Below are 57,671 nucleotides of genomic sequence, written 5' to 3' on the forward strand. Positions count from 1 at the left end.
TTGGCATTTGACAATCAAGTGCACACTATTGAGTTCTCAAGGACCAGACACTCCCCGTACCAACCAAACCAATGGCCCTCCGAAAAGCAGTCCAACAACCAAAACCAAACGTTTCGGTTAACCGCAAACGAAATCAACCAGGCCAGCGATGCTGCCCGGCTGCGTTGCGGCGACAAGGGATTACATTACGCCGATCCCCACCCCAGCGCAAACCCAGACCAAAACACGGGCGTGTCACTTCTTCTCCCCTAGGCAGCCATTGAGATCCGCGTAAATCAACAGCGATCAGCGACCAATCCGAAATCCGGCCGAAGACTGAAATAACCATCTACTCAGGCAAGAGGAAGCTTCCGTGGGCAACGCTGCCCTGGGCGGCAAATGCTCAAGGTTCGCAACGCGTTTGGCGACGAATGAATCGGGTAGACCGCGGCTCAGGCACCGGGCTGGCACAGCTTGAGGCGATCCGCCAATCACATCCAGCGCCCAGTGGCGCATGCGCGAGCAAACATCGTGAAAACGATAGTTCCCAACAAAAACTACCCTTTCTTGCGCAAGAAACGGGCCATCTCGCAAGAATCGCCCTGTTTCGGCACGTTGGCCGCGCGGCCACGCTCGGGTCAGAGCAATTGTGCGGGCAAGGATGCGTCGTGCCGCCATACCCGCCCCGCCCACGCAAAAGTGGGGCGCCCCGGAGAACCCGGGACGCCCCACTTCATTGGCCGAAGCCTCAGCGAATGCTTTAGCCAGCTGCGCGCTCGAGCACGAGCTCGCGCACGCGGGCAGCGTCTGCCTGGCCGCGCATTGCCTTCATGACTGCGCCGATAACTGCGCCGGCTGCCTGCACCTTGCCGTCGCGAATCTTCGCGAGGACATCGGGCTGCTGCGCGAGCGCTGCGTCGATTGCTTCGATGAGTGCGCCGTCATCCGAAACGATTGCGAGGCCACGAGCCTCAACAATCTCAGCTGCGGTGCCCTCGCCGTCGATCAGGCCAGCGATGACCTGGCGAGCGAGCTTATCGTTCAGTGTGCCAGCCTCAACGAGCTCAACGACCGAGGCGATCTGCGCCGGGGTGATGAGGTCGGTGGGCTCTGCCTCGCGCTCCTTGGCGATACGTGCGATCTCGCCGGTCCACCACTTACGTGCGGCCTGTGCGGGAACGCCTGCAGCAACGGTCGATTCAATCGCGTCGATCAGGCCGGCGTTGATGACATCACGGAACTCGAGTGCCGAGAACTGCCACTCGTCGCGCAGGCGACGGCGACGCAGGGTCGGGTGCTCGGGAAGTGCTGCGCGCAGCTCTTCAACCAGTTCGCGTGACGGGGTCAGCGGAGCGAGATCGGGCTCGGGGAAGTACCGGTAATCGTCAGCGTCGCTCTTGGGGCGGCCGGGCGAGGTTTCGCCGGTGTCCTCGTGCCAGTGGCGGGTCTCCTGCGTAATGGTGCCACCCTCGTTGAGGATGCGCGCCTGACGCTGGATCTCGAAGCGGACCGCGCGCTCGATTGAGCGGAGCGAGTTCACGTTCTTGGTTTCCGTACGCGTACCGAGCACCGACATGCCGGCATCTTCGTTGCCGCGGGGGCGGAGCGAAACGTTCGCGTCACAGCGAATGTTGCCGCGCTCCATGCGAGCGTCAGAAATGCCGAGAGCGGTCACGAGGTCGCGAATGGTCGACACGTATGCCGCTGCGATCTCGGGGGTATCTGCTTCGCCGCCGAAGATCGGACGGGTCACGATCTCCACGAGGGGAACGCCGGCGCGGTTGTAATCAACGAGCGAGTACTCAGCACCCTGGATGCGGCCGGTCGAGCCACCAACGTGGTTCAGCTTGCCCGCGTCCTCCTCCATGTGAGCGCGCTCAATAGGGACCTGGATGATGCGGCCCGACTCGAGCTCGATCTCTACCTCACCGTCGTAGGCGATGGGGTCATCAGCCTGCGAGATCTGGTAGTTCTTAGCGAGGTCAGGGTAGAAGTAGTTCTTGCGCGCGAAGCCCGATACTTCCTGGATCTCGCAGCCGAGTGCGAGGCCAAGGCTGATCGAGTAGCGCACTGCCTGCTCGTTCACGACGGGCAGCGAGCCCGGGAGACCGAGGCAGACGGGGGTGATGTTCGTGTTGGGGTCAGCACCGAAGGTGTTGGGTGCCGACGAGAACATCTTCGTCTTGGTGTTGAGTTCGACGTGAACCTCGAGGCCGATGACCGGTTCGTACAGCTCGAGAGCCTTGTCGAAATCCATAAGCTTGGTCTTTGCCATTACGCGGTCGCCTTTCCGAGTGCGGGAGCCGAAGCCCAGAACGGGGTGCCGTCGCGCTCAGTGACAAGCGCTTCGATTGCTGCACCGGTGCGGAACAGGCGCGCGTCTTCATACGCGGGCGCCATGAGCTGCAGGCCAACGGGCATGCCGTCTTCTGCTGCGGTACCGATCGGGAGCGAGAGACCGGGGATGCCGGCCATGTTCGCGGGAATCGTGGTTGCGTCATTGAGGTACGCAGCCATCGGGTCGTCCTGCTTCTTCCCGAGCTCCCACGCGGTGGTGGGTGCGGTGAGCGAAGCGATGACGTCGACCTGCTCAAATGCCTGCGCGAAGTCGCGCTGGATGAGCGTACGTACCTTCTGTGCGTTGCCGTAGTATGCGTCGTAGTAGCCAGCAGAGAGAGCGTAGGTACCGAGGATGATGCGTCGCTTCACCTCTGCGCCGAAGCCAGCCGCACGGGTCGCGCTCATGACGTCTTCAACGGTGCCCTGACCGGTGCGGAGACCGTAGCGAACCGAGTCGAACTTCGCGAGGTTACTCGACGCCTCTGCGGGGTGCAGGAGGTAGTACGCAGCCACTGCGTACTCGAAGTGCGGGGTGTCGATCTCGATGATCTCTGCACCCTGTGCGGTGAGCATCGCGACTGCCTCTTCAAAACGAGCCTTTGCGCCCGCCTGCGCACCATCGAGCATGAGCTGCTTGACGAGACCAACGCGGAGACCCTTCAGGGGTGCGCCCGCTGCGCCCTCACGAGCTGCAGCAGCGAACGACGGCCACTCGTGATTGAGCGAGGTCGAGTCGTGTGCGTCGTGGCCACTGATGACGTCCTGGAGCAGGGCGGTATCGAGGACGGTACGCGCGCAGCTGCCGATCTGGTCGAGCGACGATGCCATGGCGATCGCGCCATAGCGGCTGACGCTGCCATAGGTGCCCTTGAAACCAACCGAGCCGGTGAAGGCTGCGGGCTGGCGGATCGATCCGCCGGTATCCGAGCCGAATGCAAGGGGGGCCTCGAACGCAGCAACAGCCGCTGCCGAACCGCCGCCGGAGCCGCCGGGGATACGGTCGAGGTTCCAGGGGTTATGGACTGCGCCGTACGCCGAGGTCTCGTTCGACGAGCCCATTGCGAACTCATCCATGTTGGTCTTGCCGATGTTCACGAGACCCGCCGCGCGTGCCTGCGCAACCGAGGTTGCGTCGAACGGCGACTGGTATCCCTCGAGGATCTTCGAACCAGCGGTGGTGGGCATGTCCGTCGTAACGAGGATGTCCTTGATGGCAACGGGAACACCCGCGAGCTCGCCGAGCGCTTCGCCAGCCGCGCGGCGCTCATCGATCGAGCGCGCAGCAGCAAGCGATGCCTCTGCGTCGGTTGCGAGGAACGCGTTGAGCGATCCGTCAACCTCTGCGATGCGGTCAAGGTGCGCCTGCGCAGCCTCAACTGCCGATACTTCACCCGCAGCGAGCTTTGCGCCCAGCTCTGCGGCTGTCAGTCGAATCAATTCAGTCATTGGTGCCCCTCCTACTGCTCTTCACCGAGGATCGAGGTCACACGGAACATGCCGTCTGCCTGATCGGGAGCGTTCTTCAGCGCGTCTTCACGCGACAGGACATCTGCGATTTCGTCCTTGCGCGTCACGTTCGTGAGCGCGATCGGGTGGCTCGTCGCGGTCACGTCCGCAGTCGCAACCTCGCTCACCTTCGCAATATTCGTGAGGATCGAGCCCAGCTCAGTCGTGAGGCTTGCGACCTCTTCGGGGGTCAGGGCGATCCGGGCGAGACCAGCAAGATGTTCGACCGTCTCGGTCGTGATCTCGTTGTTCGCCGCATGGGTGTCAGACATGCTGCTCCATCATTCAGGCGTGGACGGGTTTCAAACCACACCATCCTATCCGACGGGGCAGACATTCAGCGGTGATTATTCACAAGCGGTGCGCGGATCGCCATCACTCTGAATCATCTCTACGATAGGAGTATGAACGTGATTGATCTCAAGGGCGTCGATCTCAACCTGCTCGTGGTCTTCCACACCCTCATGCAGGAGCGGAACGTCACTCGTGCGGCAGAAAAACTGCACCTCACTCAGAGCGCGGTGAGTGCCGCTCTGGCGCGCTTGCGTGCCGCACTTGGTGATCCGCTGTTCGAACGCGGCCGCGGTGAAATGACGCCGACGCCGCACGCGATCGAGATTGCAGGCGCGATTTCTTCTGCGCTCGGTGGCTTGTCCCAGGTGTTCCACCCAAAGTCCACGTTCGATCCGAGCACATCGACGCGCACATTCCACCTGGCGATGTCAGATGACATTGAGGCCGTCGTTGCGCCATGGTTGCTGCGCCGCACGCTTGACGAGGGCTGGCGAGTCCGCTTCGCTGTCCACCAGACCAACTCGCGTCTCTATGAAGAGGCACTCGCTACCGGCGGCAACGACGTCGCTATTTGCGTGACACCATTGGATCGATCCGCTGCCCACCGCGTGCAGCCGATGTTTGCTGGCAGCTGGCTCTGCCTATACGCGCCGACGTGGCGTCTCCGCAAGGGTCCGATCACCCGTAAGGAGTTCGCCGAGGTACCTCACATTCGAGTCTCGTTCGACGCGCAGCGTGGCTTCATCGATGATCTTCTCGAGTCAGCAACCTCGCTGCGTCACATGCCACTGTCGATTACGCACTTTGCAGGTCTCGGTGCAGTACTGAAAAGTTCACCCGCGATCGCAACCCTGCCCGACTACGCGGCGCGCGCCTTCGCGGCTGCGGAGGGGTTGCGTTGCTCCCCCGTGCCAGTACCGGTACCCGCGTTCACGGTGTCAATGGTGTGGCGATCTGAAACTGACAGCGACCCGGCGCTCGCGTGGCTGCGCGAGGTTCTCGGCGAATTCACGATGCCGAACGCAGAGTAGCGGCGATTTCGGGCCGCGGATCGCTTGCCGCGGCCCGACGCTATACGCGCGTGCGAGTCCCATCAATATTCCACAGCCCTGAGCAACCGCGGCGATGCGAACTCACGATGTGGCCGTCAACGACCCCGATTGCGGTCATGAGTGCATAGACCGTAACAGGACCGACATATCGGAAGCCACGCTTTTTCAGCGCCTTTGCGAGCACCACTGACTCTGGTGAGGAAGCCGGGATCTCGTTCTCGGTCTCGGGCGCGGGCGAGACCTCAGGCATCGCATTCCACACAAGCTCATTCAGGGTTTCACCGTCGTGCCACATCTTCATGACCAACTGCGCGTTGTGAATGACCGACTTCACCTTCAGCCGATTCCGGATCATGCCTGGCATCTCAAGGATGCGTTCGATATCTTCGTCATTCATTTGAGCGACGCGTTCGATCTCAAAGTGGTGGAACGCCGCTCGGATAACCTCACGCTTTCGGAGAACCGTCAGCCACGAGAGCCCCGATTGGAACCCTTCGAGCGAGATGCGCTCGAACAACCCGCGTTCGTCCCGCACGGGCATGCCCCACTCGGTGTCGTAATACTCCGTTAGCAGGGGGTCCTGTTCGGCCCATGGCGTGCGCACGACATCGGACGCGGGTTGGTAGGTGTTCATCAGCTCACTTTCTTTCACTGAGCAACAGACGGAAGAATGCTGCCGGTCAGTAAGCAAACCACGGTTCACTCCCCCGTTGGAAAAATAACTGAGTTTGCGAACAAGATCGCCGCACGCGCCAAGATCTGAACCTGGGGACAACGCTTACGCTGAGCAGCCCGCCCGCCTGGAACCAACGCTTACAGGTTGAGACCGGCTGGCCCTTCGGTCACGAGAATTGCGAACTGTTCGGCATCGAGCACCGGAATACCGAGTTCTTCAGCCTTGCCGAGCTTCGAACCGGCACCCGGGCCAGCTGCGACGTAGTCCGTTTTCTTTGAGACCGATGACGCGGCCTTCCCGCCGGCCTGGATGATTGCTTCTTTCGCGCCGTCACGGGTAAAGCCGTCGAGCGCACCAGTCGCCACAACGGTCAGGCCCTCAAGGACACCGCCTTCGACAACTGCACCACCGGGACCAGGATGACCCGGCGTCGACCACTGCACGCCTGCTGCCGTCCAACGTTCGACAATTTCACGATGCCAGTCGACCTCGAACCAGGCCTGCAGCGACTCCGCGATGATGCTACCGACGCCTTCAACCGCCGAGAGCTCTTCAAGCGTTGCCGCACGTATCGCGTCAAGCGAGCCAAACCAGTCTGCGAGAGCTCGAGCCGCAACGGGACCGACGTGACGGATGTTCAATGAGACCAAAAGACGCCAGAGCGGCTTGGTCTTTGCCTTCTCGAGTTCTTCGAGCAGCTTGTCAGCGTCTTTCGATTTCACCGCAACGCGGTAATCCTTTTTGATGCCTGCCTTGCGGCGCTCAGCGGGGGTCGCGTTCTCCCAGCCTGGCGGGTAGGTTGCCGCACTGAGCTTTTGGAATGGCTTCCGACGCTTGGGCTCACCGGTTTCTTCGTCGATCGTCACCTCGCCCGTCTCGAGATCACGCACAATGACCTCAATGGGGACCAGCTGATCGAGGGTCAGATCGAACAGGCCCGCCTCAGTCTCGAGGGGTGGGGTCGCAGGAACCTCAGGCTGCGTGAGCGCGGCTGCGGTAATCGCACCGAGCACCTCGACGTCAAGCGCACCGCGGGTACCAATGTGCTCGACACGGCCACGTACCTGCGCGGGGCACGCACGCGCATTCGGGCAACGCAGATCGATGTCGCCCTCCTTCATCGCGCGCAGCTCAGCGCCACACTCAGGACAATTCTTCGGCATCTGCCACTCGACCTGGGTGCCATCACGCAGTTCAAGAACCGCACCGAGCACCTCAGGAATCACATCGCCTGCTTTGCGGAGCACGACGGTGTCACCGAGCAGCACGCCCTTGGCCTTCACGACCTGCTGATTGTGCAGGGTCGCCTGGCTCACAGTTGACCCTGCCACACGAACCGGCTCCATGACCGCGTATGGCGTTGCACGTCCCGTACGGCCGACACCGATACGAATATCGATCAGCTTGGTGTGCACTTCTTCAGGCGGATACTTGTATGCGATTGCCCACCGCGGTGCGCGGCTGGTCTCCCCGAGCTCTGCGTGGAGCTCGAGCTCATCGACCTTGACGACAATGCCATCGATCTCGTGCTCAAAGCCGTGACGGTTCTCACCGCTCTCACGGATAAAGTCGACAACTTCTTCGGCAGTATCAAATACGCGGGAGTGCGGCGAGACGGGCAACCCCCAACTCGCGAGGAGCGCGTAGGCATCTGACTGGTTCACGAACCCTGGGTGCTCCCACGCACCAATGCCATGAACGTACAACGACAACTTGCCGAGGCGCTCGCGCATCAGTACGAGCTCGTCGGCACTCTTGTTGTCTGCGCGCTGACGGAGCGAGCCCGCAGCCGTGTTTCGAGGGTTCGCAAATTCTGGGTAGCGCACCTTGATGTCTGCGTCAGCAATGCCTTTTGCGCGCTGCGTCGCTGCGAAGTCTTCCTGCAATCGATGCTGGCGCTCGTTCAATTCGGCAAATGCCTCACCGCTGAGGAACACCTCGCCCCGTGCTTCGAAGAACGCAGGCAGGTTCGCCCCCGCGAGCTGACGCGGGATGACCGGAATCAGGTCAACATTCTCGGTAATGTCTTCGCCGGTTCGCCCGTCACCACGAGTCGTCGCAGTTTCAAGGACACCGTTGCGGTACGCGAGGCTAATCGCGAGACCGTCAATCTTGAGCTCGCTCAGCCATCGCACATTGCGACCAGCTGCCGCGCGGGTCTTCGCAGCCCACTCGCGGAATTCGTCGAGCGAGAACACATTGTCGAGGCTCAACATGCGCTCAGCGTGCGTATGCTCTGGGAAACCAACTGACGCCACTGCAGCCCCCACCTCGCGGGTCGGGCTGTCCTGGCCACCAAGCTCGGGGAATGCCTGTTCGAGAGCTTCGAGCCGGCGGAACCGCTCGTCGTACTCAGCGTCAGACACCAGACTCACACCGTCTGAGTGGTACGCCAGACGGAACCGTTCGATCTCTTCGGTCAAACGGCTGGCCTCTGCGCGCGCCTCATCAAAGTCACGCGGGAGTGCTGCTGCGGAGTCGGTGTTTGTAGTCACCGTTCCAGTGTAAGTTCAGCCACCGACATCGGCACTCGTGGCACGCGATTCTGCCGCGTGTCACCGCGGCAGGCTGGCCTGTTACTTACGCGGCGACTGGGGCTTCTGCGAGCGCACGGTCAATCGTGAACTGGCCAAGCACACGAGAACCGACGTAAATTACTGCCGTCTGGCCTGGGGCGACACCCAACAGCGGCTCTGCAAGCTGCAGGTTGATATCAACCACGAGCTCGTGGGTGGCCTCAGCACGATGCTGCTCGGTCCGATCTTCGTCGCGGATCGGTTCCAAGCGCGCAAACGCCGGTACGGGATCAGCGTGGGCACGAATCTGCACCTCGCACGCAAAGCGCTCCGAGAGGTCGAAGCCGGGCTCGCCTGCAAAGCTGTAGCGACCACCGGTGATCCGCTCAATGGCAAGACGATCCTTCGAACCGACAACTACCTGGTTGGATATTGGGCGGATCGACAACACGTATCGGGGCTTTCCGTCATCGGCCGGGCGCCCGAGCTGGAGCCCACGACGCTGACCAACGGTGTAGCCGTGCGCGCCATCGTGCTTACCAATGACCTCGCCAGCCTCATCGAGGATCTCACCTGGTTCACGCGACACATGATCCGAAAGCCACCCACGCGTATCACCGTCGGGAATAAAGCAGATGTCGTGGCTATCGGGCTTCTGCGCGATCTGGATGCCACGATCCGCCGCCTCTTCACGGATCATCGCCTTCGAGGGCGTATCTCCGAGCGGGAAGTAGCAGTGGTTGAGCTGGTTCTCGGTGAGGACGCCGAGCACATACGACTGGTCCTTCGCCCACGCGCTCGCGCGGTGGAGTTCGCGACCGTTCTCGCCATCGACGAGGGTGGCGTAGTGGCCAGTGGCAACGGCGTCGAAACCGAGTGCGATTGCCTTATCGAGCAGTGCTGCAAACTTGATCTTCTCGTTGCAGCGCATGCACGGGTTCGGGGTGCGGCCCGCGGCGTACTCTGCGATGAAGTCGTCGACCACATCGGCCTTGAACCGCTCGCTGAAGTCCCACACGTAGAAGGGGATGTCGAGCAGGTTCGCAACGCGACGGGCGTCCATCGCATCTTCGATCGTGCAGCAACCGCGCGAACCGGTACGCAGCGTGCCCGGCATACGGCTCAGCGCCAGGTGGACACCGACAACCTCGTGCCCGGCCTCGACAGCGCGAGCTGCAGCAACCGCTGAGTCAACGCCGCCGCTCATCGCAGCCAAAATCTTCATTCGAAAGAGTTTACGCGACCTCGCCGGGAAACGTTACCCAGGTTTAGACAAATCCGGCGACCCGGGCGCGTTTGATCGCGATCGGAAGTGCCGCGAGGAACGCGTCAATCTCGGCGACTGCCGTGTCAGGGCTCAGCGTGAGGCGAAGTGCACCGGCCGCGACGTCCTCTGGCAGGCCCATTGCGAGCAACACATGAGAGACTTCGGCGACACCGGCGCGGCACGCAGATCCGACGGAGACAGAGACGCCCGCCGAGTCAAGCAAGAAGACGAGCGAGTCTCCCTGGCACCCAGGGAACGTGAAGTGCGCGCTGCCGGCGAGGCGGTTGGCGGTTGCCGGATCCGCGCCCCGAAGCACCGCCGTCGGATCGATCGCACGCACGCCAGCAATGAGCTGATCGCGGCGGCTCGTGAGCCGAGCGATGCGATCGGCGCGCGGGGTGCCGTCTGCTTCGAGCGAGAGCTCAATGGCGCGGGCAAACGCGATTGCACCGGCAACGTCCTGGGTGCCGGAGCGGCCGCGCTGCTGGGATCCGCCGTGGAACAGCGGGCTCACCGTCAAACGACGATCGACCACGAGTGCACCGACGCCCATGGGGCCGCCGATCTTGTGCGCTGAGACACTGATGAGGTTTGCACCGGAATCACGCAGCGAAACCGGGATCTGACCGAGGGCTGCCACAGCGTCAACGTGCACCGGAATACCAGCGGCCGCTGCAATCGCGCACAGCTCCTTCACCGGCTGAACGGTGCCGACCTCATTGTTTGCCCAAAGGAACGAGATGAGTGCGACACGATCCGCTCCCCCTGCATTCTCCTCCGCAATTGCGGCAGCGAGCGTCTCAGGCGCGAGGCGACCCTCAGCATCAATCGGCAGCCAGCGCACGATCGCGTCCTGCTCATCGCGCAGCCACTCGGCCGCCTCGATGGACGCATGATGCTCGCCATCGGCCACCAGAATCACCGGGCGGGCGGATCGGCCCTGGCGTGCCCAGAAACCACCCTTGAGCGCAAGGTTGATTGATTCGGTACCGCCACCGGTAAACACGAGCTCTGCCGAGCCGCAACCGAGCGCGGCCGCAATACGCTCGCGGGCGCTTTCGAGCGCCTCGCTCGCACGCTGGCCGTGACTGTGGGTCGAAGCCGGGTTACCGACGGTTTGGAGCGCGCGGGCGTACGCCGCAAGCACCTCATCCGGCATCGGTGAGGTGCTTGCGTGATCGAGGTACGCCGAAGCGCCCTCGGTGGCGCTGGACGCCGTGTCGTTCAGATCGAGCATCGAGGTTAGAACATTAGCGATGCAAGGCGGCCACGAGCCGCGTTGACGCGCGGGTCAGCCTGACCAACAACTTCGAACAGCTCGAGGAGACGGGTACGAACAATCGCACGGTTCGTATCGTCACTCTTCTCGAAGAGCTCGAGCAGGCGAAGGAACGCGTCCTCGATGTGGCCGCCCGAAAGATCGAGATCGGCAACGAGCATCTGCGCGTTGAGATCGTCAGGCTGATCGGCAGCGGCCGTACGTACGCCATCGACGGTCTGGCCCTGCAGACGCAGCAGCAGTTTCATCTGCGCGAGCGCCTCCTTTGCAGCCTGGTCGGCGGGAGCCTTCTGCAGTACTGCCTGCCACTCAGCGATCGCCCCAGCGTAGTCGCCACGCTCGGCTGCCTCCATTGCAGGAATGTGCGCCTCAGGAACACGTGCTGCGGGCGGCGGCACCGGAGTGCCGTCGCCGGTTGCGTCGGGAGCCGCGACGCGGCCGGTCACGCCCTGCTGCTCTGCGAGCTGCAGGAGCTGTGCCATGAAGTCGCGGATCTGCGCCTCGGCGAGCGGACCCTGGAACAACGGCACGGGACGGCCACCGACGAGCGCAACGACCGTCGGAATCGCCTGCGGGCCGAACGCCTGCGTCAGCTGCGGGTTTGCATCAACGTCAACCTTCGCGAGCATGATGAGACCGCCAAGGTCACGGGTGACCTTCTCAAGTACGGGGTTCAGCTCTTTCGCTGGCTCGCTGTTCTCAGACCACAGCGAAATGACGACCGGGACGATGCCGGACAGCTGTGCTGCCTGCTCGAAGGTCGAATCACTGATGTCCATAACGAGCGACGGGACGTCAACTGCTGAGGCCGACTGATGCCCACCGGCACGCGCACCTGCTCCAGCGCCTGACGCCTGTGCGCCGGGAGCCTGGCCACCCTGCGGACGATTTGCCAGGTGGCTCAGATCGACGCCGCCACCGGGAATGCTCGGCATGGGGTTACGCTGACTCATTCTGTTCACTTACTCCTTTGCTCCAACGAGCTCACTTGTTACGCCGAGGAGCTGAATCTTCTCGCCGGAATCCTTGGTCGGGACGTAGAACAGGAGCTGGTGTGCAACCTCGCGCACAAGCTTCTTCTTCTGTCCTTCGAGACCCGAAATTGCGGTGACCTCGTTCGCCGCCTTCGGAGCGAAGCCATCTGATTCAACGATCTGGTCTTCCAGTACGGTCGTCGCCACGAGCGCGCCGCCGAGCCCGGTTGAGAGCGCAACGACGGGCTGATCGCCCTGCGCTGCGGTGACCGAGAACTTCATCGGAGTCTTGTCGGTGTCTGCCTTCTCCTTTGACTGCGCTACCCACGCAGCGCCGTACTTCTCAAGGAGGAGGTTGTCTTCAAGATCGAAGAGTTCTGCACCCTCCGCGTCCTTGCCAGTGGCGAGGAACTTTGCGTACATCTCGCCAACGGAATCGGGCGTCGCAGCAATCGTCGAGATATCGTTCGCGAGGAGCGCTGTACCCACCTCAGCTGGCGCTGCCTGCGGCATCGTAATACCGCCGCGCAGCGAGAACACACGAGTCACGAGGTAGTTGGTGTGCGGGGATTCCTGTGTGAGGAGCATTGCAACCGAGGGTGCTTCAGCCTGTGCCTCGCCCTCGGCGGCCTCTGGTGCCTTCGAAGCAACGGTCAGGAAGAGCGTGCGAGGCCAGCCCTCGGTGCTCTGCACAAGCTGGTAATCGCGCGACTCAGAGGTGATGACATCGGGGATCGATGCGTAATCGCTCACCGACTTCCGGATCGTATAGTTCGCCGTACGCTGCGTGAGCGCATCGCCAGTGAAACGCTGTGCGAGCAATTCTGCATCGAGGTCAGCGTCTGCTTTCTTGGTGACCTCGGCCACGTTGTCCAGAATCGCAGCGATCTGACCGTCGGTTACGGGCACGGGTGCCGCGCCAGAGCCCTCGGCAACTTCTTCAATTACCGCGGGTTCTTCTGTATCGAAGTTTGGCCAGTACGTCGGTGAGCAGCCGCTCAGGCCGAGGACAGCAGCCATACCAACGACGGGCAGCGCGAATCGCGACATCTTCTTGGTGCCTCCGTCGGAATTGCCGGTATTGGACGTTGGTGTGGGCTCAGCTGGTCCAGCCACGTCCACCGCAGCATCAGGCTCAGTCGCCTCAGGGACCTCTGACGACGGCGCGACTGCTTCATCCTCAGGGGCGGATCCCTCCACCGCAGCAGGTGCTGCAGCAGCGGGCGTTTCAGACTTGGGAGCCTCAGGAAGTATCGGAGTGACCTTCTTACTTCGGAACATATTGCGGATGCCCTGGAAAGCGCCACGGCGACCTCGACGCGGGCCAAGGCCACGTCGGTCATGGTCAAATGCGAGCAAGTAAAGTACGAGGCCTACGAGGGCGAGTACGCCACCCGCAGTGAGAAGTGGGCCGGCCCATGGGGTGTTGCGGTCCTGCACCCAGACGAGTGCGGCGTCTTCGGGTGCTGGAGCCTCGCCATCGGTTGCGAAGAGCAGTGATTCATCTGCCTGCAGCGAGATGGGGAGTCGGGTCTGCTGTTCACCTTCGACGGGACCCTCAATAGACTGGAGCCACAGATCGCTCCCACGAGGGTTGACTGGATCCATTGCCGCAATGGACTCATCGGTCTCGGCTGCATCGGTCGCCGCTGCATCGCCCTCGGCGGGAGCCGCGTCAGCGTTTGCCTGATCCGCGCCCGTGTCATCGGCGACTGCACCGGAACCCGGCTTCACGACGAAAGTCTTCGTCGCGGGATCATAGGTCGCGCCATCACTCTCGAAGGGAGCGATCCAACCTGCAATGTCACGGGTCTTTGCGATCGCAACGAAGGAATCTGGCGACGTGAGCACCACGTTGCCCTGGCCAGGAACGTCCTGCATGTCATCTGCGTCAACGACGAAGTACGGAGCGTCGCTCTCCTCCGCGATCGGGTACCGGAGCTCAGCAGGCCCGGCTAGGAAGGTGCGCTGGCCCACGCCAAGCACTAACAGCACGCCCGCTAATACCAGCGTCGCGATCGCAAGGAAATATCGCACCGGGAAGTCCTCCAATGGTGGCCCGAGAGCCGCCGTACTTTGTTGACTTATCCCGCCGACAGGAAGTTGACGGGAAAGCTTCGACGGTCGCCGAAACCTACAGTTCCTTACTACGGTACCGGAACGCAGCTGTGGAGCGCAGATGAATCAGTGAGAACTGTGTTGACTCCCAGCCGCACTCTTGCCCCATTGCCGCACCGCAATCGGGTTATCATTGGTCAGTTACACAGGCGCGATAGATATGTTTGTCGAGCCTGAGCACCCAACGAATCCGGAGGCCATGTGTCCGACGCAGCACAGCAGTTCTCAGTCTCATTCCGCGGCTACCAGCGGGAAGAGGTAGACGCGCATCTCAATGATCTGAGCACGCGCATGGCGACTTTGCAGTCGCACCTGACCGCGCTGCAGAACGCACACCAGACCGAGGTGCAAGCCGGCGAGGGGCAGCGTGCCCTGATCGCAGAACTCCAGGAGCAGGTCGCCGAACTCGGTGCCTCAGGCTACTCCGGTCTCGGACTGCGTGTCGAGAAGAGTCTGCAGCAGGCCGAGCAGCACGCACAGGCGCTCATGGCTCAGGCAGACCTCGATGCAGACAAGCTGCGCAAGTCAAGCGAAGAAGAAAGCAACCGCCTTCTCGCGCAGGCTCGAACGCAGGCAGACGAACTCCTGGCCTCCGCAAATGAGCAGGCAGAGGTCATCATTGGCGCCGCGCGCCGCGATGTCATTCAGATCACCTCAGAGACCAACGAAGAGCGCGAGCGCATCCTCGCCGAAACGAACGACACGGCAACGCGCATCCGCACCACCGCCGAACGCGAGTCCCTTTCGCTACGCGAGACGGCAGATCGCGAGTCTCGTGCAGAACTCGCGACGGCGAAGAGCGAAGCAGAGCGCGTCCTCGGTGAGGCTCAGACCGCAGCTACCGAGCTGACGAATTCGACGGCGGCGTCGGCTGCGGCGTTTGAGACAGAACGCGAAGAGACCCGTCGAGAGGTCGAAGCTGAACGGGCACGCCTCACTCACGAAGCAGAAGTCAATCGCGCAGAGTTTGAGGCACGCCGCCAGCGTGAAGAAGCTGAACTCGAAGAGAAGTACACGGAGCTTGAGCGACAGCTGACCGCGTCGACAGATGCCCAGCGCCGTGACCTCGAGAACGAGATGTCGACGCTCCGCGGCCGCATCGCGCAGGAGCGCGCCGAGCACGACGAAGCGATTGCTGCTGAGCGCACAGAACACGATGCGCGGATCACAGCAGAACTCGAACAGCACGCAGCGCGTCTCGCCCAGGAGCTCGCGGAGCACGCAGCGACTGCCGCGCGCGAGCAGGAACAGCAGGCTGCCCAGATCCGCACCCTTGCAGATCAGGCTGCGCGGGAGCGCGAACGTCTAAACACGCACGCAACCGAACTTCGCGAGCGCGAGCGCGCAGCACACGACGCAACGTTGACCCGCGAGCGCGAAGATCACGACGCACAGCTCCTCACCGAGCGCGAGAAACAGACCGCACAGCTCACCGCTGAGCGCACCGCGCATGAGACCTCGATCCTTGATGAGCGCACTGCGCACGAAGAGTCGGTACAGGCTGAGCGAACTGCACACGAGTCGCGCCTCGCAACCGAACGCGCAACCCACGATGCGGCACTCGCTTCCGAGATCGACGCTCATGAAGCGCGCATTGCGGCTGAAAGCTCCGCACACAGCGAGCGGATCGCCGCTGAGTCTCTCGCTCACGACGAACGCATTGCTGCGGAATCACTTGCGCATGACGAACGTATCGCCGCGGAGTCGCTCACTCATGATGAGCGCCTTGCGACCGAACGCGCCGCACATGAGGAGCGGATCGAAACCGAGAGCACCGAGCACGCAGATCGCATGGCCGCTGAACGGCAAGCGCACGGCGAGCGTATTTCGCGTGAGCTTGGTTCGCACCAGGATCGCCTGATCGCTGAGTGGGAACAGCACCGGGCGCGTGTTGAGGCTGAGCGCACCGACCTCGCTGACGAGCTTGAGGCAGCACGCCTCGCAGCGGCAGAAGCACGTGAGAACGCAGCTGAGGCTCAGCGTGTACTGCTTGCCGATGAGGTCGCAGAGCACACCGCCCGTCTTGCCGACGAAGTGACCGTACACAACGAGTCGCTCGCTGCGGAGCTCGCGGCACACACCCAGCGCCTTGCTGACGAGACTGCCGCTGCCGAGGCGCAGCTTCGTTTGGCGCGTGAAGAATCCGCGACCCAGCTGGGTCTAGACCGTGAACAGCTTGAGCTTCGTATTGAGCGTGATCGCGCTTCGCTCAATGCCGACATCGAGCGAGAGCGCGGCGAACACGACCGTGAGCTCACCAAGCTCCGCGCACAGCATAATGAAGACCTGCAGCGCGAGCGTGACGAAGCTGCAGCCGCAATTGCGCGCGAAGCAGCTGCGATCCGCGCGACGGCAACCGAGGAAACCGACCTCCTGCGCGCCAACACGGTCAAGGAACTCGCTGACTTCCGCACGAGCGAGGAAACTGAGCTCGCGACCCTGCGCGACACCACTGAGACCGAGGTTCGTGAGGCACGCGAAAAGCTTGCTGCCGAGCGCACCGAGACCGCACAGACCGTGGCGGATCAGCGTTCGCAGCTCGAAACCGATCTGGCAGAGCGTCAGCGCGAGGCGGCAGCTGCTGCGAAGGCCGAACTCGACGCAGCGACCGCAGAACTGCTCGCACTCCGCGAACAGCTTGCGGCTGCACGCGCAGAACACCAGGAACTCACGGCTGACGCCGAGCAGGATGCGATGAAGATCCGGGCAGCCGCTGAGCAGCGTGCCGCAGAGATCATGGTCGAAGCCGAGCAGCGTGCGCAGGTCACGTGGGTCGCAGCAGAGGATCGAGCGACCAAGGTACTCGCAGCGGCAGAGGATCGCATGAACCAGCTCAAGGTCGAACGCGGCGCGGTTGCGCGCTACTTTGAAAGCCTTGGCGAGGTCCTCACCAATGCCCAGAAGATGAACACGGCAGCGGAACGCCATGTTGATGTCGAGGTCGTTCCTGAGGACGCATCCAACGCAACCGGCGAGACCGCAGTCATCCCCGAAGCAGATCAGGCAGAGTAACCCGAATGAGCATTACCGCGGCAGCCGATGGTTCGGCGCTCGGCAATCCTGGCCCCGCTGGCTGGGCTTGGTACATCGATGACAACCAGTGGCGTGCTGGTGGCTGGCCACGCGCCACCAACAATCAGGGCGAACTCATGGCCGTCCTCGATCTCTTGAACGCCACCGCTGACCGTGCAGCTGAACCCATTCTCATTCGCTGCGACAGCCAGTACGTAATCAACTCGGTAACGCAGTGGATGCCAGGCTGGAAGCGAAAAGGCTGGCGCAAGGCAGACGGGAAACCGGTACTCAACCGCGAGTTGCTGGAACAGATCGACGCTGCACTCGTCGGACGCACCTACAAGTTCGAGTGGGTGAAGGGGCACGCGGGTGACCCGATGAACGAGGCTGCTGACGCGCGGGCCAATGCCGCGGCAAAGGCCTTCCAGGCAGGCGTAGCGCCCGATCAAGGCCCTGGGCTTGCCTCTGGCTCGCCAGCTCCGGTCTCAGTCGAGGTAGAGGCGCCTGCCGCTCCCCCGACACTGTTCTAGCGCGGGCTTCCAGCTTCACCGCAAAGAGGCCCCATCTCCCGCAGTTGCGGAAGATGGGGCCTCTTTCATGCATGTCGGCTCAGGTGGCACTCAGACAACTGTCGCCCACTTACATGAGTCGCCAGCAATGCGAGTGGTAGTGGCGGCGATCAGCTACCGCGGCAGAGTCACCAAAGAAGTTCTCCGCGCTCCAAGCAACCACGTGAGCTTGGCCTGGCGGGACGTCGCTGCCGCACTCCGGACAGCGGTAGGTCTTCTCGGCTCGTTGCACTGAGATGTCTCGAACGAACCATTCACGACCGCGGCGCATCTCTCGACGCGCGCCGCCGTTGGCCATACGGGAAACGTCACGCTGCGGTGCGGCGGCCGCGCGCTGATACTTGCTTGGTCCGCGGCTACGCCCCACCCGCGATCACCACCAGTGGTTCGAGGTCCAGAAGTCGTACGCAGCAGCCCAGCTGCCGTATCGACCAACTGCGTAACCGTTTGCCCACTGCAGGTTGTCTACAGGGTTATAGCCGTTTCCAGGGACCTTGCTGCATGGGTAAGCCTGAATGAGTCCACACGCACCAGAGTCAGCGTTTGTCGCGTTCGGGTTCCAGCCAGACTCGCGCGAGGCAATGTAGTCAACGAAGCCCCAGTCACTCTGAGCGATTCCGGCAGCTGCCATCCATTCAGAGGGAGCGCCACCGCCGGTATAGCGAAGCGACTCCGTACTTGCTGACTCTTCAGAGTCTTCAGCAGTCTCGGCTACCTTGACGACCGGCTTCGGCTTTGGGACTTCTTCACCTTCAATAGCGGGAAGCACAAAGTCATCATTCGGGTTTTCGTTCGCAACGAATTCCTGGAAGAGCTGTGGGTACTGCGCAGCAAACTCTTCGTCAGCGGATGCGCTGGGCGTGGTCATCGGAGCGAGGATCGCCATGCCGAGGAAACCGGCAGCGGTCACGCCTGCGATGGGGCCGCGTACGCGGCGCCAGAGAGAAGTTCGAGTTGTAGATGCAGTCACAATGTAACGATTGTATCTCACCAACAGTGATGCGCCAAGACGCTCACAGCCGGTGATCAGCGAGTAGCCAGAATCAGCTCGACGATCGCATCGAGGAGCGCGTCAACCTGGTCTTCATCGTAGCCTCGCCACTCACTGTGGAATACGGTCTCCCGCACTTCTGCAGGAGTCATCGAGATCTCGCGACGCGAGAACATATCCCCAACGCTGTCGAGGAAAGCGTCAACTTGCGACCGACGGTAGCCAGTAGCAAAGACTCCCCGCCGACGCAATCGCTTGCCAGCCGGTCGACCGATACGCCCGCGAACATCCGAGAGAAGTGCGCGGGTCTCGTCCCACCATTCCTTCTCGCCGTTCTCGCGCATCTCTGCGCGTCGCTCGCGCTCGTAGAAGACATCTTCAAGACGATCGAGTGCCGCGTCGACGTGGCGGACTGAGTAGCCGCCCTTCACGAGCGGGAATGAAGCCTCGCGAACCTCTGCCGCGGTCACCGCCGATGTTGCATCGGCAGTACCAACGTAGGTTTCGCGCGCGCGCTCGACGAACGTTTCAACATTGGCATGCTTGTAGCCCAGCTGACGATCCGCCGCCTTCGGGAAAACATTGCCTGGCTGGCCAGCGGTGCCCACCGAACCATCACTCACGAGATAACTCCAACTACGAGGGCGACGCCATAGACTGCCACCGCCGAGGGCAACAGTGAATCAAGGCGATCAAGGAACCCGCCGTGGCCAGGGAACCAAGTGCTCATGTCTTTCACACCGAGATCACGCTTAATGAGTGATTCGGTGAGGTCACCGCCAGTTGCGGTGAGCAGAACCACGACGCCGAGCAGAATGCCGACCCACCATGGCTGATCAAGGAAGAAGACCGCCGAGAGCACACCCGTCGTCATTGCGAGGATGGCCGCCCCTGCGAAGCCTTCCCAAGTTTTGTTTGGGCTGATCCGCGGTGTCATTTTATGCTTGCCCAGCGTCACGCCCGCAGCATATGCACCGATATCAACCGAGACAACGACGAGAACCAGGGTAAAGACCCACCATTCGCCATTGTCAAGCTCGTTCAGCAGGATCGCAAAGGATCCAAAGAACCCGACGTACACCAGCGTGAAAAGCCCTGAGAACACGTCGCGAACGAGGGTCTTAGGTGCGACTTCCCACTTCGGCACCAGTCCCTCAAGAAGACGCCACACGATCAGGAGCGCGGAAGCGGCGAACAAGCCCATCAGCATGCCCGCGGCACCCCAGAAATATGTGGCGGAGACGGTGAGCAACCCACCGAGCGCGACGCCGAAGCGCGGCACTCGGCGTCCCGCTGTACGGAACGCCGAAGCCAGCTCGACAAGAGCGATCACGACAAGCGCTCCGACGAGGATCGCGAAAGCCGGCTTCATCCAGAAGAGGCTTCCGAGAAAGACTGCGCCAAAGACTAGGCCTGAACCAATCGCCAAAAAGAGATTGCGTCCGGCTTTTTCTTCCACACGGTCGCTCGTCGCTTTGAGCTGCGCGCGAAGCTCTTGAAGGTCGTGACGACCTTCGTGCTGCTCACCATCTACCGACATTGAGGTTAGACCTCCAGCAGTTCTGCTTCTTTGCGCTTGAACGCGTCGTCAATCTGCTCGATGAACTGCTTGGTAAGAGCCTCGAGCTCCTTCTCAGCGCGTGCGACGTCGTCTTCGCCGACCTCACTCTTCAGCGCTTCAAGCTCGTCCTTGGTGCTGCGGCGCACGTTACGAACAGCAACGCGTGCATCCTCAGAACGAGTCTTGACGATCTTGACGAACTCCTTGCGGCGTTCAGCGGTGAGCTCGGGCAGAGTAACGCGAATGACGGTGCCGTCATTCGTGGGGTTCGCGCCGAGGTTATGCATGTTGCGGATTGCCTCTTCGATGCCCTTCATCGCACCCTTGTCATACGGGGTGATGATGAGACTACGCGCATCCTGATTCGCTACCGAAGCGAGCTGCGGAAGTGGCGTCGGGGTGCCGTAGTAATCAACCATGAGGTTCTGCAGCAGTGCCGGGTTAGCGCGGCCGGTGCGAACCGTCGCGAAGCTTTCCTTGGCGGCCTCGACCGCGCGGGTCATACGATCCTTCGCGTCAGCGAATACCTCTTCGATCACGATGATCTCCTTCTTAAACGGTAAACGTTTCTTAGCTTACTGGTGGACTCGCGTGCCAAGCTTCTCGCCACGGATAGCCGCGGTGACATTTCCTGCAGGCTCCATACCGAATACTCGCATCGGCATGCCATTGTCCATGCAGAGGCTAAACGAGGTCGAGTCAACGACCTTGAGACCCTTTACGAGCGCATCGTTGTAGGTGATGTCTTCGATGAGGGTAGCGTTTGGATCCTTGTTCGGGTCTGCGGTGTACACGCCGTCGACGCCATTCTTCGCGACGAGTACTTCGTCTGCGTGGATTTCGAGCGCACGCTGCGCCGCAACCGTGTCCGTAGAGAAGTACGGAAGTCCCGCGCCTGCACCGAAGATCACAACGCGACCCTTTTCCATGTGGCGGATCGCGCGAAGCGGGATGTAGGTCTCTGCGACCTGGGTCATGGTGATCGCCGACTGCACACGGCTATCAACGCCTGCCTGCTCCAGGAAGTCCTGGAGCGCAAGTGCGTTCATGACGGTGCCGAGCATGCCCATGTAATCAGCGCGAGCGCGATCCATACCGCGCTGTGAAAGCTCTGCACCGCGGAAGAAGTTGCCGCCGCCAACGACTACAGCGACCTCTGCGGTCTCCATGGCTGCAGCGATTTCACGTGCGATTTGGCTAATGACGTCCGGGTTTACTCCGAGGGTGCCACCACCGAACGCTTCTCCAGAGAGCTTAAGCAGTACGCGGCGCTTACGAGGGGTGACTGAAGTCATGAAAGAAGACTCGCTTTCTCGGTGTGTTCTGGGAGTAATGATAGTCGGTGAATGGCAGCACAAGGCCCGAGGGTAGAAAAACTACCCTCGGGCCTAATGAAGCAACTTACGCGCCGACCTTGCTACGTGCAAAGCCAACGATCTTGATGCCAGCTGCCTCAGCAACAGCCTTCACGTCGCGCTTGTCAGCGTCGAGTGCGTGGATCTGCTCGGTGAGAACAACCTGCTTGAAGAACGCGTTCAGGCGACCCTCAACGATCTTCGGGAGTGCAGCCTCGGGCTTGCCCTCGTTACGCGAAATCTCGGTAACGATCTCGCGCTCCTTGTCGACGTCTGCAGCGGGAACCTCGTCGCGGTTCACGTACAGGGGGTCAGCGAACGAGATGTGACGTGCGATGCTGAGTGCTGCGTCTGCAGCCTCTGCCGAGTCACCCTCGTAGCCAACGACAACGCCGATCTGCGGGGGCAGATCCTTCGAGGTGCGGTGGAGGTATACCGAGGTAGCGGGAGCCTCAACGCGGGTCACCTTACGGAGAACGATGCGCTCGCCGATGATTGCCGACTCGTCGGTGATGACGTCTGCAACGGTCTTGCCGTCGAGCTCAGCCGCGAGGCCAGCCTCTGCGTCAGCCGCGCCTGCTGCTGCGATTGCGTCGAGAACCTTCTCGCTGAGTGCAACGAACTTTTCGTTCTTTGCAACAAAGTCGGTCTCGCAAACGAGCTCGATCATGGTTGCTGCGCCCTCGGTCTCGCGCACTGCGACGAGTCCCTCGGTAGCCTCGCGGCCCTCACGCTTAGCAACGCCCTTGATGCCCTTCAGGCGAAGGATCTCAATTGCCTTCTCGATGTCACCGTCTGCCTCGACGAGTGCGTTCTTGCTGTCCATCATGCCGGCGCCAAGGCGCTCGCGCAGTTCCTTCACAGCGGCCATGGTTACTGCAGCCATGTGTGACTCCTTCATGTCTATGGAAACCGCGGGGCACTTTTCAGCACCCCGCGGTCTCATGTGTCTTGTCTAAATCCTACGTTCAATAGATGAACGGAGGAAAGATCAGAGGTAATTACGAAAGGTAATTACTCAGCTGCGGGAGCAGCTGCCTCAGCTGCAGCCTCAGCGGGCTTGTCAGCGTTGAGGAGCTCAACTTCCCACTCAGCGAGGGGCTCAGCTGCTGCGCCTTCAGCAGGCTTCTGGTGGCGCTCCATGAGGCCCTCAGCAGCTGCGTCAGCGATAACGCGGGTGAGCAGTGCAACCGAACGGATTGCGTCATCGTTGCCCGGGATGGGGTAGGTGACGTCGTCGGGATCGCAGTTGGTGTCGAGGATAGCGATAACGGGGATACCCAGCTTCTTCGCCTCGTCGATTGCGAGGTGCTCCTTCTTGGTGTCAACAACCCAGATTGCCGAAGGGGTCTTCGTCATGTGACGGATACCACCGAGGGTCTTCTGGAGCTTGTCGAGCTCACGCTTCTTGAGGAGGAGCTCCTTCTTGGTGAAGCCCGAGGTGGTGCCCTCGAAGTCGAGCTGCTCGAGCTCCTTCATGCGCTCCAGGCGACCGGTAACGGTCTGGAAGTTGGTGAGGAGGCCACCGAGCCAGCGCTGGTTCACGTAAGGCTGGTTCACGCGAGTCGACTGCTCAGCAATTGCTTCCTGAGCCTGCTTCTTGGTGCCAACGAAGAGAATCGAGCCGCCGCGTGCGACGGTGTTCTTTACGAAGTCGTATGCAGAGTCGATGTAACCGAGGGTCTGCTGCAGGTCGATGATGTAGATACCCGAGCGCTCAGTGAAAATGAAGCGCTTCATCTTCGGGTTCCAACGACGGGTCTGGTGACCGAAGTGAACGCCGCTGTCGAGCAGCTGGCGCATGGTAACGACTGCCATGGTCGTCTCCTTGTAATAGGGCGCGTCAAAAAACGCGCAAATGCGGTTTTCAACGATCGCGGTGCGATCGAAGCCTGGTGCCCGTGAGCTCAACCGCCACACGTCAAACTGACCTGTGGACCGGTGGCCTCACCCACTGAAGTGGGCACGCGAAGTCACCTCTTCCGAGATGCCCGTCTAGCTTACCACCATTTCGGCACACATTTCGACGCCTCAGCGTTGCTCGCACATCGAGTTTGCCGCGATCTTTGGGCACTTATTCACAAAGCGAGGTGATCGCACTTCTGAGCTGGCAGTTTTCTTCACACTATCGGCAGGAGGTTACCCATGAATGAAGAAAACTCACGTCGAAACTCTCAAGCGCTTGGTGCGCGTGGCGAGGCACTGGCGGCCAGGTTTCTCGTAGCGAAAGGGTACACAGTGTTAGCGCGTAATTGGCGCACTCAGCACGGTGAACTCGATTTGATCGTGTCGAAGGCTGGCACCGTCGTCGCAGTTGAGGTGAAGACCAGACGTGGACACAACCACGGCCATCCGCTCGAAGCCATCACCGCCCGAAAGTGTGCACGTCTCAAGCGGCTGCTCCTCGAGTGGGTGCAGAAGCAACGTATGCCTTACCCCCATTTGCGTATTGATGCGATCGGCATCACACTGCGCGATGAGGAGACACCACGAATCGACCATCTGCGAGGCATCCAATGACGCGCGTCTGTCGCACAGCGACCATCGCACTCACCGGTCTCTCCGGCAGTGCGGTCTATGTTGAGGCCGCGGTAAACCAGCAGCTGCCAGGCATGGCGATCATTGGCCTCCCAGATGCTGCACTGGCGGAGGCGAAGCTGCGCGTGCGAACTGCCGCAACCCAATCCGGGCTTTCGCTCTCAAGCCGATTCATTACCGTGAATCTCGCCCCAGCAGCGCTCCCGAAGCATGGCACCGGGTTCGACCTTGCTATTGCACTCTCGGTACTCTCAGCATCTGGGCACCTCCCAAGTTCGCAGCTCGAGACCACCGCTCACTTCGGCGAGCTCGGCCTAGACGGCACCCTTCGACGCCCCAATGGGCTCTTGAGCGCAGTGCTCGCAGCCCGCGACCTCGGATTTCGGCAGGTGATGGTGCCTTCGGCATCATTCAGTGAGGCACAACTCATCCCCGATATCGAGGTCATCGCCGTGCCTGATCTGCGCAGCGCTGTTGCCTGGCACCACGGCGATCAGGTTTCCCAGTGCTTCACTCCCCCAACGCCACCGCGATCCTTACGGCTCCTGCCAGACGCTACCAACCCGCACGCTCTGGATATGGCTGAGGTTACAGGCCAGGCTGATGCGATCGAGGCACTCGTTGTCGCAGCAGCCGGGAGGCATCACCTTGCTATGGTCGGCCCGCCAGGCGCAGGCAAAACGCTACTTGCCACCAGGCTCCCTTCGCTCCTGCCAGATTTGTCCGGGCAAGAGTCCCTCATGGCAAGCAGCATTGCGTCACTTGGTGGCACGCCGGTGTTCGAACTCGTCACGCGCCCACCCTTTGAGTCACCGCATCACACTGCAACCAGTTCTTCCCTCGTTGGGGGTGGGCAGTCAGCCGTTCCACGTATCGGTGCGATCACCCGAGCCTGTTACGGCGTGCTGTTTCTTGATGAAGCGCCGGAGTTCAAAAAAGACGTACTCGAGGCACTTCGACAGCCACTCGAATCGGGCAGCATCGAAATCCATCGCGCGAATATGCGAACAACCTTTCCTGCCCGTACCCAACTCGTGCTGGCAGCGAATCCATGCCCGTGCGGGAAAGCAGGCTCACCTGAAACCGCGCTCCAGTGCGAGTGCACTCCTCAGATCCGACGCCGTTATCTCCGCAAGCTCTCGGGACCACTTGCAGATCGCATAGATCTCCAACTGTCGGTCCGCCGCGTCTCAACAGTTGCTAGACCTGCGACCGTTGGCCTGGGCGTGGTCGCAGAACACAGTAGCGCGGCACTGAGAGAAAAAGTCACTCTGGCGCGTGAGCGATCCGCCCACCGACTTCGAGAAACACCATGGCGAGTGAATGCAGACGTCCCAGGAGACTGGCTACGCGGCCTGACGCTCCGCCTCCCGAGCGAGGAGACTGCTGTGCTCGACCAAGCATTGCGTCGCGGGTCAATCACGATGCGCGGCTACGACCGAGTGCTCCGGCTCGCCTGGACGGTGAGTGATCTCTCCGGCGTCGAACGGCCCGGCCGCAGAGAGATAGCCCAGGCGCTCAGCCTTCGGAGTGGAGCGTTCTCATGACCCCCCACACATCGTTCTTCGCAAACGACACTGAGCTGCGGCACGCACTCGCTGCAGCTCAAGGAACTGACCTAGATGTGCGCCTCGCCACAACGCTGCTTTCCCGGATTATCTGGGCTCGCCTGTGTGAGCCTGGCGACCGAGTTGCAGGCTCACTGATTGCGGCGCTCGGCCCCGAACACGCTTTTGATCTCGTCGCGCAAGGCGCATCAGCAAAGACCACGCTCGGAGTGATCGCCGCTAGCGGGTTCTCCCCCGCCGAGTTCCCGCTCCTCACTCATGCACGAGTTACGGCAGCGATGCAACGCTGGCGCCCTCGACTCAGCAGAGAAGAGACGCTCAACGATCTCAACACTGCCGCCGCCAATGGCTTCGATGTTATGACTCCAGATCACGCAGACTGGCCGAGCGGCTTAGCCGACCTAGAACACGCAGCTCCACCACTTTTATGGTTCCAGGGAAACGTTTCAGCGCTCAACGCTGGAGGGTTAGCGATCGTAGGAGCACGTGCCTGCACAAATTACGGTCGAGAGTTGACAAGTGAGTTTGCGGAGTATGCGGCGAGCGCAGGGATCATGGTGATCTCTGGCGCCGCCTACGGGATCGACGCTGCCGCGCATCACGCCGCCCTCAGCGCGCAGAAACCAACCGTCGCTGTGCTTGCTGGTGGCCTGGACCGCCCTTACCCGGCGGGCCACACCGCGCTTATTGCAGAAATAGCGCGTGGCGGGGCCGTCTGTTCTGAGGTTGTTCCAGGTACCGCTCCGACGAGATGGCGGTTCCTGCAACGGAACCGGCTCATTGCCGCACTTGCACACGCAACGCTCGTCACTGAGGCAGGCGCGCGATCCGGGTCACTCAATACTGCCGGGCATGCTGCGGAGCTTGGCCGACCGCTTGCTGCTGTGCCAGGCCCAATCACGAGCCCGGCTTCGGCAGGGTGCCACGCGATCATTCGGAATCTCGGGGCAGAACTCGTCTCAAATACCTCTGAGCTCTGTGAGTTCCTCAGGCTTGATTCAATGAGTTCAACACCAGAGACCAGCGGCGCAAGGCAGCTTTCCATCCACCGGCGGGTACTGGACGCCCTGCCATTGCGGAATACCCGGAGCACCGCTGAGACTTCTCGGGTCTCTGGGCTCACGCTCGCAGATGCTCGGCAAGCGCTTGCCGAGCTAGAGCTTCTCGGGTTCGTGGAACGAGACCCGTTAGATCCCCAGAACTGGAGGTTACTGAAACGCGAGTGAAGCTACGAACGCTGGCGGAGCCCCTATGTATAGGGTGCAAGTATGGCAACCACCTTCTCCTTCCGCGTTGGCGTAGAAGAATCGCATGAGGTCACAGTGAACGTGGCCGGCATCAGGCACGTTGTGACGATCAGTGTGGATGGCCACATAATCATCACAGGAGGCGGCAACCTCGGGATCCTCATGCCGAACGTGTTCGACCTCGAAGTTGGTTTTGTGGAGAAGCATATGGTCTCCGTGCGTTTCATTGCGGCTCAGGTCGTCGACGGTGGCGCTACCTATATTGACGTCTTCGTTGACGGCAGGTTCGCGTTCCGTCACCCCTGGTGAAATGTCCTTCGCCCAGGACGCGTAAAGCTGCCGTTGTGTCCGCATCTCATTGGCGATAGCGTCGTAACTAGATCTGCAACATAATCGCTCATGCTGTCAGCGCGACGTCATCGCACCTCTCAAAGACGAGTCAGGCAAGGTGACAGCGTGCCAAGGCACGGTTCTGAGGACTTTTCAATGACGTCGAGTACCACCACACCAGATTCAGTTTCACGCAAGACCCCGACGGAGCTCCGTGCCCCGGGCATGATTATCGGGGCGGTGATCATCGTCGCGCTCTTGATCGGCGTCGCGTTCGCGCTCGACGCGGTGAAGGGCATCTTCGCTGGCGGCGCCCCCACACCTGTGGCGAGCGCTTCACCGCGACCAGAAGGGTTTGGGGCGTGGGTGAGCTGGACGATCAGCGATATCACGGCCCCCCAGTTCTACAAGCTACCCCTCGCTTCCATTGGCCTCTTCCTTGGCGCTGCGCTCGCGTGGTGGGGGTGGAAGCGCGGTCGTGCTTGGGGCGGCATCGCGGTCTCGTATGGTTCGGGGCTGTGGCCGTGGATCCTCGGTTCAGCGACGCTCAGCCTCATCCTTTCGAACGTCGCGTTTGGCTGGCGGATCGATGACACCTGGCAGTCCACCTTCATCCCGTTCGTGTGTGTCCCCGCCGCGATCGTACTGATCTATGGTTCGGGTTGGAAGACGCTCTTCACTGGCGCGGTTCTTGGCGCGGGTATCGCGACGCCACTGTCAATCCCGCTGATCATGTATGTGACGGTGCCACTCGGTCTCCCCGGCGTTGCTGCAAACACCATGGCAATGGCGCTCGGTACCGCGATCTCGTGCCTGATTGCGCGCTACCTGCCGTGGATGGAACGTCCGACCGCGCCGAAGCTCGACGCAGCGCCGGCGGCCCCCGCGACCACCATCACAGGCACACCAACGCTGTGGAAGGACGCGGCTTGGACAATGCGCCGTGTTATCGCCGATTTCTCGGAGGCGCAGTTCTGGGCGACCGAGCTCGCCTCGATTGGTATGCTGATCGGCCTCGCAGTCACGGTCATGATCGGTCCGGCTGAGCTGGCTGGCCTTCTCCCGCAGATTCTCGTGGCGCAGGGCCTCACCGCAGCGATCGGCGTAGTTGTGTGGCGGCGTGGACTTCGTGGCGGCGGCTACGTTCCCACCTACATCCCCGTCGTCTCCGTCGCTCCAGCGTGCGTGCTGGCCTTCGGCGGAACGGTTCCCGCCATCATCCTCGGTGCAGTGCTCGGCGCGCTTATTGGTCCGTTCATCTCCCGCTTGATTGAAAAGATCCTCCCGTCCGATTTCCACCCGGTCATCGCGTTCACCTTCGCCATGGCGGTCACCTCGGCGATCGTTGTACCGACGCTCGCGCTCTTTCTCAATTAGCGCGTAATGGGGGCGCGGATCAGTGCCAGCGGGAAAGGCTCACCGTCGAAAGACTGTGAGCCTTTCCCGTTTCCTGCGGCATGCGAGCCACAATAGAGGCATGGATATCCGGGACGCAGTGGACAGCTTCCTCACAACGGTGCGCCACGAGTACGGCTACTCGGAGCACACTGTGACCGCGTATCGCCGCGATCTCGAACTCCTCTCAACTTTCGCCGTGGAGCGGCAGCTCACCAATGTCACGGATCTCACGCTTGATCTACTGCGAGACTGGCTCTGGGAACGCCAGCAGAGCGGACTCTCCCCCGCGACGCTGTCGCGAAACGTTGCCACGCTCAAGTCCTTTGGCGCTTGGCTGGAGACTCGCGAGTATGTTCCGGGCAGCCCGGCATCGCGCTTACGTGCACCGAAGTCACCGCAGTCACTTCCCCGCGTCCTCACCACCGATCAGGCTGATCGCATTCTCACGCGTGCCGCCAGCCTTGCCGAGAGTGGCGACCCCACGAAGCTCCGGGACCACGCAGCGCTTGAACTGCTGTACGCCTCTGCGTTACGCGTCTCTGAGCTGTGTTCACTCACCGTCGCCGGCTACGCGCCAGGCGATCGCACCGTGCGCGTGCTCGGCAAGGGCAATAAGGAGCGCGTGGTGCCGCTCGGCCGATCCGCCGCCCGAGCGCTCGATCGCTACCTCAGTACGGGGCGACCGGCGCTCCTCGCACGCGCACAGAACACGGGCGCGGATCAGTCTCCCACTCCTGCAACGCAAGCAACCATGTTCCTGGGGAACCGTGGTGGTGCGTTCACCTCGTCTGCCGCGTATCGATTGGTCGCAAAGGAACTCGAGCAGGAGCCTGGCAGTGGCCCGCGCGGACCGCACACGCTCCGCCACACCGCCGCCACCCACTTGCTCGACGGCGGCGCCGACCTGCGCGTTGTGCAGGAGTACCTTGGCCACTCGAGCCTCGCCAGCACGCAGGTGTACACCCATGTCTCGAAGGAACGCCTCGCAGAGAGCTACCGCCAGGCTCACCCGCGAGCCTGATCCGCTACCCCGCCAGCGGGAGCAAGATCGGACGCGCCAAGAAGAACCGCATGGGGTTCACGTAGGCACCATCGATTCTGACGCCGACGTGCACACATTCCGCGTAGCAGTGACCGCCGCTGGCCATCTCACCAAGCACGGCTCCTCGGCTGACGGAATCACCGACGACGAGCTCCGAGCGCACCGGTTCCAGCGACACCAGCGTCTGCGCATCGACGCGGATGGTGACGAGCGGGCGGTCAGCAACCACGCCAGCGAATGTCACTTCGCCCGAGGTAGGCGCGAGCACGGTTGCGCCAGGGCGAGCAGGCAGGTCGATTCCTCGATGGCCTGACGCATAGCGGTTCGGCGGTGCCCGATACCGGCCGGAAACCTGCAACGCAGTGCCGACCGGGGGCAGCCATTTTTCAGGGGAAGCTGCGGCGGTCGCGCCGCCAGGCACTGCCAGGGTTGCCAGGGTTAACGGCGCTGACGGGATTGACAGCGCTGACGGCGCTGCCACGGCAACCGGAGCCGCCGGATTCACCAGGAAAAGGGTCAACACCAACGAGTACACACACGAGACGAAACGATTCATGCGGCAAGTGTGGCGCACCGGTTGCCGCCACACACACAAAAACCGCCTCAGGGGCGGTCGTTGTGGAGAAAAACTTCAGTGCGGAGGTTGTGAGCAACCTAGCGGTCGAGCGACAGGTCCTCAGGGAACTTCAGCTCGTGAGCCGAAAGCTCTTCGACGTTGACGTCCTTGAACGTCAGCACTCGAACCGACTTCACGAAGCGGTTGGCGCGGTACACATCCCACACCCACACATCGTTCATGGACAGCTCAAAGTAGAAATCGTTGCCCGCATCCTGACGCTTCAGCTCAACATCGTTCGCCAGATAGAAACGGCGTTCCGTCTCTACGACATAGCGAAACTGGCTTGCGATATCGCGGTACTCACGAAACAGCGACAGCTCGGCTTCGCGCTCGTAATCGTCCAGTTCTTCCTCATTCATCGACACCATCCTACGCGCCTTCTTGGAGGCACGCCGACAGATTGACTTATTCGAACATATGTTCGAATATTGCTTCATGAATTCTCCGGCGACAGTCCTCGAGCTGCAGCAGCGCATCAGCGCAATGCAGCCGCTGCGCCTGCACGAGCGCACGCTCCCAACTGCGCCAGAGCTCGCCCCACTCCTCCCGGGCGGCTCCCTCCGCGAAGGTGGCATCTACGCAGTCTCCGGTTCCTGGCAGCTCGCGCTTTCGTTTCTCGCACCCGTATCCCAAAGCGGAGCCTGGTGCGGCATTATTGGCTGCCCAAATCTCAGTGCTGAAGCCGCTGCCGACGCAGGCATCGCCCTTGACCGCTGCATCGTCGTGCCAGATCCAGGCGCCCGCACGACCGCGGTCGCCGACATGCTGAGCGGCACAGTCACTGCGCTTCTCACGAAGTTTCCCGCTGAGGTCCCACCGCACGACGCGGAACGCATCGCGGCGAGACTCCGCGAGCAGGGATCCACCCTCATTGTCATGGGTGATTGGCGTCGTACTGATGCTGAGATTCGGGTGACAGATTCACGCTGGATCGGGCTAGACACCGGTCGCGGTGCACTCCGCGACCGCGAATTGACCGTTCGCAGCAGCGATCATCGCGGCCCTCGCACGCACAAGCTCCGCTTCGCTGGGGGCCACCTGGCACCGCAGCAGTCACCCGTCCGTCTGGTGGCAACACGATGACCGACGCAGCAACCCCGCAGCGCATCATCGCGCTCTGGTTTCCCGATTGGCCCGTCTATGCGCACCTTGATGCGTTCGGCGTCGAGCTGACAGATCCGCTCCCACCGCTTGCCCTCGTGGCCAAGCGCATGATCGTCGCGTGCTCACCCGCAGCGCGCGCACGCGGTGTGCGGATCGGCCTGCGCGAGCAAGAAGCCCGCCTCCGGTGCCCCGATCTCGCGATCGAGCCGCTGCATCCCACGCTCGGCTCAGAACGCTTCGCGACGCTGCTCGCGGCATTCGCAGACCTCATTCCCCACATCGCAGAAGAGCGTCCCGGGCTCGCGGTCATGCAGGCCCGTGGGCCCGCTCGGTTCTACGGCAGCGAGCTCCAGGCCGCGCAGGAGCTTCGCACCCATGCGACAACACTCGGCTATGTCACGGCACGCATTGGCATTGCAGAAGGCAGGTTTGCCGCGGAGCAGACCGCCCGAGCCGACACACAGAATACGTTCCTCGAGGCGGCAGAAGACGGCATTCGCGTACTCTCCCCCGGCACCGCGAAGGCGTTTCTCGCTCCGCTCCCGGTAGACCTCGCAATCGCAGGGTCACCGCGCCTGAGCGATACGCTGCACGGGCTCGGCATTCATACGCTCGGCGCGTTTGCTGCGCTCCCAGAGCCCGCCGTGCGCGCCCGCTTCGGCCCAGGCGGCGTCACCGCCCACCGCCGTGCACAGGGCCTCGAACCGGCGAGCCAGGCCGCGATTCAGGCGTATGCAGCAGCCCAAACGTTCGAAGTCACGCAAGATTTCGAGACCCCCATCGACACTGCTGAACAGCTCGCATTCGCCTGCAGCGCACTCGCAAACACGTCCATTGACCAGCTTGCACAGGCGAACCTTGTCTGCACCGAGTTTCGCATCACCCTGATCGACGACATCGGGATGCTGCACGAGCGCGTCTGGGGGCACCCTCAGTACTTCTCCGCAGCCGACCTGTTGACGCGTATCCGATGGCAAAGCGAGCAGGTGCCCCGCGCGCCCGAACGCACCGGCTCTGGCATCGCTCGCATCATGGTGTTTCCCGTACGCACCGACGCGGCAGCAGCCCACGAACCAGGGCTCTGGAATACCGGCGCAGATGAGCGCGTGCATCATCAGTTCAGCCGCGTGCAGCAGCTCCTCGGCCCGAGCAGCATCGGCACGTTCTCGCTCACTGGCGGGCGCCTCGTCAGCGAACGCCAGTCGTTCACCCCGTGGGGCACCGTGCAAGCTGACGCGTCACGCAACAATGCCGCTGCCCCCTGGCCAGGCGCGCTCATCGAGCTTCATCCCTCACTTGTATTCGATCCGCCACGCCCCGCGCAACTCCTCGGAACGGATGGCACTCCCCTGTTCGTCACCCCCGATGATGTCCTGTCAGCAGACCCGGCCGAGTTCTCAACTGATCCTCAGCACAGCACTCAGGTCGCACACTGGTCGCTCCCCTGGCCGCTGCGCGAACGCTGGTGGGAAAGCCGACCCGTCAGGCATCGCCTGCAGGTCGAGCTTGCCGATGGCACCGCATGGCTCCTCATCACCTCCAATCAGTCATGGTTCGCCGAGGGGAAATACGACTGATGGCTGGTTGGCACAACCCAAAAATCACCTGGTCCGAGCTTGAGCGCAGGCTCTCCGGGCGCCCGGACGCGGGCGCCCAAGCGGCTGCAACGTCGTCGCCAGCCCCAACAACTGCCGCGCTCCCGGGATCCGCGCCCGTCTCGAAGCGCGATAGCTCCCACGTGCCGTATGCAGAATTGCATGCGCACTCCCACTACAGCTTCCTCGATGGTGCTTCATCGCCGCAGCAACTCATCCGCACCGCGGCCGAACTCGACCTCACTGGCATTGCCATCACCGACCACGACGGCATCTACGGCGCTGCCCGTTTTGCAGAAGAAGCGACCGCGTTTCCTGACGTACTCACCGTGTACGGGGCAGAGCTCAGCATCGGGCTCGATGCGCCCCAGCTCGGAGCCATCGATCCCGCCGGCACACACTTGCTCGCGCTCGCGCACGGCAAAGAGGGCTACCACCGGCTCGCAAGCGCCATCACCCACGCGCAACTGGCTGGTGGCGCGAAGGGACGACCGGTCTACGACCTCGAAGCGCTCGCCGAGACCGCCGGTGGCGAGTGGGCGATCCTCACGGGATGCCGCAAAGGCGCTGTGCAGCAGGCGCTCAATACTGCCTCGAATCGTTCCGACGGTGAAGATGCAGCCCGCGCAGAACTTGACCGACTCGTCGCGCTCTTCGGCCGCGATCAGGTACACGTTGAGCTAACGCATCACGGTCGCCCTGGCGATGATGCGCGGATCGACCAGCTCGCCGCCCTCGCAAAGCACGCCGGTCTCCCCACCCTGGCAACCGGCAACGTGCACTACGCAACCCTTGCCGAGACTCCGCTCGCTGAAGCGGTAGCCGCGGTTCGAGCACGCAGAAGCCTTGCGGAGATGGACCCGTATCTACCTGCGAACGGCTCTGCACGGCTTCGCAGCGGTGCTTGGATGCTGAACCGGTTTGCCCGACACGCAGACGCTGTGCTGCGCACTGTACCCCTCGCCCGCGAGCTCGCGTTTCCCCTCGCCAAAGCGAAGCCAAACCTGCCACGCATCGCACTTCCCGCTGGTCAGACACAGATGGGTTGGCTCCGCGAGCTCGTGTGGCGCGGCGCTGAACAACGGTACGGCCAGACACTCGACGCAGCGAAGCGCGCCCGCATCGAGCGCGAGCTCTCCGTCATCGAGGCGAAAGACTTCCCCGGCTACTTCCTCATCGTGCACGATATCGTCCAGCACGCGCGAGGCCTCGGCATCCTCTGCCAAGGGCGCGGCTCAGCGGCGAACTCAGCCGTTTGCTACGTCCTCGAAATCACCGCGGTCGATTCCATCTACTACGATCTCCCATTCGAACGTTTCCTCTCGAGCATGCGCGATGAAGAACCAGACATCGATGTCGATTTCGATTCGGAACGCCGTGAAGAGGTCATCCAGTATGTCTACGAGAAGTACGGCAGGCTCAACGCTGCGCAGGTCGCCAACGTCATCACCTACCGCCCGAAGGCAGCGGTGCGCGATGCTGCCCGCGCCCTTGGGTATAGCTCTGCCCAGCAGACTGCTTGGACAAAGCAGCTCGAACGCGGCGGCAACCTCACTGAGAACACCGCGCTGCCAGCGCCCGTCACCAAGCTCGCAGAAATGATGCTCACGGCACCACGCCACCTCGGCATCCACTCCGGCGGCATGGTACTCACCGACCGACCGGTCGGTGAGGTGTGCCCAATCGAGCATGCCCGCATGGAGCGCCGCACCGTCCTGCAGTGGGACAAAGACGACTGCGCGTCCATGGGCCTCGTGAAGTTCGACCTGCTGGGCCTCGGCATGCTGAGCGCGATCCGCAAATCATTCGACATGATCGCGGCAGGCACTGGCGAACGATGGAGCATCGAGACGATCCCTCGCGAAGAAAGCGGCGTCTACGACATGCTCTGTCGCGGCGACGCTGTCGGCATCTTCCAACTCGAAAGCCGCGCACAGCTCAATACGCTGCCGCGCCTCAAACCGCGCAAATTCACCGACCTCGTGATTGAGATCGCGCTCATCCGGCCGGGACCCGTGCAGGGCGGCTCCGTGCATCCGTACCTCCGCAGGCGTTCAGGTGCTGAGCCCATCACATACCCGCACCCAACACTTGAGCCAGTCCTCAAGCGCACGCTCGGCATCCCCCTGTTCCAAGAGCAGCTCATGCAAATGGCGATGGCAGTCGGAAACTTCACGGGCGAAGACGCAGACCAGCTTCGCCGTGCCATGGGTTCGAAGCGTGGACTCGAACGAATCGACAAGCTCAAATCAAAACTCTTCGCAGGCATGGCCGAACACGGCATCGTCGGCGATGAAGCGATTCGCATCTTCGAACAGATCGAGGCGTTCGCAAGCTTCGGATTCGCAGAGAGCCATTCGATTAGCTTCGCGCTACTCGTCTACGTGAGCGCGTGGCTCAAGTTGCACTACCCGGCAGCCTTCCTCGCAGGGCTTCTCCAGTCGCAGCCCATGGGCTTCTACTCGCCACGCAGCCTCGTCGAAGACTCCCGCAGGCACGGCGTTGAGGTGCTGCCACCCGATGTGCAGTTCTCCGACATCGAGTCAGTCATTGCGCCACGCGACGCCCCAGCGACACCAGGCACCCACCACGCGGCAACTGGCACGCACGCTTGTACCGTCTTCGAACAGCCGCCAGTTGGCCCGTTTGACGGCAGCGGGCCAGACCGGGGCGGCCAGCATCGCCGTGACAGCAACTTCCATGTGCGACTCGGCCTCACCGCGATCCGCGGCATTGAAGCGGCAACGGCAGAGCGCATCGTCACCGCACGCGCCCGCGAACCGTTCCTCGACATGGCCGACCTCGCCCGCAGGGCAGACCTCAGCAAAGATCAGCTCGAAGCGCTCGCGAGCGCTGGCGCGTGCAGTGGCATCGGCCTCGAACGACGCGAAGCGCTCTGGTCGGCAGGTCCGAGCGCAGAGAACCGCGAGCGATACTTGCCTGGCATCGCCACCTCGGTACAGCCCCCGCTGCTGCCGCTCCTCACACCGGGTGAGCAGTCGGCCCTCGACCTCTGGACCACAGGTGTAGTGACCGGCAATCACCCACTCAGTCTGCTGCGCGACCAGCTCGATGTCCGGCGCGTGGTGCGCTCCGATCGCACCACCGCGGTGCGGCCAGGCAGCATCGTCGAAGTCGCCGGCGTGGTGACCCACCGGCAACGCCCGAGCACGGCAGGCGGTGTCACCTTCCTCACCCTCGAAGATGAGAGCGGCACCGTCAACATCGTGGTCTGGCCAAAGATGTGGGAGCGCCACAGGCTCGTCGCGCGATCCGCGCCCGCACTCATCGTGCGGGGTCGCCTCGAACGGTCTCCAGAGGGGGTAGAAAACGTCGTAGCCGAAAGTTTCGAACCACTAGCAGCACCACCCGCCGTGCAGTCTCGAGATTTCCGATGATCATTAGCTAAGCTGACCGAGTGAACACCACAGCACGGTCCACCGCTTTCTTCACCGACCATTACGAACTCACGATGGTTGATGCGGCGCTTCGCAATGGCACCGCTCACCGCCAGAGCGTCTTTGAGCTGTTTGCGCGCCGCCTCTCCGGCGCCCGTCGATACGGCGTTGTTGCCGGCATCGGCCGTCTGCTCGAAGCGATCGAACAGTTCCGTTTTCATGACGCAGAGCTTGAGTTCCTTCGCCGCGAAAACATCGCCAGCGAAGAGACACTCAACTGGCTCGCCAACTACCGCTTCAGCGGCGACATCTGGGGGTATCCCGAGGGCGAAGTTTTCTTCCCTGGTTCGCCGCTGCTCACCGTCGAATCCACATTCGCAGAGGGCGTAGTACTTGAGACGCTTGCACTCTCGATCCTCAACGCTGACTCTGCAGTCGCAACCGCGGCATCACGCATGACCAACGCAGCACACGGCAAGCCGCTTGCTGAGATGGGTTCGCGCCGCACGGGCGAGTACAGCGCTGTCGCTGCAGCCCGTGCCGCATACATCGCAGGCTTCGGCGCCACCTCCAACCTTGAGGCTGGCCGCACATACGGCATCCCGACGATGGGAACCGCAGCACACAGCTTTACACTGCTCCACGACAGCGAGCGTGAGGCATTCGAAGCCCAGATTGCAGCGTTCGGAGTCGATACAACCTTGCTCGTCGACACCTACGACATCGAGCAGGGTGTCCGCACAGCAATCGAGGTTGCCGGCACCGGCCTTGGCGCCGTACGCATCGACTCCGGTGACCTCCCGGTGGTCGTCGCACGCGTCCGCAACCTGCTCGATAGCCTGGGCGCGACACGTACGAAGATCACGGTCACGAACGACCTCGACGAGCACACCGTCGCAGCGCTCGCGCACTCTCCGGTCGACGCATTCGGCGTCGGCACCTCCGTCGTCGTCGGTTCCGGCACCCCAACCATGGGTATGGTCTACAAGTTGGTTTCGCGTCAGGGAGACGACGGCGAATGGGTCTCAGTTGCGAAGAAGAGCGCAGACAAGGCAACCGTCGGCGGCCGCAAGTCTGTGCGCCGCACCTTTGACGCGAAAGGGCATGCAAACGCCGAGCTCATCTTTGCGAGCAGCGACCCTGCAGAGCAGCACGGCTCGCACGCGAGCGAAGATGCACGAGCATCGGGGGTCTCAGGCCGTGACGTGCTCGTACCGCTCATGCGCGACGGCGTCATTGCAGCTGGCCACACCGGCCAGGAAGGCATCGCGCTCGCGCGCGAGCGACACGTTGCGAGCGTCGCAGAGCTCCCGCTGGTGGCTATGAGCCTCACACGAGGAGACCCCGCCATCCCTACCGAATACCGGTAAAGCGCGGGGTCTCTGCGAGGGGGTGCGTTACTTGCGCATTCCCTCGTACACCTTCTTGCAGTCTGGGCACACCGGGAACTTCTCGGGATCACGCGAGGGCGTCCACTTCTTTCCGCAGAGCGCACGCACGGGCTTGCCAGTTACTGCCGATTCCAGGATTTTGTCCTTCGGAACGTAGTGCGAAAACCGCTCGTGATCGCCGTCTTCAATCTGCGAGTCCTCGAGCAGCTTCTCGAGTTCACGGTCGAGGACGTCGACCCCTCCTGCAGGCTCAGATTCACGTCGCGTAAAGATTCCCATAGCTGGCATTCTACCGCGCAAACCAAAAGCCGGCTGAGTCAATCCAAGACCCAGCCGGCTTTTGGTTTGCCGTACGCTCTGACGACGGCAACGTGAACTAGTCAAACATCTGCGTTGCCGCAATGAGTTCAGGGCCGCGGCGGTTGAACACCGCGCCACCGAGCAATACGCCGGCAACAAGCACAAGCAAGCCGAAGCCGAGACCTACGACGAGCGCGAGAATGTTCCAGCCGAGCTCAGGCACTGCAATTGCGTACCCCGACAGCAGCACCGGCACCAGTGACAGCACCGCAGCAATCACCATCGAGACCGTCTGCGCAGTGCCAGAGCCAGAGCCAGACCACTGCGGCTGTGCGAACGGGCTCTCGCCAGGACGGGTAGCCGGATACGGCATCAGGGCAGAGAAGACGCTCGAAACGCCACTCGCGACCCACAGCACGCCAAGGTTCATTCCAATCAGCGCAGGCAATACGCGCCAGTCACCAATGATCGTCGCGGTAATGCTCGATCCGATCACCGCGATGGGGACGCCAAACATGAGCACGGGAGCGAGCCTGCCCCAGCGATCCGCACGACCGTCAACACCGCTCGCGACGTGCTCCCAGATTGCGGTCGAGTCCATTGCAACGTCGTTGTGCAGTGACCAGCCAAAGAGGAGCATCAACACAGGCAACGGGATAACCGCGAGCACGCGAATATCTGCGCCAGCAACCCAGAACGCGAGGAGCATCACGATCGGTGCGATCGGGATTGCAAAGAGCGCTACGCGGTATCGCGGATCGCGCGCCCAGTAGGTCAGCTGACGTGCAGCGATTGCTGAGGCCGGGCGCGCTGCGAAGCGCTCGAACCAGCCGAGGCCACGTCGCGCACTCAGCACGTCGACCGGCGCTTCAAGCGAGACATGCGTCTTGGCAGCCACGAGGAACCACAGCGCACCAAGTACGAGCGTCGACCCGAACAAGACCGCGAGGTGCAGCAGCGCAGACATGGTCATGCCCGTTCCGAACATCGAGCTTGCGGTCAAGCCTGCGCCGAATGGGGTCCAGCCGAGCACGCGTGCAGCATCCTCAAGCATCTGCGCTTCTTCGGGACGGAACACCGTTGCGAACGCGAAAGCGATCACCGGGACAATCGCGACCAACAGGACAACGCCGATGAGTCGCACGGTGCCTTCGATCCGCGCACTCACCCAAAGCTTGGAAAGTCCAGCGGTCAGTCGCGCACTCACCAAAACGAACAGCGCCATGAGCACACCAGCGAGCGGTACGCCCCAGACAGGACCGACGGTCCACAGCGGGCGAGTGCTCAGCAGCGTCACCAGCCACACGAGGAAGGTAAAGAACGGCCAGGTCACGACGCCGGTGGCAAGCATCCCCCAAGCGATAGAACGCGCGCTGACCGGGTAAGACGTGAACTGACGCACGTCGAGCATGCGGCGCGAGTCAAAGAACGGCACGGCAAACGTAGCGATCAGCAGAATCGAACCGACAAGCACGTCGATCGTGTCGCGGACGACGATATCGTTCACAACAAGCAACGGCAGCAGCGCAAGCAGCACCGCAGCCGCGAAACCGAGGGCGAGGCGGATCGCCGCGCGAACGACGTGACCGCCAGAACCGCGGAAGATTCCGCCGAGCAGTGCTACTCGGAGTCGGAAGAGCCTTGCAGCCACTCGAGCCCCTTCTCCTCTTCGCGCTCGCCGGTAAGCGAGCGGAACCGCTCTTCCAGGCTCATGCCGTCGCGGACCTCATCAACGGTGCCCTGTGCGATAACTGCACCGTCAACGATGATTGCGACATGGTCACAGACGCGCTGGATCAGGTCCAGGCTGTGACTCGACATCACGACACTGCCGCCGCCGGCAACGTACTTCTCAAGAATCTCGGTGAGGTTCGCTGCCGAAACCGGGTCAATCGCTTCGAACGGCTCATCAAGCACGAGCACCTGCGGCGCGTGAATCATCGAGCACGCCAGCGCGATCTTTTTCTGCATGCCGGCCGAGTAATCGGACACGAGACGCGTAAGCGCCGAGTCAAGACCAAATGCGCGAGCGAGCTCAGCGCCGCGCTTTGCCACGTCAGCTTCGGGGACGCCGTGCAGCACACCGCAGTAATACAGCAGCTGGGCACCGGTCAGGCGATCGAACAGACGCAAGCGGTCGGGCAGCGTACCGATGAGACGTTTTGCAGCAGGCCCATCGGCCCATACGTCAACATCGCTGACCGTCACACGACCCGACGAGGGGCGCAGCAGGCCACTGATCATCGAGAGCGTCGTCGTCTTACCAGCACCGTTCGGGCCGACAAAGCCAGTGAACGAACCGGCGTGCACCTCAATTGAAACCTCACCCGCAGCGACGACCGAGCCGTACAGCTTGGTGAGCATCTCCGTGCGCAGCACAACCGGGTTCTGCGCGGCGATGCGGCCGCGCTCTCGGGCGCGAACAACTGAGGGAATCGGCACCTCGATGCGACCGGTGCGGGGCGCAGCGTGCGAGGTTGTTGCTTGAGCATCAGCTTCTTCTGGCGCCTTCGCGGTCACCTTCTCGGGCTCCGGCGCAGAGCGCTCAGGAGCCTCAGCCTGCGCTGCCGACGTGCGACTCGGTCGCACTCGCGGCGCAGGGGTCGAATTCACGTCGGAGTCGCTGGCGCCAGTGGGCGACACGTCTGGTTCAGACGCGCCATCGCTGGTCGCAGAAGAGGAATCGTGCTGCACGCTAATAATCTACCAAACGTTAATCGTCGCGACCGGTCGACTCACAGGAGTCGATGCCGTCACGTTACTTTTCAGTTTCGGACGAAGTTCCGAGCGCGGTTTCGGACACCGTGCCACCCTCGGCGCCCGACTGTGAGCCGTGCGCCGCAGCGTCAGCCGCATGATGCACAGCTGCCCGCTCCAAAAGCATGGCAATCGCCGCGTGGAATCGCCGGGTCGGCGCACCCTGCGTGGTGTCACCGAAGTATCGCTCAGACCAGACGCCGAGGCGCTCACGCGCGGTGTCATCGTTAATGACGCCGTCAAGCACGTCTGCAATCGATGAGGTCTGCGATGCATCAAGCCACTCGCACACGCTGAGGTAGCCGCCCTCGTCGACGGTTGCTTCCTCAGCGATCGGCCGGGTGACCATGAGCGGTTTGCCGGTTGCCAGACGGTCGTACACCATCGCCGAGATATCGCAGATCGCAACGTCAGGCACACGCAGCTGCCAGCCCAGAGCCGGAGCAGTGTCGTAGACGTGGTGAGCCGCAGGGTCGGCTTCGTTTGCCGCGGCGATCATCGCAATAATGCGCTTGTTCGCTGCACCAAAACTCTCGCTGACAACGCCACTGCGCGGGTGCGGGCGGTAGACCACGCGATGCTTGCCTGTTGCAAGGAGGCCACGCACGAGGTCTTCACCGTGCGATTCCACCGAGCCGTAGCTCGCAGCAGGGCGGTCACCTTCCCAGGTTGGCGAGTAAAGCACGACCGTGCGACCGTCTTCGGGGAAGGGCGGTTCGCCGTCGAAATAGTCAGCTTGTGGGCGACCAATTTCAATCGTGCGCGACTCGACGTCATAGTCCCACAGGGCGGCAGAGAGGCGGGCGCGTGCGGCCTGGCCAGCAACAAACGCATAGTCATACGTCTTGTATTGGTTGCTCGTCATGTACATCTTGTCGCTCTCACCGTGATTCACGAACACGTGCCAGCGTGAGCCGTAGCGCATCATCTGGAAGTTTCTCGTGTTCTGGTTCACGTAGAGGATGATGTCGAGCTGTTCCTGCTCGATAAAGCGTTCGATGTGCGTCACCTTGGGCACATGCACGACGTCGAGGCCACTTTCAGTGATGAGCTGACGCGCACCTGCAGTGTTGCGCGCGAGAACTACCACCGGCCAAGTCTTCGAGAGTTCGGCAAGCGGCGCGTACCACTGACGCATCTGGTAGATGTTCACGTCGCTGTCGGCGAAGTACACGCCGATGCGGTACTGACCTACGGGCAGCGGGCCACGCTCTTCAAGCAGCTTGCGCAACTCAAAGTGCGCCTTCCGTCCTTTGAGGACCCGCTTTGCGAGCTTGATTGCGCGCTTACTGTCTTTCGCCAACTGCATAAAGCAAGGATACCGGGCAGGTATGGGAAGATCGTGTTGTGAGCGCTGCCAATCCCCTCCCGGAGCTGCCCGAGCTTCCCGCTGTGAGCTACATCATGCCCGTCCTCAACGAGGAAGGCTTCCTTGAGGCCGCGGTCGAGACGATCCTCGCGCAGGACTATGACGGCGAAAAGGAGATCGTGCTTGCACTCGGGCCCTCTCGCGATGCCAGCAATGAGATTGCGGCGCGGATCGCAGGGCGTGATCCGCGAGTTGTCCTCGTCGACAACCCAGAACGGGATATTCCGGCCGGTCTCAACCACGCGATTCGCGCGAGTCGATTCCCCGTCGTCATTCGCGTGGATGCCCACTCGGAACTCACCCCTGACTACACTCGCGTCGCGATCGCTGCGCTGCGGGAAACCGGTGCCGCCAACGTCGGCGGCATCATGCGCGCGGCAGGGTCCACGCCCGTCCAGCGCGCAATTGCCCGCGGCTACAACAGCCCCTTCGGTCTCGGTGGCGGCGCCTACCACGGAGACGGTACCCCTGGCCCAGCAGAATCCGCGTACCTCGGCGTCTTCCGGCGTGACGTCCTTGAGCGTGTGGGCGGCTACGATCCCGCAATTCTGCGCGGTGAAGATTGGGAACTCAATCTTCGGATCCGCAACCTCGGCGAAACCATCTGGTTTGAACCCAAACTCGGCGTCACCTATTGGCCGCGAGCGAGCTTCGGCGCGCTCGCTCGCCAGTTCTTCGCAACCGGTAACTGGCGCGCTGTCCTCGTTCGCAAGTATGGCGGGGCAAACCCGTGGCGATTCTTCGCCCCGGGCACCCTCGTTATCGGTCTCGCGATCGGCCTCGTCACGCTGCTGCTGCAGGTGTGTGGCGTCATGCCATTTGCCTCAGCCTGGTCGATCTTGTGGGCACCGACCGCACTCTACGTGCTTGGCATCCTCTTTGCAGTGGCGCGGATCCCAGAACAGCGCGGGCTTCGCGACCGGTGGCTGACGGCCGTCACCCTCGTAACGATGCACACGTCTTGGGGCTCCGGATTCTTGCGCGGCATCGTGCTTGGCGGCGGCAAGGTCGTCGACCGGTCACGCATCTAGCGTTCACGGGAATCGGTGTTGCGCCGAGTGCGGATCGGCACGACACGCCTACTGACCCAGCAGGGACCCCGGACTAGCCGCGCAGACCGCGCACCACGAGCGAGTCAACCACGCGTTCCGCGGCACGGCCGTCGTCGAACGGCGTAAACTTCGTCCGCCATGCGTTCGCTCGTGCCGCGTACTCTCGGCGCCACGCTGCAGTTTCACCAGCTGTGCCAAGCTCGAGCGCGTGCGCCACAACCGAGGTACGCGAGTCCAAGATTGGACCGGGCGCCTCGCGTTCAAAGTCGAACGTGAAGCCACGCTCACTGTCGCGGTATGCCGCGAGGTCGGGGGCAAAGAACAGCATGGGCGTGCGCGAGACCGCAGCGTCGAACATGACGGACGAGTAGTCGGTCACGAGCAGGTCGCACGCAAGCAGCGCGTCGTTGATGTCGGGATGGCGAGACACGTCGATCACGTTGCCGAGACCCTGCGTCGCATAGCCGCCAAGATCGTGCGTACGGGTGTGCCCGCGAGCAATGACCGTCCAACCATCGCCAAGCTCCTGCGCGAGCTTCACCACGTCGAGATCGTCACTCGGACCTACCTGCCGCTCACGCCACGTCGGCGCGTACAACAGTACGCGTGCGTCATCGCTGAGACCGAGGCTCTTGCGGGCCGCACTGCGGACGATTGGATTGATCTCTGCGTTGCCGTCGCGATCCACCATGACGGCCTGCGCGAGCCTGTCATCGCGCGGATATCCCGTCTCAAGCATTTCGCCCTTGAAGGCATAGTTCTTGCGGAACTGTTCCGTCGAGTGGGGATTTTGGGAGATCATCAGCGACCAACGAGCGCTCTCACGGCGGATCGCGATCCGCGTCCGAAGAGACACATTGGGCCGGCCAAGCGCGAGGTGCTTGAGCATCGTGCCGTGCCAGGTCTGCAGGACAACCTGGTTCCGCTGGCGCTTGAAGCCGAAACGCAGCCAGTCATTGACCACCAGGAACGCTGCGCGCTTGCGAGCCGCGTGCCACTCATGACCACCGACGAGCACGGGCACTGCGCCTGCTGGCACCGCCTGCTCCTCACTCGTGACGCTCCAGTAGCGAGGCACGGTCGGCAGACGATCCGCGATTTCACGGTCAATCGCGAGCGGGTTACAGCTCACCTGACGGCCATAGAACGACTCAAAGAACACCGCGTTCGCTGGTACGAGTTCGGCAGCGGGAGTATCGAGCTGCGCGATTGCGTCGAGGACACGGTGCGCGGATCCGCCGGCCGGGAACGCATGGAACCGGTGCGCGAGCGCCTTCGCCTGGCGAACTGCTTCCCAGTGCTCGCGACTACCGGGCTCGAGCAGACGGCCGAGACGTGCTTGCACCTCAGCCCAGGTCGTGTCGATGCGGCCGGAGGTCGTGACGTGCAATGGCTCGTACAAGCCGCGGGTCGCTTCGTAATGCGCGAGGTCAGGCGCAAACCAGACAATCGGACGGTGCATGAGCGAAAAGTCCACCGCGATTGAGGAGTAATCAGTGACGAGCAGGTCGAATGCACCGAGCAGCGGCGTGATGTCCCGGGCGTGCTCGCTCGACAGCAGGTGCACTCGATCACCGATGAGATGCGCGTACTCTCCCTCGCCGAGCGGGTGCGAGCGAATCACGAGGTGCGCGTCTGACCGCTCGAGTTGCGCGATGAGTTCAGCTGCTTCTGCCACGGTCGGGATCGCAGCGTCGGTCTCGCCGTCACGCCAGGTGGGCGCGTACATAATGATCGTGTCTGCGTCGGTGACGGCGCCGCCGAGGAGCGCGCACACTGCCCGCTTCGCGTCGGCCGCTCGCACGGGGTCTGCAGCCTGCCGCGCGAGCTGGTCGTCACGCGCATCGCCGAGCACCTGGACTTTGCCCGGCGGTACTCGGAACGCAGAGCGCATACGCTGCGCCGATTCGACGGATCCGGCAACGAAGAGCGATACCTGCTGTGTGCCGCGCAGGTACATGCGGCGCAGGACCGCGCGGAGCGGTGCCGGGCCGCTGAACGTCATGGTGACGGGCGAATCGAGATGGATGCGCTTCAGCGGAGCACCGTGCCAGAGCTGCACGACGAGCGCGCGGAATGGCGCGTATCGGTTCACATCGCCAAGACCGTGAGTGACGATGAGGTGACGAGCGCGGAGCGTCGTCCAGAACCCACGCCACGAGTCGCGTTGCAGCGGGATGAACCCTTCGGCTGCGGCGAGCGCGGTCTCAGTTTCTGCCCGGTCGCCTGCCGCGATCGACCAGAAGATTTCGGCGTGCGGATCGCGAAGCTTGAGTGCTCGCGCTACCTCAAGCGCTCCTTCTCCGACGCCAATGCCACTGCCGAACACCCAGCGGTCACGCTTGCGTGGCACGAACCAGGCGAACAGCCAGCCGAACGCGTATGCGGGGATCGAGAGCAGCTTGGCAAGGTTGCCCGTGGCGAAATGGAACCGGCTCTTGCTCATTTCACCAACTGTAGGGCATCTCGCTGGGGTGAACATGCCTGTGCGGCGGAACCGATTCGGTTCCGCCGCACAGGGTATTCATCGTGTTGCTTTTGGTTACCACTCAAGGCTTCCGAGTGTGGCCTCAACCTGTCCTGCAACACCGCCGCGCAGGTAGTCGATGGTCACCTTCTCGTTAGCGCCGTGGGTGCGAACCAGGGCAGAGACGGTAACACCGTCTGCTGCGGGCACACCATCAACCGCGGTCACAACGTCGCCGACCTTCAGGCCAGCCTTGGCAGCGGCACCGCCACGGACAACCTCAGCGATGAGGCCGCCTGCGGCCTGTGCATCGACGTCGGTGTCTGCGCTTGCGTCGAGCACGCTTGCGCCGAGCAGGCCGTAGGTGGGCTTTTCGCCTGCGATGATCTCGTCGGCGACGCGAACTGCCGCGTTTGCGGGGATCGCGAAGCCGAGGCCAGCGCTTCCCGCGGTGCCCTCGCTCGCGCCAGGCGATGCGATCGCGACGTTGATGCCGATGAGCTCACCAGCACCGTTGAGCAGCGCGCCACCCGAGTTACCCGGGTTGATGGATGCGTCCGTCTGAATCACCGGAAGCGTCACCGAACCGGTGGGCTGCTGCTCCTGGCTCTGCGAGTCGAAGCGGAAGTCCCACGGCGAGTTCGAGCCGTTGTCGTCCTGCTGCGCGTTCGGGTCGCTCGGGACGAGCGGGCTGCCGACGGTGATGCCACGGTTGAGTGCGCTGACAACACCGCTGGTGACGGTGTTCGAGAGGCTCATCGGTGCACCAATTGCGACGGCGAGGTCACCAACATTGACCTTGCTCGAGTCTGCGACCTTAATCGGGGTGAGTCCTTCTGGATCAACCTTGAGCACAGCGATATCGGTGTACGGCGCAGTACCAACGAGCTTCGCATCGCGGACGCTGCCGTCGTGCAGCTTCACCTGAACGGTCGGATTGCTCGTCGCACCATCAAGCAGGGCGACGTGGGCATTCGTGATGATGTAGCCCTCATCGCCGTAGATCACGCCCGAGCCGGAACCCGAAGCACCATCGCCCGAGACCAGCACGGTGACGACGCTCGGGGTCGCGACGAGCGCGACCTGCGTCACATCAGTCGCGGTCGAGGCGTTGTTCAGCGTGACCGCGCTCTGGTTGACCGCGGTCGCAGGATGCGAGTTCGCAGACACAATCGCTGCGACGCCGCCGCCAACGATGCCACCGAGCAGCGCACCAATCGCGAGGCCAACGAGCAGGACGTTGCCCTTGCTCTTCTCAGCGGACTTCTTGGGTTCTGCATTCAGGCCGAAGCTTGCGCCGCCCTCGCCACCGGTGGGCGGAACTGGCGGAACCTGGCCATGGTCGTGGCCAGCAGCGGGCGCGAGCACCTCGGTGACCTGCTGGGTCGGGTGCGCGGGCGCAGCGGGCGCTACGTGTGCGCTCGGAGCTACAGGCGCAGGGTAAGCGACTGGAACTGCGGGCATAGCCGGAGCTGCTGGCGCTACCGGTGCCGACGGTGCGACGTGCCCAACCGTGGGCGCGGGCGTAGCAGGCGCAGCCGGTGCAACAGGAGCACCCTGTGCGGCAGGCGCCACAGGGGCGGCAGGCGCTACGGGGGCAGCTGGGGTCGCAGCCGCAGCAGTCTCAACAGGGAGAGTCGAATCCGGCGTCGTCGTCGGAGTCGGCTGTTCAGATTCTGGGGTATTCGCCATGAGCGGTGTCCTTCTTGGTCTGTGGTGTCTCTAGCTTCTCGTGATTTCCTATGTTTTTGACGAACGAAACCTGCGAGCCTGCTGCACATCAAATGCAAGATTCCTGGTTCGTTAACCAATCTTGCCTGCTGCGCTCTCAACACGCTGTGCACGCCTTGTGCGAATCATGTTTGTCAGCGCTACCGCAACAGCACCTCCCACCAGGCCAATACCGCAGACGAGCAGCAATTTCGCGTGCCCATTTCCGACGATAACCAAGGGCGTGCTGACCTTCGAATGCACAATCGTTCGTTCATTCTCTAGGCCACATTCACCCCGGTGCAGCAAGATTTCATCGCCTGTCTCGACATCTCGCGCGAGCAAAGTTTCTACCCAGTAGACAACACCGTCGCTCTGAGCAGTCACTGCTGGCGACCTGAACTGCGCTCCAGTCTCGTTCACGTGAACCGCGAATGTTGTCGCCACAGGCTGTGCCTCGCAGGAGGCAGCAGCAGCAGCCTCGGCTGCCGTCCAGGGCAGTTCATCTGAGCGTTCACGCCAATTCGCATCAAACTTGGGGTGTCCAACCTGTGGCTGCAAATAGGCGGTGAAGGTGAGCTCTGTTCGCATGCCTTCGGGGAGCGCCCCCTCCACCTTGGCAACATCATGCATCGATTCCCCTACGGTGACCTGTTGCACCGCTTCGGTTTCCACTCTGGGTTGCTCGATAATCGCAGACGCTTCTGGCGATCCCCACACATCACAGGTGTCGTCAATGAGCGGCTGAATCTCTTCCGGTTGATCCTCTCGGAGCACGCAGGACTGCACGGTCACTCCGCTTCGCACGTCACGCGGTACCAGCACCTCCGCTTCAGCGTGAGTTTCAGTGCCGGTACCGGCCTCCGCGGCTGACATCGGAAGCGAGTACGTTTCCCCCTCCGTCGTGTCCACTTCGGCTTCCCCTGCCGGCATGCGCGCTTCCCCACCCTCGACCCGCGTGAGCAGTCGCGCGAGTACCCGAGCGGATTCCGGAGCATGCGCCTGCGGCGAGACCCCTCGCTCAAACTCGTACATCGTTGAGCGCACCACGAGGGGAACCTTGACCTTGCCCGCGACGAGACACCCGTCGTCTTCGCACGCGAAGTCCCAGCGGGCGACCGTTGATCCGCCAATGGGCAATACCCGGTCACGTAGCTTCGTAAGCGGGACGGCGCGCATGGGTTGCACATGGGTTTCCTGGGGCTGCCCGAACTCGTCCGCAAACGCGTAGTCACCATGCAAGTGCCATGCCTCCGCCGGGCCGGTCTGCAGTTCGGGACCCTGATCCGCGCCCCGGATCCGCCACACCCAGGTATACAACCCCACCTCGCGCGCCGAGCCGGCTGGGGCGGTCGCAAGGTACTCCCCCGGGCCAGCGTCAGCGACAAGCCGCACCTGTGCCGCAACCGGCAGAGTTGCAAGGTCAAAATCGCCCGACTGGATTTGCGTGAGCGGACCATACAAGGTGCCTTCAGCCTCAAGCGCGCGAAACTTCCGTTCACCGTGCTCGACGTAGGTTGGCCAGTAGGAGCCAGCCTCGATCGCAAACGCCACTCGGTCTGTCGGCGCGTCAGAGGGAGAGAGACGCACGACATCGACCTGAGTGGAAAGCGTCGGCCTGAAGTCTGCGGGCGCAGGCACGATCCTGCCCCAACTTCCGCCTCGCGTCACCACTTCCTGCTGCGCAACGCCGAGTTGCTGCTGCGCAGCCGAGTCTCGCCCAGCGAAGACCGTGACCGCCGCGGGCCACCCGCGACGCGATACTTCCCAGCCCCCAGTCACATGCGGCCCGGTGGCGGCAGAGTCAGTCTTCCCGAGCGCCTGATCCCAGCGGATCGTGTGCGAACGGCCGTCCGTAATCGATATCGCTGTGCGATCAGGCGAATATTGCACACCAGGCTCAGGATCTCCGTTTGCGACGGCGCCACCGAGCTGAAGATGCTTCGTTCCCGCGGCCGCAACGAGCGTACCGGCTGTGCGGCTCTCCCCATCCCAGTGCATGGCGGGGGCCTGCACCTCGGCAATAGCTGGCGTTGGTTTCGCGTTGAACTTAGCCTCGCGCACCATTTGATCGGCAAGTGCGACCCAGGCTGCACCGCTCGCACGACGGTCGCGGATCACGTTCTCTTGCAGCCATGGATCACCCGCGCTTCGAATGATCCAGATTGCCAGTGAGACGGCAGCCGCACGTCCGTTTGGGTCGGCGACCGTGTGTAGCGGTACACCAAAGTTGTGCAGAATGTATGCCATCTGTCGGAGCCCTGCAAGGTCACTGTACGGCTCGACATAGTGCGCTTTCCCAGACGTCCAATACCCGCGCAATGTCGAGACATTGCTCGCCCCAGGGGCTTGCGGGTCAAGCGGTGTCTCAGCTCCAGGTTCGAGACAGTACACGGCGAGTTTGGTACCAGCCACCAAGTACGCCCCCATAAACCACTTCGAAGTCCAGATGCCGGGGCCGAAGCTCGCCGCTTGTACCGTTGTTGGCGACTGGCCCAGCGTCCAGCCGACCCCGCAGCTCAGCGCCAGCAGGACGACGAACACGCCCATCACCGCGCGCCGAACAGTGTTCGTTCTCGCTTTCACCCAGCTTCTCCACGACCCCTGGTCAATCTGTGGTCGATGTGATCTCGTACGCAAGGCAGCCTCCTTTCGACACCGCGACTTCTCCGCGATGCCAATGATTCTGCGGAACCATGCAAGCCAGACCTGAGTTACTCACATCCCCCGCCACGCCCGAACTCGGACTTTTTCCCACCTCGATTCGTCGGATGCAGATACGCCGTGTATTGTTTTACATGTGCCGCGGGATGGAGCAGTTCGGTAGCTCGCCGGGCTCATAACCCGGAGGTCGTAGGTTCAAATCCTGCTCCCGCAACTATGAGGAAGGCCCTGATCTAATACAGATCAGGGCCTTCCGGCTTTTGTGCGCCTGGATACTTTGCCGTTCCGGCAGCTACTTCTTCTCATAGAGCAGCGAGATCAGCACCTGTCCCGCATGGTGCGGCCACTCAACGAAGAGCTGATACGGCCAGCCACGGTCATCCGCCCAAGCGATTACCTCAAGCACGTTTTCCACCTCGGTCAGATGCCACTCATCGACTGCCGTCTCCGACAACCAGAAGTAGACTCGGTAATTCGGATTGTCATCCTCCGAGATTGCATTCCGCGGATCAATTGGATTCTGCTTCACACGAGAGCTCCTTGCCTTGTTCTGCCAACTATCGCAGCAAAGACCAAACCGCGAAAGGGGTCGCGCTGCTGGTCCACCGACACCACGCCCCACTCGCGCGAACGCACCGTGACGCGCCCAAGGCAACCACTCGTTTAGGTAATCATCGCGAACCCCCAGTACGCTAATAGATGTGCCGCGGGATGGAGCAGTTCGGTAGCTCGCCGGGCTCATAACCCGGAGGTCGTAGGTTCAAATCCTGCTCCCGCAACTATTGAGGAAGCCCCTGGTCAAGTGATCATCACTTGACCAGGGGCTTCCGCCTTTGTACAACGCGCCGCGAGCGCGGCGCTCGGAACACAACAGGTGGGTGTCGATCTGTATTCAGATCGACACCCACCTGTTGTATGTGAGCAACGCTGTCAGAGCCGGGCCCTCCCCCGAGTCACCTCACCGACACAGGGTGTTCCTGCCGAGATGACCCGTTGCAACGCGCTGAAACTGTCCTTTGCGGGGGAACGGGCCAGTTTCGCTGGGTTGGCGGTAACAGCGGGTGCGCGCCTTAGAACTTCGGCTGGTGCTGCGTGATGCAGTGGATGCCGCCGCCGTACGCGAAGATGTTGCGCGCGTCGACACCAACAATTTCGCGGCCGGGGTACGCCTTCGCAAGACCAGCCAGCGCAACCTCGTCGTTAGGGTCGTCGAAGGTGCAGGCGATGACCGCACCGTTGGTGACGAGATGGTTGACGTACGAGTAATCCGTCCAGCCCTCTTCGTCACGCACGCGCTCCGGCGCGGGAAGCTCGATGACGTTCCACGGCTTGCCGTCGATCGCTGTGGAGCCCTCGATGACGGCGTCGTACACGGCTCCGAGGTGGAAGTCGGGGTGCGCGGGATCGTGCTGACGGTGCACAAGAAGCGTGTGCTCGTCAGGCATGGTGGCAACGATGTCAATGTGACCGCGGGTGCCAAAGCGCTGCGAGTCACGGTAGAGGCCACGCGGGAACCAAATCGCTCGCTCGATGCCGAGTGTGCGGCGGAACTCTTCTTCAATCGCTTCGCGTGACCAACCCGGGTTGCGGAAACGGTCGAGCTGCACGGTATCGGTGAGCAGCACCGTGCCGCGGCCATCGACGTGGATGCCGCCGCCCTCGTTCACGAGCGCCGAGTCGACGAGTTCAGCTCCGGCAAGCTCAGCCACGAACTTGCCAATGTGCTGGTCGTTATCCCATACGGCCCACTCCTGCTGGCCCCAGCCGTTGAATTTCCAGTCCACCGCGCCAAGCTGACCCGCTGACCCCCGGACAAAGGTCGGTCCGATGTCGCGCATCCAGGCATCATCGAGCGGTGCCTCCACAAGCTCAATCGAAGCTGAGAGGAGTCGCTGCGCGTCAGCGCGATCCGCCGGGTCAACCACCATGGTCACCGGCACGAAATCAGCGGTTGCGTGCGCCACTGCGGTCCACGCCTCGCGGGCAATTGCGGTGTCGTCATCGGTCGTGCCGAACGATTCACCGCGCGGCGGGAACGCCATGAATACGCGCTCGTGCGGATCGGTCTCGCTAGGCATGTGCCACTGGGGTGAGTTCTGGGCCATGATGCTGGTCCTTTCAAATGGTGTTCGTAGTTAGGTGCGCGCGGCCGCAATGATCGCGGCGGCGCTCGTGCGCATCAAGCGCAGTGCAGTTTCGGTGTCGATCTGGCCTGACAGCCAGCGGCTGGACAGGCCCTCGACGAGGCTCGTGAGCAGGGTCGCAGTTTCGGCAAGCGCGGCCGCGGGGACACCTGCCTGGGCGAGCGGATCGGCGATCCGCCCCTCCCACGCAAGCGTCGTGCGGCCAAGGGCAGCCTGCAGTTCGGTTTCGAACACGGCGATGGCGCGGATCTCGTTCCACACCACCGAGTCCTCGCGTGTGCCGTCTGCATCTCCAAATTCGGCAACAAGCATTTCAATGACGGCTTCTGCTGGGGGCAACGTTGCATCGGCAACGGGACCGCGCTCGCGCACCGCCTCGTTCACCGAATCGATGGTGGCATTCAGCAGGCCGGCGCGATCATCGAAGTGGTAGTACACGAGGCCGAGCGAGACGCCCGCACGCTTCGCGACGTGCTGCACGCGCAGCCCGCGCACTCCGCTATCCGCGATCTCCTGTCTGGTTGCAGCAAGGATGCGGTCGCGAGCGTCATTTTCAGCCATGTGTATCTCCGTGTCTCGATCCGCGCCCATCACTCGGTGTGCGCAGGTACTCCGTCGTTGACTCCAGTCTCGGGCCAGATCCGAAGCGCAAGCAAGTACAACCCGCCGCCAACGAGCATCGAAAGCGGGAGACTGATGTCGATACCGCCAGCAATGTTCGCAAAGGGCGCCGCGTAGAGGTCATTTTGCACCGTGAGGATACCCGCGATCGAACCGATGATGAGCGGTACAACTGAGCGCAGGTTCCAGCCGTGGAAGAACCAGTAACGTTCGCCGGGTACGCCGAACCGCTGGAGTGCCACCGGGTCGTAGCGACCCTTGCGTGCCACGAGGAAGCCAACGCCGTTCATGACGACCCACGGTCCCGCGATCGAATTGAGCACGACGGTCATTGCCGTGATCGAAGAAATCGCATCGGTCGCGATCACGCCGAGGTACATGACAACAATGGCGATACCCGAGGTGATGAGTGTCGTCTGGGTGCGATTCAGGCGCGGGATGATCGACTCGAGGTCGAGCCCGCTCGCGTAGATATTGATGACTCCCTGGCCAAAGCCGCCCATGATCGCGAGCACCAGCAGCGGGATGAGGAACCAGGTGGGCGAGAACGCGACGAGGTCCGCAACGTACGAGGGCGACAGCGTCTCGAATGTGCTCGCGGTGAACGCACCAAACGCCGCCGTGGCAAAGAGCCCAGCAAAGATGCCAGCACTCGCTGCGAAGACGATCTGGCGATCAGTGAAGCGCTTCGGGTTGATGCGGCGAGTGTAGTCGCCGACGGAGGGCGCGTACGAGAGCGGCCCGCCAATTGAGATCGTGACGGCGAAGAGCCAGGTCGGCCAGAAGTCACCGAGTAGGTACTCCCCTGTGCTTCGTGTCGCGTCGAAGCCGGGCGCAAATGCAAACAGGCCGACGATGAGCAAGATTCCCGCGACTGGAATGATGAACTTCTGCAGTGCAACAATCGTGCCGTGGCCGTACAGCGCGATGAGGACGACCTCGATCGCGATGACCGCATAGCCAATAATGAACGCGGTGTCATTCTGCGGCGTCGCGAAGAGACGGTGTGCGCCGGCGACGAGCGCTTCGCCCGAGGTCCACACGGCAATTGCCGCGTAGGCGATCGCGAACAGCAGCGTGAGGAACGAGCCGAGCAGGCGACCGCGCATACCGAAGTGTGCACCGCTCGAGACAGGGTTGTTTGTTCCAGTGCGACTGCCGAGCAGGTTCATTGGCACCATGAGGATGAGGCCGATCGTCAGACCGACCGCGCTCGACGCGAGTGCCTGCCAAAAGTTCAGTCCGAAGGTGATCGGGAGCCATCCGAAGATGACAACCGAGAGCGCCAGGTTACCGCCGAGAAAGACTCGGAAGAGGTTGCCAGGCGTTGAGGTACGTTCAGCGGTCGGGACATAATCAACGCCCGCGCGCTCTACTCGACCAAATTGGTCGATCACTTGCGTGGCCGTGCCGGCCTCGCTGCCAGGCGTCAGTGCCTTGCCCATGTGTTCTCCTTTGAAAACGTCGTCGTTCAGCGATACAGTAACACTGACTGAATTTTCAGTCAAAACAGATTGACGATTTTTCTCAAGGGAGACAATGGTGATTCCCATCACTCCAACGACCTCAATTGCCGAGCTCACCGAGCACCTTCGCGCGGGCACCGTCACGGCAACTGAGCTGCTTGCCGCACACCTCGAACGCATTGCCGCACACCCAGAACTCAATGCGATCGTCGTCATGAACCCTGACGCCGAGGCAGAGGCAGCCGAATCGGATCGCCGATTCTCCCTCGGCGCTCCCCGCCCGCTCGAAGGCATTCCCTTCACGGTGAAAGACTCCTACATGGTGCAAGGCCTCACCGTCGCGTCCGGCTCCCCCGCCTTCGCTCATCTCGTTGCGCACTGGGACGCGTTCACCGTTGAACAGCTCCGAGGCGCAGGCGCTGTCCTCATTGGGAAGACCAACATGCCCCCGATGGCTGACGGCGGCATGCAGCGCGGTGTCTATGGCCGCGCAGAGAGCCCCTTCAACACTGACTACCTCGCTGCAGCATACGGTTCCGGATCGTCAAACGGATCAGCGGTTGCCGTTGCCGCTTCGCTCTGCCAGTTTGGCATGGGCGAAGAGACGGTGTCCTCTGGCCGCAGCCCCGCGTCGAACAACGGCATCGTTGCGTACACCCCCTCGCGCGGTGTGCTGTCACTGCGCGGAAACTGGCCGCTATTCCCCACCCGCGACGTCGTCGCTCCCCACACAAAGACCGTGGCCGACATGCTCGCAATTCTCAACGTGCTCGTACAGGAGGACCCGATCACCCGCGGTGATTTCTGGCGCGATCAGCAGGCGGTCACGCTTCCAGCCCCACGCGCACACGCCCCCGCTGATTACCGTGAGCTCGCGCAGCCTGGCGCCCTCGCTGGCAAGCGTTTCGCCGCCCCCAAGCGATTCCTTGGCAAGGACACAACGGTGCCGCTCGAAGTCCACCCAGATGTACTCGCGCTCTGGGAAGTCACTCGAAACACCCTCGAGGCAGCCGGAGCCACCGTCATCGAGACCGACTTCCCACTCGTTGACATCTACGAGGGCACGAGCATCGGCCACGATCGTACCGATGAATTCGCGGATCTTCCCGCAGGCTGGATGGCCCACGAATACACAACCTTAGTCACCGCGGCTTGGGACGGATTCCTACGAGCCAACGACGATCCACGCATCAATCGCCTTGCGCAGGTCGATCCGACCACCATCTTCCCGCTCCCCGAGGGCGCCTTGCCTGATCGCTACCCCGAGGTGCCTGACAACCTCAATCGGTACGATGAGATCCTCGAGATCGCGCACGCGCTCCCCGGTGCAACCGCGCCAGATGGCCCCGCACTCGCGGCATCGGCAACTCCCGGTTTCGCGGAGGCGCTGCCTCGCATCGAGGCGCTGCGGAAGGAACTCCTCGAGGACTGGCTCGTGCGCGAAGGCTTCGATGCCGTTGTCTTCCCCGCGAATGCAGACGTTGGCCCCGCGTCAGCTGACACGGACGAAGCTGCGGCCGATCTTGCCTGGCGCAATGGCACCCACTATTCGAATGGCAATCTCGTCATTCGCCATCTCGGGATCCCCACGGTGACCACTGCGATGGGCACGATGCATTCCACCGGCATGCCCGTCGGAGTGACCTTCGCGGGAGCTGCATACTCGGACGCTTCATTGCTGTCGTTCGCGTGGGATTTCGAGCGGGTGCGCGGATCGCGACCGATCCCAGTCGGGTTCTAGCCGTAACCGCTCAGCAAGACATGGTGTCCACTCAGCCTGGGCATACACAGAGGGAGGGCCCGGAGCATCTGCTCCGGGCCCTCCCTCTGTGTATGCGACGCGGCGACTACTCAGCAGCGATTGCGGCTTCAAGCGCCGCGCGCAGCTTCTCGTCTGCCTTGCCGTAGGCGGTCCAGTCACCCTTCTTCATTGCAGCATCGCGCTCGTCGATTGCCTGCTGCATCTGCTTCAGGATCTCCTTCGTGGTCTGCACGGTCGGCGTCTGCTCACCGTCGGTGCCGTCTTCAGCGCCAGCTTCGGAGTCGTCGGTGCCGCCGCCAGCGACATTGCTGTCACCGGCAGAGACGCCCGAGTTACCACCGAACAGCTCGTCAAGTGCGGCATCAAGCGTGTCTTCGAAGGCGATGTCATCACCGAACGAAACGAGCACCTTCTGGAGCAGCGGGAACTGCGTACCAGATGACGCCTCAATGTAGACAGGCTGGACGTACAGCAAGCCACCACCGACAGGCAGCGTCAGCAGGTTGCCACTGACGACCTGCGTGCCACCCTGACGCAGCAGGTTCAGCTCCGTCGACACCTTCGGGTCAGTGTTGAAGTTGTTCTGCATCTGACCAGGGCCAGCAATCGTGTTGCCCTTTGGCAGGGTCAGTAGCTTCAGCGTGCCGTAATCGTCTGAGATCACGCCGTCCTTCGAACCAGCGTTCGAGTTCGCGGCGAGATAGCCCGTGAGAATGTCGCGCGCGTTCTTACCGGTCGCATCAGGAACATACGTCGAGTAGATCGAGTAGTTCGGCTCTGCGTCCTTACCGGCAGACAGCGTGAGGTAGTACGGCGGCTGCGCCACTTCCTGGGTGCCGTCGGTCGTCTTCGATGCGACGGGATCGTTCGGCGTACGCCAAGCGTCTTCCTTCGAGTAGAACGCGCCAGCATCAGTGACGTGGTACTTGCTCAGTACCTCGCGCTGCACCTTGAACATGTCCGTCGGGTAACGGACGTGGCTGAGCAGGTCGCCGCTCATCTCCGATACCGGGGTGAAGGAGTCAGGGTAGATCGACTGCCAGGCCTTCAGGATGGGATCGGTTTCGTCCCAGGCATACAGCGTGACAGATCCGTCGTACGCGTCAACCGTCGCCTTGACCGAGTTTCGAATGTAGTTGAGGTTCTTCGGCAACGGCGAGGTACGCGCCGTGTCCGCATCGGCGATGAGCGAGTTCATATCGTTCATCTGCGAGTACGGGTAGTTTGCCGAAGTCGTGTAGCCGTCGATGATCCAGACGATGCGTCCGTCGACCACCGAAGCGTAGGGCGACTCGTCGAGCGTCAGGTACGGTGCAACCTTCTGCACGCGCTCGAGCGGGTTGCGGTCGTAGAGCACCTGCGAGCCCTCTGCAACATCACCCGACAGCAGCAGCTCGACGTCCTGGAACTTGAGCGCGTAGATCATCTTGGTGAGGACATTGCTCAGGACCGGGCCACCATCGCCCGAGAACGTCGTGAAGTTCGGGCGACTATCGTCAGCCTTCGTTTCTTCCGCGTCTGCGGCCTTCTCGACGTCATCGGTCTTCTCGCTCGGCTCACCCTTGGCCGACTCCTCAGCGGTGGACTCAACATCGGAGTCCGCGGGGTAATCGAGCTCGATCGCCTTCTTCCGTTCG

Annotated in this window: 45 protein-coding genes and 2 tRNA genes (1 of these 47 running past the window's edge); 17 read left to right on the forward strand and 30 right to left on the reverse strand. The window is 62.4% G+C overall.

Annotation, left to right across the window (positions count from 1 at the left end; all coding sequences use genetic code 11):
* Positions 1-739: 739 nt before the first annotated feature.
* Genes gatB through gatC form a run of 3 tightly spaced genes read right to left on the reverse strand, consistent with a single transcriptional unit; the run spans position 740 to position 4,097 of the window.
* Positions 740-2,254, reverse strand: a complete 1,515-nt coding sequence (gatB, locus tag ICM05_RS11110; protein WP_188024700.1) for an Asp-tRNA(Asn)/Glu-tRNA(Gln) amidotransferase subunit GatB — start codon at positions 2,252-2,254, stop codon at positions 740-742.
* Positions 2,254-3,765 carry an Asp-tRNA(Asn)/Glu-tRNA(Gln) amidotransferase subunit GatA gene (gene gatA / locus ICM05_RS11115; protein WP_188024701.1) on the reverse strand — a complete coding sequence of 504 codons (1,512 nt, stop codon included), beginning with the start codon at positions 3,763-3,765 and terminating at the stop codon, positions 2,254-2,256. Before gatA ends, gatB begins: the two co-directional genes overlap by 1 nt.
* A gap of 11 nt (positions 3,766-3,776) precedes the next feature.
* Positions 3,777-4,097, reverse strand: coding sequence for an Asp-tRNA(Asn)/Glu-tRNA(Gln) amidotransferase subunit GatC (gatC, locus tag ICM05_RS11120; RefSeq protein WP_188024702.1), 321 nt, complete (start codon positions 4,095-4,097; stop codon positions 3,777-3,779).
* A gap of 132 nt (positions 4,098-4,229) precedes the next feature.
* Here gatC and ICM05_RS11125 point away from each other — a divergent pair, with 132 nt between their 5' ends.
* A complete protein-coding gene (locus ICM05_RS11125) occupies positions 4,230-5,150 on the forward strand; it encodes a LysR family transcriptional regulator (protein WP_188024703.1) in 921 nt (306 codons plus the stop codon).
* Between the two features lie 40 nt (positions 5,151-5,190).
* Here ICM05_RS11125 and ICM05_RS11130 read toward each other — a convergent pair whose 3' ends face one another.
* The 6 genes from ICM05_RS11130 to ICM05_RS11155 form a co-directional block, all read right to left on the reverse strand.
* On the reverse strand, positions 5,191-5,805 hold the full coding sequence (locus ICM05_RS11130; RefSeq protein WP_188024704.1) for a DNA-3-methyladenine glycosylase I: 615 nt from the start codon (positions 5,803-5,805) through the stop codon (positions 5,191-5,193).
* A 179-nt stretch (positions 5,806-5,984) separates the two neighbouring features.
* Positions 5,985-8,342 carry an NAD-dependent DNA ligase LigA gene (gene ligA / locus ICM05_RS11135; protein ID WP_188024705.1) on the reverse strand — a complete coding sequence of 786 codons (2,358 nt, stop codon included), beginning with the start codon at positions 8,340-8,342 and terminating at the stop codon, positions 5,985-5,987.
* 85 nt (positions 8,343-8,427) lie between these two features.
* Positions 8,428-9,588 carry a tRNA 2-thiouridine(34) synthase MnmA gene (gene mnmA, locus ICM05_RS11140; RefSeq protein ID WP_188024706.1) on the reverse strand — a complete coding sequence of 387 codons (1,161 nt, stop codon included), beginning with the start codon at positions 9,586-9,588 and terminating at the stop codon, positions 8,428-8,430.
* Positions 9,589-9,631: 43 nt separating this feature from the next.
* Positions 9,632-10,867 carry a cysteine desulfurase family protein gene (locus ICM05_RS11145; RefSeq protein WP_188024707.1) on the reverse strand — a complete coding sequence of 412 codons (1,236 nt, stop codon included), beginning with the start codon at positions 10,865-10,867 and terminating at the stop codon, positions 9,632-9,634.
* Between the two features lie 5 nt (positions 10,868-10,872).
* Positions 10,873-11,862: a tetratricopeptide repeat protein gene (locus tag ICM05_RS11150; RefSeq protein ID WP_188024708.1), complete on the reverse strand. Its 990-nt coding sequence runs from the start codon at positions 11,860-11,862 to the stop codon at positions 10,873-10,875.
* A 9-nt stretch (positions 11,863-11,871) separates the two neighbouring features.
* Positions 11,872-13,920 carry a glycosyltransferase gene (locus ICM05_RS11155; RefSeq protein WP_188024709.1) on the reverse strand — a complete coding sequence of 683 codons (2,049 nt, stop codon included), beginning with the start codon at positions 13,918-13,920 and terminating at the stop codon, positions 11,872-11,874.
* Positions 13,921-14,202: 282 nt separating this feature from the next.
* On the opposite strand from ICM05_RS11155, the gene ICM05_RS11160 reads away from it, so the two are divergent.
* Together ICM05_RS11160 and ICM05_RS11165 are read left to right on the forward strand one after the other, a co-directional pair.
* Positions 14,203-17,013: a DivIVA domain-containing protein gene (locus ICM05_RS11160; protein ID WP_188024710.1), complete on the forward strand. Its 2,811-nt coding sequence runs from the start codon at positions 14,203-14,205 to the stop codon at positions 17,011-17,013.
* Between the two features lie 5 nt (positions 17,014-17,018).
* Entirely contained in the window at positions 17,019-17,546 is a 528-nt protein-coding gene (locus ICM05_RS11165) for a ribonuclease H (protein WP_188024711.1), read from the forward strand.
* A gap of 412 nt (positions 17,547-17,958) precedes the next feature.
* Here ICM05_RS11165 and ICM05_RS11170 read toward each other — a convergent pair whose 3' ends face one another.
* The 7 genes from ICM05_RS11170 to rpsB all read right to left on the reverse strand — a co-directional run bounded on the left by ICM05_RS11170 (position 17,959) and on the right by rpsB (position 23,310).
* Positions 17,959-18,555, reverse strand: a complete 597-nt coding sequence (locus ICM05_RS11170; protein ID WP_353055894.1) for a transglycosylase SLT domain-containing protein — start codon at positions 18,553-18,555, stop codon at positions 17,959-17,961.
* A gap of 56 nt (positions 18,556-18,611) precedes the next feature.
* The gene (locus ICM05_RS11175) at positions 18,612-19,199 is read right to left on the reverse strand and encodes a DivIVA domain-containing protein (protein WP_188024712.1); all 588 of its coding nucleotides are present in this window, start codon (positions 19,197-19,199) and stop codon (positions 18,612-18,614) included.
* On the reverse strand, positions 19,196-20,116 hold the full coding sequence (locus ICM05_RS11180; RefSeq protein WP_188024713.1) for a phosphatidate cytidylyltransferase: 921 nt from the start codon (positions 20,114-20,116) through the stop codon (positions 19,196-19,198). Before ICM05_RS11180 ends, ICM05_RS11175 begins: the two co-directional genes overlap by 4 nt.
* 5 nt (positions 20,117-20,121) lie before the next feature.
* The gene (gene frr, locus ICM05_RS11185; protein ID WP_188024714.1) at positions 20,122-20,676 is read right to left on the reverse strand and encodes a ribosome recycling factor; all 555 of its coding nucleotides are present in this window, start codon (positions 20,674-20,676) and stop codon (positions 20,122-20,124) included.
* Positions 20,677-20,712: 36 nt separating this feature from the next.
* Positions 20,713-21,432, reverse strand: a complete 720-nt coding sequence (gene pyrH, locus ICM05_RS11190; RefSeq protein WP_188024715.1) for a UMP kinase — start codon at positions 21,430-21,432, stop codon at positions 20,713-20,715.
* A 106-nt stretch (positions 21,433-21,538) separates the two neighbouring features.
* Complete coding sequence (tsf, locus tag ICM05_RS11195; protein ID WP_188024716.1) at positions 21,539-22,378, reverse strand: translation elongation factor Ts; 840 nt, start codon at positions 22,376-22,378, stop codon at positions 21,539-21,541.
* Positions 22,379-22,506: 128 nt separating this feature from the next.
* The gene (rpsB, locus tag ICM05_RS11200) at positions 22,507-23,310 is read right to left on the reverse strand and encodes a 30S ribosomal protein S2 (RefSeq protein ID WP_188024717.1); all 804 of its coding nucleotides are present in this window, start codon (positions 23,308-23,310) and stop codon (positions 22,507-22,509) included.
* A 327-nt stretch (positions 23,311-23,637) separates the two neighbouring features.
* Here rpsB and ICM05_RS11205 point away from each other — a divergent pair, with 327 nt between their 5' ends.
* From ICM05_RS11205 to ICM05_RS11230, 6 genes are all read left to right on the forward strand, one after another.
* Entirely contained in the window at positions 23,638-24,012 is a 375-nt protein-coding gene (locus ICM05_RS11205) for a YraN family protein (protein WP_188024718.1), read from the forward strand.
* Positions 24,009-25,577: a YifB family Mg chelatase-like AAA ATPase gene (locus ICM05_RS11210; RefSeq protein WP_188024719.1), complete on the forward strand. Its 1,569-nt coding sequence runs from the start codon at positions 24,009-24,011 to the stop codon at positions 25,575-25,577. The genes ICM05_RS11205 and ICM05_RS11210 overlap by 4 nt, the downstream gene beginning before the upstream one ends.
* Positions 25,574-26,824, forward strand: a complete 1,251-nt coding sequence (gene dprA, locus ICM05_RS11215; RefSeq protein ID WP_188024720.1) for a DNA-processing protein DprA — start codon at positions 25,574-25,576, stop codon at positions 26,822-26,824. The genes ICM05_RS11210 and dprA overlap by 4 nt, the downstream gene beginning before the upstream one ends.
* Before the next feature lie 42 nt (positions 26,825-26,866).
* A complete protein-coding gene (locus ICM05_RS11220; RefSeq protein ID WP_188024721.1) occupies positions 26,867-27,154 on the forward strand; it encodes a hypothetical protein in 288 nt (95 codons plus the stop codon).
* A 177-nt stretch (positions 27,155-27,331) separates the two neighbouring features.
* Complete coding sequence (locus tag ICM05_RS11225) at positions 27,332-28,552, forward strand: hypothetical protein (protein WP_188024722.1); 1,221 nt, start codon at positions 27,332-27,334, stop codon at positions 28,550-28,552.
* Between the two features lie 100 nt (positions 28,553-28,652).
* Positions 28,653-29,594, forward strand: a complete 942-nt coding sequence (locus tag ICM05_RS11230; protein WP_188024723.1) for a tyrosine recombinase XerC — start codon at positions 28,653-28,655, stop codon at positions 29,592-29,594.
* Positions 29,595-29,598: 4 nt separating this feature from the next.
* On the opposite strand, the gene ICM05_RS11235 is transcribed toward ICM05_RS11230, so the two are convergent.
* Positions 29,599-30,171 (reverse strand): M23 family metallopeptidase, encoded by a 573-nt coding sequence (locus ICM05_RS11235; protein WP_188024724.1) that lies wholly within the window; start codon positions 30,169-30,171, stop codon positions 29,599-29,601.
* A 98-nt stretch (positions 30,172-30,269) separates the two neighbouring features.
* Positions 30,270-30,593: a DUF2469 domain-containing protein gene (locus ICM05_RS11240; protein ID WP_188024725.1), complete on the reverse strand. Its 324-nt coding sequence runs from the start codon at positions 30,591-30,593 to the stop codon at positions 30,270-30,272.
* 76 nt (positions 30,594-30,669) lie between these two features.
* Here ICM05_RS11240 and ICM05_RS11245 point away from each other — a divergent pair, with 76 nt between their 5' ends.
* The 4 genes from ICM05_RS11245 to ICM05_RS11260 all read left to right on the forward strand — a co-directional run bounded on the left by ICM05_RS11245 (position 30,670) and on the right by ICM05_RS11260 (position 37,701).
* On the forward strand, positions 30,670-31,317 hold the full coding sequence (locus ICM05_RS11245) for a hypothetical protein (protein WP_188024726.1): 648 nt from the start codon (positions 30,670-30,672) through the stop codon (positions 31,315-31,317).
* Complete coding sequence (locus tag ICM05_RS11250; protein WP_188024727.1) at positions 31,314-32,915, forward strand: DNA polymerase Y family protein; 1,602 nt, start codon at positions 31,314-31,316, stop codon at positions 32,913-32,915. Before ICM05_RS11245 ends, ICM05_RS11250 begins: the two co-directional genes overlap by 4 nt.
* Positions 32,915-36,331, forward strand: coding sequence for an error-prone DNA polymerase (locus ICM05_RS11255; RefSeq protein WP_188024728.1), 3,417 nt, complete (start codon positions 32,915-32,917; stop codon positions 36,329-36,331). The genes ICM05_RS11250 and ICM05_RS11255 overlap by 1 nt, the downstream gene beginning before the upstream one ends.
* 74 nt (positions 36,332-36,405) lie before the next feature.
* A complete protein-coding gene (locus ICM05_RS11260; RefSeq protein ID WP_251364650.1) occupies positions 36,406-37,701 on the forward strand; it encodes a nicotinate phosphoribosyltransferase in 1,296 nt (431 codons plus the stop codon).
* 27 nt (positions 37,702-37,728) lie between these two features.
* Here the strand turns inward: ICM05_RS11260 and ICM05_RS11265 are convergent, their stop codons facing one another.
* The 4 genes from ICM05_RS11265 to ICM05_RS11280 all read right to left on the reverse strand — a co-directional run bounded on the left by ICM05_RS11265 (position 37,729) and on the right by ICM05_RS11280 (position 42,088).
* Positions 37,729-38,001, reverse strand: a complete 273-nt coding sequence (locus ICM05_RS11265; protein ID WP_188024730.1) for a DUF3039 domain-containing protein — start codon at positions 37,999-38,001, stop codon at positions 37,729-37,731.
* A 97-nt stretch (positions 38,002-38,098) separates the two neighbouring features.
* On the reverse strand, positions 38,099-39,673 hold the full coding sequence (locus ICM05_RS11270; RefSeq protein ID WP_188024731.1) for a hypothetical protein: 1,575 nt from the start codon (positions 39,671-39,673) through the stop codon (positions 38,099-38,101).
* On the reverse strand, positions 39,643-40,716 hold the full coding sequence (locus tag ICM05_RS11275; RefSeq protein WP_353055895.1) for an ABC transporter ATP-binding protein: 1,074 nt from the start codon (positions 40,714-40,716) through the stop codon (positions 39,643-39,645). Before ICM05_RS11275 ends, ICM05_RS11270 begins: the two co-directional genes overlap by 31 nt.
* A 64-nt stretch (positions 40,717-40,780) precedes the next feature.
* The gene (locus tag ICM05_RS11280) at positions 40,781-42,088 is read right to left on the reverse strand and encodes a CDP-glycerol glycerophosphotransferase family protein (protein WP_251364645.1); all 1,308 of its coding nucleotides are present in this window, start codon (positions 42,086-42,088) and stop codon (positions 40,781-40,783) included.
* Positions 42,089-42,126: 38 nt separating this feature from the next.
* Between ICM05_RS11280 and ICM05_RS11285 the strand changes: the two genes are divergently transcribed.
* A complete protein-coding gene (locus ICM05_RS11285) occupies positions 42,127-43,179 on the forward strand; it encodes a glycosyltransferase family 2 protein (RefSeq protein WP_353055896.1) in 1,053 nt (350 codons plus the stop codon).
* Positions 43,180-43,252: 73 nt separating this feature from the next.
* On the opposite strand, the gene ICM05_RS11290 is transcribed toward ICM05_RS11285, so the two are convergent.
* The 3 genes from ICM05_RS11290 to ICM05_RS11300 all read right to left on the reverse strand — a co-directional run bounded on the left by ICM05_RS11290 (position 43,253) and on the right by ICM05_RS11300 (position 49,963).
* Positions 43,253-45,646 carry a CDP-glycerol glycerophosphotransferase family protein gene (locus ICM05_RS11290; RefSeq protein WP_188024732.1) on the reverse strand — a complete coding sequence of 798 codons (2,394 nt, stop codon included), beginning with the start codon at positions 45,644-45,646 and terminating at the stop codon, positions 43,253-43,255.
* 96 nt (positions 45,647-45,742) lie between these two features.
* Positions 45,743-47,359 carry a S1C family serine protease gene (locus ICM05_RS11295; RefSeq protein WP_251364646.1) on the reverse strand — a complete coding sequence of 539 codons (1,617 nt, stop codon included), beginning with the start codon at positions 47,357-47,359 and terminating at the stop codon, positions 45,743-45,745.
* 111 nt (positions 47,360-47,470) lie between these two features.
* Positions 47,471-49,963: a hypothetical protein gene (locus ICM05_RS11300; RefSeq protein ID WP_188024733.1), complete on the reverse strand. Its 2,493-nt coding sequence runs from the start codon at positions 49,961-49,963 to the stop codon at positions 47,471-47,473.
* 218 nt (positions 49,964-50,181) lie between these two features.
* Here ICM05_RS11300 and ICM05_RS11305 point away from each other — a divergent pair.
* A tRNA-Met gene (locus ICM05_RS11305) sits at positions 50,182-50,255 on the forward strand.
* Positions 50,256-50,333: 78 nt separating this feature from the next.
* Here ICM05_RS11305 and ICM05_RS11310 read toward each other — a convergent pair.
* Positions 50,334-50,570, reverse strand: coding sequence for a hypothetical protein (locus tag ICM05_RS11310; protein WP_188024734.1), 237 nt, complete (start codon positions 50,568-50,570; stop codon positions 50,334-50,336).
* A 176-nt stretch (positions 50,571-50,746) separates the two neighbouring features.
* On the opposite strand from ICM05_RS11310, the gene ICM05_RS11315 reads away from it, so the two are divergent.
* Positions 50,747-50,820, forward strand: a tRNA-Met gene (locus ICM05_RS11315).
* A gap of 291 nt (positions 50,821-51,111) precedes the next feature.
* On the opposite strand, the gene ICM05_RS11320 is transcribed toward ICM05_RS11315, so the two are convergent.
* From ICM05_RS11320 to ICM05_RS11330, 3 genes are read right to left on the reverse strand one after another with little or no spacing between them, the layout of a single operon-like run.
* Positions 51,112-52,146 carry an agmatine/peptidylarginine deiminase gene (locus ICM05_RS11320; protein ID WP_251364647.1) on the reverse strand — a complete coding sequence of 345 codons (1,035 nt, stop codon included), beginning with the start codon at positions 52,144-52,146 and terminating at the stop codon, positions 51,112-51,114.
* Between the two features lie 30 nt (positions 52,147-52,176).
* Complete coding sequence (locus tag ICM05_RS11325; RefSeq protein ID WP_188024735.1) at positions 52,177-52,746, reverse strand: TetR/AcrR family transcriptional regulator; 570 nt, start codon at positions 52,744-52,746, stop codon at positions 52,177-52,179.
* 29 nt (positions 52,747-52,775) lie between these two features.
* Positions 52,776-54,251: a cytosine permease gene (locus tag ICM05_RS11330; RefSeq protein WP_188024736.1), complete on the reverse strand. Its 1,476-nt coding sequence runs from the start codon at positions 54,249-54,251 to the stop codon at positions 52,776-52,778.
* Between the two features lie 94 nt (positions 54,252-54,345).
* Here ICM05_RS11330 and ICM05_RS11335 point away from each other — a divergent pair, with 94 nt between their 5' ends.
* Positions 54,346-56,013, forward strand: coding sequence for an amidase (locus ICM05_RS11335; RefSeq protein ID WP_188024737.1), 1,668 nt, complete (start codon positions 54,346-54,348; stop codon positions 56,011-56,013).
* Between the two features lie 106 nt (positions 56,014-56,119).
* On the opposite strand, the gene ICM05_RS11340 is transcribed toward ICM05_RS11335, so the two are convergent.
* Positions 56,120-57,671 carry the 3' portion of a UPF0182 family protein gene (locus ICM05_RS11340; protein ID WP_188024738.1) on the reverse strand. It continues 1,445 nt past the right edge of the window, so 1,552 of the gene's 2,997 nt are visible here — the last part of the coding sequence; its start codon lies off the right edge, out of view — the gene reads right to left on this strand; its stop codon occupies positions 56,120-56,122.

Source organism: Leucobacter sp. cx-42 (assembly GCF_014529985.1).
Classification (GTDB): domain Bacteria; phylum Actinomycetota; class Actinomycetes; order Actinomycetales; family Microbacteriaceae; genus Leucobacter.

Coding starts and splice junctions, on each gene's coding strand:
- gatB (WP_188024700.1), bottom strand. CDS start 2,254: ATGGCAAAGACCAAGCTTATGGATTTCGACAAGGCTCTCGAGCTGTAC.
- gatA (WP_188024701.1), bottom strand. CDS start 3,765: ATGACTGAATTGATTCGACTGACAGCCGCAGAGCTGGGCGCAAAGCTC.
- gatC (WP_188024702.1), bottom strand. CDS start 4,097: ATGTCTGACACCCATGCGGCGAACAACGAGATCACGACCGAGACGGTC.
- ICM05_RS11125 (WP_188024703.1), top strand. CDS start 4,230: ATGAACGTGATTGATCTCAAGGGCGTCGATCTCAACCTGCTCGTGGTC.
- ICM05_RS11130 (WP_188024704.1), bottom strand. CDS start 5,805: ATGAACACCTACCAACCCGCGTCCGATGTCGTGCGCACGCCATGGGCC.
- mnmA (WP_188024706.1), bottom strand. CDS start 9,588: ATGAAGATTTTGGCTGCGATGAGCGGCGGCGTTGACTCAGCGGTTGCT.
- ICM05_RS11145 (WP_188024707.1), bottom strand. CDS start 10,867: ATGCTCGATCTGAACGACACGGCGTCCAGCGCCACCGAGGGCGCTTCG.
- ICM05_RS11150 (WP_188024708.1), bottom strand. CDS start 11,862: ATGAGTCAGCGTAACCCCATGCCGAGCATTCCCGGTGGCGGCGTCGAT.
- ICM05_RS11165 (WP_188024711.1), top strand. CDS start 17,019: ATGAGCATTACCGCGGCAGCCGATGGTTCGGCGCTCGGCAATCCTGGC.
- ICM05_RS11180 (WP_188024713.1), bottom strand. CDS start 20,116: ATGTCGGTAGATGGTGAGCAGCACGAAGGTCGTCACGACCTTCAAGAG.
- pyrH (WP_188024715.1), bottom strand. CDS start 21,432: ATGACTTCAGTCACCCCTCGTAAGCGCCGCGTACTGCTTAAGCTCTCT.
- tsf (WP_188024716.1), bottom strand. CDS start 22,378: ATGGCTGCAGTAACCATGGCCGCTGTGAAGGAACTGCGCGAGCGCCTT.
- rpsB (WP_188024717.1), bottom strand. CDS start 23,310: ATGGCAGTCGTTACCATGCGCCAGCTGCTCGACAGCGGCGTTCACTTC.
- ICM05_RS11205 (WP_188024718.1), top strand. CDS start 23,638: ATGAATGAAGAAAACTCACGTCGAAACTCTCAAGCGCTTGGTGCGCGT.
- ICM05_RS11210 (WP_188024719.1), top strand. CDS start 24,009: ATGACGCGCGTCTGTCGCACAGCGACCATCGCACTCACCGGTCTCTCC.
- dprA (WP_188024720.1), top strand. CDS start 25,574: ATGACCCCCCACACATCGTTCTTCGCAAACGACACTGAGCTGCGGCAC.
- ICM05_RS11220 (WP_188024721.1), top strand. CDS start 26,867: ATGGCAACCACCTTCTCCTTCCGCGTTGGCGTAGAAGAATCGCATGAG.
- ICM05_RS11225 (WP_188024722.1), top strand. CDS start 27,332: ATGACGTCGAGTACCACCACACCAGATTCAGTTTCACGCAAGACCCCG.
- ICM05_RS11230 (WP_188024723.1), top strand. CDS start 28,653: ATGGATATCCGGGACGCAGTGGACAGCTTCCTCACAACGGTGCGCCAC.
- ICM05_RS11235 (WP_188024724.1), bottom strand. CDS start 30,171: ATGAATCGTTTCGTCTCGTGTGTGTACTCGTTGGTGTTGACCCTTTTC.
- ICM05_RS11240 (WP_188024725.1), bottom strand. CDS start 30,593: ATGAATGAGGAAGAACTGGACGATTACGAGCGCGAAGCCGAGCTGTCG.
- ICM05_RS11245 (WP_188024726.1), top strand. CDS start 30,670: ATGAATTCTCCGGCGACAGTCCTCGAGCTGCAGCAGCGCATCAGCGCA.
- ICM05_RS11250 (WP_188024727.1), top strand. CDS start 31,314: ATGACCGACGCAGCAACCCCGCAGCGCATCATCGCGCTCTGGTTTCCC.
- ICM05_RS11255 (WP_188024728.1), top strand. CDS start 32,915: ATGGCTGGTTGGCACAACCCAAAAATCACCTGGTCCGAGCTTGAGCGC.
- ICM05_RS11260 (WP_251364650.1), top strand. CDS start 36,406: ATGGTTGATGCGGCGCTTCGCAATGGCACCGCTCACCGCCAGAGCGTC.
- ICM05_RS11265 (WP_188024730.1), bottom strand. CDS start 38,001: ATGGGAATCTTTACGCGACGTGAATCTGAGCCTGCAGGAGGGGTCGAC.
- ICM05_RS11280 (WP_251364645.1), bottom strand. CDS start 42,088: ATGCAGTTGGCGAAAGACAGTAAGCGCGCAATCAAGCTCGCAAAGCGG.
- ICM05_RS11290 (WP_188024732.1), bottom strand. CDS start 45,646: ATGAGCAAGAGCCGGTTCCATTTCGCCACGGGCAACCTTGCCAAGCTG.
- ICM05_RS11295 (WP_251364646.1), bottom strand. CDS start 47,359: ATGGCGAATACCCCAGAATCTGAACAGCCGACTCCGACGACGACGCCG.
- ICM05_RS11320 (WP_251364647.1), bottom strand. CDS start 52,146: ATGGCCCAGAACTCACCCCAGTGGCACATGCCTAGCGAGACCGATCCG.
- ICM05_RS11325 (WP_188024735.1), bottom strand. CDS start 52,746: ATGGCTGAAAATGACGCTCGCGACCGCATCCTTGCTGCAACCAGACAG.
- ICM05_RS11330 (WP_188024736.1), bottom strand. CDS start 54,251: ATGGGCAAGGCACTGACGCCTGGCAGCGAGGCCGGCACGGCCACGCAA.
- ICM05_RS11335 (WP_188024737.1), top strand. CDS start 54,346: ATGGTGATTCCCATCACTCCAACGACCTCAATTGCCGAGCTCACCGAG.